General features: G+C 70.4%; 50 protein-coding genes and 3 pseudogenes. 30 read left to right on the forward strand and 23 right to left on the reverse strand.

Going from position 1 to position 50,541, the window contains the following annotated elements; all coding sequences use genetic code 11:
• Positions 1-1,484: 1,484 nt before the first annotated feature.
• Complete coding sequence (locus BCY76_RS08990) at positions 1,485-2,096, reverse strand: hypothetical protein (protein WP_070161190.1); 612 nt, start codon at positions 2,094-2,096, stop codon at positions 1,485-1,487.
• Between the two features lie 190 nt (positions 2,097-2,286).
• Between BCY76_RS08990 and BCY76_RS20400 the strand changes: the two are divergent.
• Positions 2,287-2,409 (forward strand): annotated as a pseudogene (locus BCY76_RS20400) (hypothetical protein); the annotation flags it as partial.
• A 506-nt stretch (positions 2,410-2,915) separates the two neighbouring features.
• Here the strand turns inward: BCY76_RS20400 and BCY76_RS09000 are convergent.
• A complete protein-coding gene (locus BCY76_RS09000; protein WP_070161186.1) occupies positions 2,916-3,638 on the reverse strand; it encodes a class I SAM-dependent methyltransferase in 723 nt (240 codons plus the stop codon).
• Positions 3,639-3,798: 160 nt separating this feature from the next.
• On the opposite strand from BCY76_RS09000, the gene BCY76_RS09005 reads away from it, so the two are divergent.
• On the forward strand, positions 3,799-4,599 hold the full coding sequence (locus BCY76_RS09005; RefSeq protein WP_070161184.1) for a class I SAM-dependent methyltransferase: 801 nt from the start codon (positions 3,799-3,801) through the stop codon (positions 4,597-4,599).
• A 73-nt stretch (positions 4,600-4,672) separates the two neighbouring features.
• Positions 4,673-5,071 carry a YciI family protein gene (locus BCY76_RS09010; protein WP_070161182.1) on the forward strand — a complete coding sequence of 133 codons (399 nt, stop codon included), beginning with the start codon at positions 4,673-4,675 and terminating at the stop codon, positions 5,069-5,071.
• Positions 5,072-5,081: 10 nt separating this feature from the next.
• On the opposite strand, the gene BCY76_RS19910 is transcribed toward BCY76_RS09010, so the two are convergent.
• Both BCY76_RS19910 and BCY76_RS18580 read right to left on the reverse strand, forming a co-directional pair.
• Complete coding sequence (locus tag BCY76_RS19910) at positions 5,082-5,216, reverse strand: hypothetical protein (protein ID WP_272896831.1); 135 nt, start codon at positions 5,214-5,216, stop codon at positions 5,082-5,084.
• Positions 5,217-5,239: 23 nt separating this feature from the next.
• Positions 5,240-5,473, reverse strand: coding sequence for a DoxX family protein (locus BCY76_RS18580; protein WP_201791105.1), 234 nt, complete (start codon positions 5,471-5,473; stop codon positions 5,240-5,242).
• 228 nt (positions 5,474-5,701) lie between these two features.
• On the opposite strand from BCY76_RS18580, the gene BCY76_RS09025 reads away from it, so the two are divergent.
• The 7 genes and pseudogenes from BCY76_RS09025 to BCY76_RS09055 all read left to right on the forward strand — a co-directional run bounded on the left by BCY76_RS09025 (position 5,702) and on the right by BCY76_RS09055 (position 11,682).
• A complete protein-coding gene (locus BCY76_RS09025; RefSeq protein WP_070161178.1) occupies positions 5,702-6,340 on the forward strand; it encodes a GntR family transcriptional regulator in 639 nt (212 codons plus the stop codon).
• Between the two features lie 52 nt (positions 6,341-6,392).
• Entirely contained in the window at positions 6,393-7,073 is a 681-nt protein-coding gene (locus BCY76_RS09030) for a DUF2848 family protein (RefSeq protein WP_085437545.1), read from the forward strand.
• Positions 7,074-7,080: 7 nt separating this feature from the next.
• Complete coding sequence (locus BCY76_RS09035; protein ID WP_070161174.1) at positions 7,081-8,574, forward strand: 4-hydroxyphenylacetate 3-hydroxylase family protein; 1,494 nt, start codon at positions 7,081-7,083, stop codon at positions 8,572-8,574.
• Between the two features lie 15 nt (positions 8,575-8,589).
• Positions 8,590-8,934, forward strand: a complete 345-nt coding sequence (locus BCY76_RS09040; protein WP_070161172.1) for a cupin domain-containing protein — start codon at positions 8,590-8,592, stop codon at positions 8,932-8,934.
• 21 nt (positions 8,935-8,955) lie between these two features.
• Positions 8,956-9,486: a flavin reductase family protein gene (locus tag BCY76_RS09045; protein ID WP_070161193.1), complete on the forward strand. Its 531-nt coding sequence runs from the start codon at positions 8,956-8,958 to the stop codon at positions 9,484-9,486.
• Entirely contained in the window at positions 9,483-10,835 is a 1,353-nt protein-coding gene (locus BCY76_RS09050) for a benzoate/H(+) symporter BenE family transporter (RefSeq protein WP_083277630.1), read from the forward strand. The genes BCY76_RS09045 and BCY76_RS09050 overlap by 4 nt, the downstream gene beginning before the upstream one ends.
• A pseudogene (locus tag BCY76_RS09055) lies at positions 10,832-11,682 on the forward strand (carbon-nitrogen hydrolase family protein). The gene BCY76_RS09050 and the pseudogene BCY76_RS09055 overlap by 4 nt, the downstream one beginning before the upstream one ends.
• Positions 11,683-11,706: 24 nt before the next feature.
• Here the strand turns inward: BCY76_RS09055 and BCY76_RS09060 are convergent.
• Complete coding sequence (locus BCY76_RS09060; RefSeq protein WP_085437546.1) at positions 11,707-12,360, reverse strand: NAD(P)-dependent oxidoreductase; 654 nt, start codon at positions 12,358-12,360, stop codon at positions 11,707-11,709.
• Between the two features lie 94 nt (positions 12,361-12,454).
• Between BCY76_RS09060 and BCY76_RS09065 the strand changes: the two genes are divergently transcribed.
• The 3 genes from BCY76_RS09065 to BCY76_RS09075 all read left to right on the forward strand — a co-directional run bounded on the left by BCY76_RS09065 (position 12,455) and on the right by BCY76_RS09075 (position 15,912).
• Positions 12,455-12,907, forward strand: a complete 453-nt coding sequence (locus tag BCY76_RS09065; RefSeq protein WP_170922639.1) for an AraC family ligand binding domain-containing protein — start codon at positions 12,455-12,457, stop codon at positions 12,905-12,907.
• The gene (locus BCY76_RS09070; protein WP_083277628.1) at positions 12,892-13,332 is read left to right on the forward strand and encodes a helix-turn-helix transcriptional regulator; all 441 of its coding nucleotides are present in this window, start codon (positions 12,892-12,894) and stop codon (positions 13,330-13,332) included. Before BCY76_RS09065 ends, BCY76_RS09070 begins: the two co-directional genes overlap by 16 nt.
• A gap of 132 nt (positions 13,333-13,464) precedes the next feature.
• Complete coding sequence (locus tag BCY76_RS09075) at positions 13,465-15,912, forward strand: ATP-binding cassette domain-containing protein (protein ID WP_085437548.1); 2,448 nt, start codon at positions 13,465-13,467, stop codon at positions 15,910-15,912.
• A gap of 104 nt (positions 15,913-16,016) precedes the next feature.
• On the opposite strand, the gene BCY76_RS09080 is transcribed toward BCY76_RS09075, so the two are convergent.
• Genes BCY76_RS09080 through BCY76_RS09090 form a run of 4 tightly spaced genes read right to left on the reverse strand, consistent with a single transcriptional unit; the run spans position 16,017 to position 20,171 of the window.
• On the reverse strand, positions 16,017-16,976 hold the full coding sequence (locus tag BCY76_RS09080) for an NAD(P)-dependent oxidoreductase (protein WP_085437550.1): 960 nt from the start codon (positions 16,974-16,976) through the stop codon (positions 16,017-16,019).
• Positions 16,976-17,263 carry a thiamine pyrophosphate-dependent enzyme gene (locus BCY76_RS20405; RefSeq protein WP_336582042.1) on the reverse strand — a complete coding sequence of 96 codons (288 nt, stop codon included), beginning with the start codon at positions 17,261-17,263 and terminating at the stop codon, positions 16,976-16,978. The genes BCY76_RS09080 and BCY76_RS20405 overlap by 1 nt, the downstream gene beginning before the upstream one ends.
• Complete coding sequence (locus BCY76_RS09085; protein ID WP_336582041.1) at positions 17,230-18,678, reverse strand: thiamine pyrophosphate-binding protein; 1,449 nt, start codon at positions 18,676-18,678, stop codon at positions 17,230-17,232. Before BCY76_RS09085 ends, BCY76_RS20405 begins: the two co-directional genes overlap by 34 nt.
• Entirely contained in the window at positions 18,675-20,171 is a 1,497-nt protein-coding gene (locus BCY76_RS09090; RefSeq protein WP_070161162.1) for a sodium:solute symporter, read from the reverse strand. Before BCY76_RS09090 ends, BCY76_RS09085 begins: the two co-directional genes overlap by 4 nt.
• 143 nt (positions 20,172-20,314) lie before the next feature.
• On the opposite strand from BCY76_RS09090, the gene BCY76_RS18095 reads away from it, so the two are divergent.
• The 4 genes from BCY76_RS18095 (at position 20,315) to BCY76_RS09105 (ending at position 23,524) form a co-directional block, all read left to right on the forward strand.
• Positions 20,315-20,491 (forward strand): hypothetical protein, encoded by a 177-nt coding sequence (locus BCY76_RS18095; protein ID WP_170922640.1) that lies wholly within the window; start codon positions 20,315-20,317, stop codon positions 20,489-20,491.
• Entirely contained in the window at positions 20,488-21,837 is a 1,350-nt protein-coding gene (locus BCY76_RS09095; RefSeq protein WP_085437552.1) for a PucR family transcriptional regulator ligand-binding domain-containing protein, read from the forward strand. Before BCY76_RS18095 ends, BCY76_RS09095 begins: the two co-directional genes overlap by 4 nt.
• 37 nt (positions 21,838-21,874) lie before the next feature.
• The gene (locus BCY76_RS18100) at positions 21,875-22,075 is read left to right on the forward strand and encodes a helix-turn-helix domain-containing protein (RefSeq protein ID WP_170922641.1); all 201 of its coding nucleotides are present in this window, start codon (positions 21,875-21,877) and stop codon (positions 22,073-22,075) included.
• 156 nt (positions 22,076-22,231) lie between these two features.
• On the forward strand, positions 22,232-23,524 hold the full coding sequence (locus BCY76_RS09105; RefSeq protein WP_083277656.1) for an MFS transporter: 1,293 nt from the start codon (positions 22,232-22,234) through the stop codon (positions 23,522-23,524).
• A gap of 20 nt (positions 23,525-23,544) precedes the next feature.
• Here the strand turns inward: BCY76_RS09105 and BCY76_RS09110 are convergent, their stop codons facing one another.
• Complete coding sequence (locus tag BCY76_RS09110; protein ID WP_070161374.1) at positions 23,545-24,324, reverse strand: GntR family transcriptional regulator; 780 nt, start codon at positions 24,322-24,324, stop codon at positions 23,545-23,547.
• Between the two features lie 198 nt (positions 24,325-24,522).
• On the opposite strand from BCY76_RS09110, the gene fbaA reads away from it, so the two are divergent.
• Positions 24,523-25,545: a class II fructose-bisphosphate aldolase gene (gene fbaA / locus BCY76_RS09115; protein WP_070161376.1), complete on the forward strand. Its 1,023-nt coding sequence runs from the start codon at positions 24,523-24,525 to the stop codon at positions 25,543-25,545.
• Positions 25,546-25,700: 155 nt separating this feature from the next.
• Here fbaA and BCY76_RS19225 read toward each other — a convergent pair whose 3' ends face one another.
• Together BCY76_RS19225 and BCY76_RS19230 are read right to left on the reverse strand one after the other, a co-directional pair.
• Complete coding sequence (locus BCY76_RS19225; protein WP_085437565.1) at positions 25,701-26,429, reverse strand: LysR substrate-binding domain-containing protein; 729 nt, start codon at positions 26,427-26,429, stop codon at positions 25,701-25,703.
• Positions 26,413-26,871 (reverse strand): annotated as a pseudogene (locus BCY76_RS19230) (helix-turn-helix domain-containing protein); the annotation flags it as partial. The pseudogene BCY76_RS19230 and the gene BCY76_RS19225, both read right to left, overlap by 17 nt.
• 129 nt (positions 26,872-27,000) lie before the next feature.
• On the opposite strand from BCY76_RS19230, the gene BCY76_RS09130 reads away from it, so the two are divergent.
• The 6 genes from BCY76_RS09130 to phnE (BCY76_RS09155) all read left to right on the forward strand — a co-directional run bounded on the left by BCY76_RS09130 (position 27,001) and on the right by phnE (BCY76_RS09155) (position 32,875).
• Positions 27,001-27,732, forward strand: coding sequence for an aspartate/glutamate racemase family protein (locus BCY76_RS09130; protein WP_070161398.1), 732 nt, complete (start codon positions 27,001-27,003; stop codon positions 27,730-27,732).
• Between the two features lie 263 nt (positions 27,733-27,995).
• Positions 27,996-28,583, forward strand: coding sequence for an HAD family hydrolase (locus tag BCY76_RS09135; protein ID WP_085437558.1), 588 nt, complete (start codon positions 27,996-27,998; stop codon positions 28,581-28,583).
• Positions 28,584-28,914: 331 nt separating this feature from the next.
• On the forward strand, positions 28,915-29,901 hold the full coding sequence (gene phnD, locus BCY76_RS09140) for a phosphate/phosphite/phosphonate ABC transporter substrate-binding protein (RefSeq protein WP_070161382.1): 987 nt from the start codon (positions 28,915-28,917) through the stop codon (positions 29,899-29,901).
• 114 nt (positions 29,902-30,015) lie between these two features.
• On the forward strand, positions 30,016-30,888 hold the full coding sequence (phnC, locus tag BCY76_RS09145; RefSeq protein WP_083277658.1) for a phosphonate ABC transporter ATP-binding protein: 873 nt from the start codon (positions 30,016-30,018) through the stop codon (positions 30,886-30,888).
• 86 nt (positions 30,889-30,974) lie between these two features.
• Positions 30,975-31,913, forward strand: a complete 939-nt coding sequence (gene phnE / locus BCY76_RS09150; protein WP_237090062.1) for a phosphonate ABC transporter, permease protein PhnE — start codon at positions 30,975-30,977, stop codon at positions 31,911-31,913.
• Positions 31,910-32,875 (forward strand): phosphonate ABC transporter, permease protein PhnE, encoded by a 966-nt coding sequence (gene phnE, locus BCY76_RS09155; RefSeq protein ID WP_070161386.1) that lies wholly within the window; start codon positions 31,910-31,912, stop codon positions 32,873-32,875. The genes phnE (BCY76_RS09150) and phnE (BCY76_RS09155) overlap by 4 nt, the downstream gene beginning before the upstream one ends.
• A 56-nt stretch (positions 32,876-32,931) precedes the next feature.
• Here the strand turns inward: phnE (BCY76_RS09155) and BCY76_RS09160 are convergent, their stop codons facing one another.
• Together BCY76_RS09160 and BCY76_RS09165 are read right to left on the reverse strand one after the other, a co-directional pair.
• Positions 32,932-33,723 (reverse strand): ABC transporter ATP-binding protein, encoded by a 792-nt coding sequence (locus BCY76_RS09160; protein WP_083277659.1) that lies wholly within the window; start codon positions 33,721-33,723, stop codon positions 32,932-32,934.
• A gap of 46 nt (positions 33,724-33,769) precedes the next feature.
• Complete coding sequence (locus BCY76_RS09165) at positions 33,770-34,852, reverse strand: ABC transporter permease (RefSeq protein ID WP_070161388.1); 1,083 nt, start codon at positions 34,850-34,852, stop codon at positions 33,770-33,772.
• Between the two features lie 203 nt (positions 34,853-35,055).
• Between BCY76_RS09165 and BCY76_RS09170 the strand changes: the two genes are divergently transcribed.
• The 4 genes from BCY76_RS09170 to BCY76_RS09185 all read left to right on the forward strand — a co-directional run bounded on the left by BCY76_RS09170 (position 35,056) and on the right by BCY76_RS09185 (position 39,190).
• Positions 35,056-36,414 carry a sensor histidine kinase gene (locus BCY76_RS09170; RefSeq protein WP_070161390.1) on the forward strand — a complete coding sequence of 453 codons (1,359 nt, stop codon included), beginning with the start codon at positions 35,056-35,058 and terminating at the stop codon, positions 36,412-36,414.
• Entirely contained in the window at positions 36,402-37,094 is a 693-nt protein-coding gene (locus BCY76_RS09175; RefSeq protein ID WP_070161392.1) for a response regulator, read from the forward strand. Before BCY76_RS09170 ends, BCY76_RS09175 begins: the two co-directional genes overlap by 13 nt.
• Before the next feature lie 29 nt (positions 37,095-37,123).
• Positions 37,124-37,549: a DUF3151 domain-containing protein gene (locus BCY76_RS09180; RefSeq protein WP_070161401.1), complete on the forward strand. Its 426-nt coding sequence runs from the start codon at positions 37,124-37,126 to the stop codon at positions 37,547-37,549.
• Between the two features lie 273 nt (positions 37,550-37,822).
• Positions 37,823-39,190 (forward strand): lipase family protein, encoded by a 1,368-nt coding sequence (locus BCY76_RS09185; protein WP_170922643.1) that lies wholly within the window; start codon positions 37,823-37,825, stop codon positions 39,188-39,190.
• Positions 39,191-39,361: 171 nt separating this feature from the next.
• Here BCY76_RS09185 and BCY76_RS19235 read toward each other — a convergent pair whose 3' ends face one another.
• The 9 genes from BCY76_RS19235 to BCY76_RS09215 form a co-directional block, all read right to left on the reverse strand.
• Positions 39,362-40,234: a (Fe-S)-binding protein gene (locus tag BCY76_RS19235; protein WP_237090063.1), complete on the reverse strand. Its 873-nt coding sequence runs from the start codon at positions 40,232-40,234 to the stop codon at positions 39,362-39,364.
• Positions 40,189-41,319 carry an FAD-linked oxidase C-terminal domain-containing protein gene (locus BCY76_RS19240; protein ID WP_237090064.1) on the reverse strand — a complete coding sequence of 377 codons (1,131 nt, stop codon included), beginning with the start codon at positions 41,317-41,319 and terminating at the stop codon, positions 40,189-40,191. The genes BCY76_RS19235 and BCY76_RS19240 overlap by 46 nt, the downstream gene beginning before the upstream one ends.
• A complete protein-coding gene (locus BCY76_RS19245; protein WP_237090065.1) occupies positions 41,217-42,299 on the reverse strand; it encodes an FAD-binding oxidoreductase in 1,083 nt (360 codons plus the stop codon). Before BCY76_RS19245 ends, BCY76_RS19240 begins: the two co-directional genes overlap by 103 nt.
• On the reverse strand, positions 42,290-42,673 hold the full coding sequence (locus BCY76_RS19250) for a hypothetical protein (RefSeq protein WP_139827708.1): 384 nt from the start codon (positions 42,671-42,673) through the stop codon (positions 42,290-42,292). Before BCY76_RS19250 ends, BCY76_RS19245 begins: the two co-directional genes overlap by 10 nt.
• Positions 42,674-43,346: 673 nt before the next feature.
• The gene (locus tag BCY76_RS09200; RefSeq protein ID WP_237090066.1) at positions 43,347-44,288 is read right to left on the reverse strand and encodes an N-acetylmuramic acid 6-phosphate etherase; all 942 of its coding nucleotides are present in this window, start codon (positions 44,286-44,288) and stop codon (positions 43,347-43,349) included.
• Positions 44,285-45,253 carry a sodium:solute symporter family transporter gene (locus BCY76_RS19255; RefSeq protein WP_237090067.1) on the reverse strand — a complete coding sequence of 323 codons (969 nt, stop codon included), beginning with the start codon at positions 45,251-45,253 and terminating at the stop codon, positions 44,285-44,287. Before BCY76_RS19255 ends, BCY76_RS09200 begins: the two co-directional genes overlap by 4 nt.
• A complete protein-coding gene (locus BCY76_RS19260) occupies positions 45,177-45,806 on the reverse strand; it encodes a sodium:solute symporter family transporter (RefSeq protein ID WP_237090068.1) in 630 nt (209 codons plus the stop codon). Before BCY76_RS19260 ends, BCY76_RS19255 begins: the two co-directional genes overlap by 77 nt.
• Before the next feature lie 18 nt (positions 45,807-45,824).
• Positions 45,825-47,057: an anhydro-N-acetylmuramic acid kinase gene (locus BCY76_RS09210; RefSeq protein ID WP_070158759.1), complete on the reverse strand. Its 1,233-nt coding sequence runs from the start codon at positions 47,055-47,057 to the stop codon at positions 45,825-45,827.
• Between the two features lie 13 nt (positions 47,058-47,070).
• On the reverse strand, positions 47,071-47,814 hold the full coding sequence (locus tag BCY76_RS09215) for a GntR family transcriptional regulator (protein ID WP_070158760.1): 744 nt from the start codon (positions 47,812-47,814) through the stop codon (positions 47,071-47,073).
• A gap of 159 nt (positions 47,815-47,973) precedes the next feature.
• On the opposite strand from BCY76_RS09215, the gene BCY76_RS09220 reads away from it, so the two are divergent.
• The gene (locus BCY76_RS09220; protein ID WP_085437562.1) at positions 47,974-48,627 is read left to right on the forward strand and encodes a thymidine kinase; all 654 of its coding nucleotides are present in this window, start codon (positions 47,974-47,976) and stop codon (positions 48,625-48,627) included.
• A gap of 187 nt (positions 48,628-48,814) precedes the next feature.
• The gene (locus BCY76_RS09225; protein ID WP_070158761.1) at positions 48,815-50,101 is read left to right on the forward strand and encodes an adenylosuccinate synthase; all 1,287 of its coding nucleotides are present in this window, start codon (positions 48,815-48,817) and stop codon (positions 50,099-50,101) included.
• Positions 50,102-50,541 lie beyond the last annotated feature (440 nt).

The following is a 50,541-nucleotide window of genomic DNA, read 5'->3' on the forward strand; positions in this document are numbered from 1 at the left end:
AGGACGATGACTCCGACGAGGACGATGACTCCGACGAGGACGATGACTCCGACGAGGACGATGACTCCGACGAGGACGATGACTCCGACGAGGACGATGACTCCGACGAGGACGATGGTGGTCAGCCGGAGGGCAGGCCGGTGCAGCCCGAGGGTCGTCCCGTCGATCCGGATGAGCGCCCGGCCGATCCCGAAGGCGCTCCGGAGGAGCGGCCGGTGCAGCCCGAGGAACGCCCCGCTGATCCCCAGCCGCGCCCAGAGACGCCCAGTGGGCAGCCCGGTCAGCAGCAGAACGAGCGGCCTGAGACCGGCGGCCGAGGCAGCGGTGGCGACCGGCCCGATGCCGGCAGCACAACCGACACGAGCACACCCCCGTCGCCCGAACGCGGCGCTGACCGCACAGGCCAGACAGGCCGCACAGGCGGGTCAGGGCAGTCCGACGCCAGTGGGCGATCCAGCTCGGAGCGGCAGTCGAGCGGCTCCGAGCGGGAACAGGGGCAGCAGAGCTCTGAAGCCTCCGACTCTCGAACCGAGGCGCCCTCATCCTCATCAGGCCAGAGAGGACAGGCCCCCGGCTCCCAAGACCGCGAACCGGTCCAGGAGCGTCCCGAGACACCCGGTGGATCCGACCGTGGCGATGACTCGGAGAGCTCAGCAGCCGATGACCGGAACGAGGGCATGTCCCGGGCAGACATCAGGGCCCTGCTGGAGCAGCGGCGTGATGCCCAGGAGCAGGCGGAGGCCACCCCGTCCCCGTCCCCGACGTCGGACCCCTCCCCGCGGGGCTCCGATGATGAGCCGGAGTCGGACTCGGACAGCTCGACGTCCGAGGAGAGCGCTGACTCTGCGGACCCGTCGGAGGGGTCGGCCGGGGCCGAGGCTCCCCGCGCTCCTCGGAGCGGCGGCGGTGCTGGAGGCTCAGACCAGGACTGGTCGCCCAGTGACGACGGTGAGCTCCCGGTGGCGCGCGGCGACGAACCTGTGACCTTCGACCCAGGGCCCGCCCCACGAGACGGCGGGTCCGCGAGCGCGCTGGACCGGGGTGCTCCCCCCACAGCGCTGGAAGACCGCTTCCGGGGATCCTCGGCGGGGTCCTCCGAGATCCCCGGCGCGGGTGCGGAGGCCCTGGAGGCCGGCGAAGGAGGGCAGTCCCCGACCGCGGTCGAGACCGGAGCGGCACCGTCCGCCGATCAGGCAGACGCCGCGGACGACGCGAGGCAGGCGAGGCGCGCGCCATGGAACGGATCGCCGGAGTGCCCACAGGTGCCTGGGCCACTGTCGGCCTGTTCCTGCTGGGTGCCCTCGGCTGGATCCTGTACTTCTTCGGCTGGCGCCCCGGTCGCAGCAGCTGAGGCCGCTGCGGCGCCGCGGGTGACTCTCGCGGGCGCCTTCAGATATACGTCGCCCTGTCGCGACGCAGGTGAACACTGCTGCGACAGGGCCGACGTGCGTCATGCACAGCTCACGGTGACACGGCTGGACCCCTCAGTCACCGGTGACGAAGAGGACCTGCTGGTCGGCGCCGCCCAGGCGCTGCGACGGAATCCCGTCGATGTCGTCCAGCGGGTGCTCCACTCCGCTGAACTCGACCTCCTCGCCCACCTCGATGGTGCCGTGCTCCGGCGTCGTCACGGAGGGCGCGCCGTCGCGGAAGGAGAACTCCGCGTCCTCGTCGAAGACCAGCACCTGGGGCTGACCGTCCTGAGCCAGCGCCATGTAGCCGCCCGGCCCGATGATCAGCTCACCGGAGACGTCCACTGCGGGGCCCTCCGGAGCCTGACCGGTCACGAAGGCGTGTGGGCTCTCGCCGACGGTCTCCACCGACACGTCGGAGGCGCCGTCGGCCTCCGTCTCCTCAGTCTCCGTCTCTTCAGTATCGGTCTCCTGGGACTCGGCCTCAGCGTCATCCTCGACGTCGGTCTCGTCCTCGGGGGCCTCCACCTGCACGGTGTCCTCGTCACCGGGGGTGTCTGTGGCGCCGTCGTCTTCTGCGGCGCATCCCGTGGCGAGCAGCGCCAGCACCATGGCGCCGGCGGCCAGCGCGCTGCGCGGCCCGGGGGTCGTGGTCGCGGGGGACAGGGTCGATCCTGTGGGCATGGGGTGATCCTTCCTCCGCGGCGCGATGCGCGGGATTCGACTGCAGGCCGGTGGGACGTGGGTCCCAGGCGTCCGGCCTCACCGGGCATAGCGGGCATCCGCCTCCGGTGAGCACATTCTGCCTAAGTGGCACAACGTGTCATCATGGCAACGTGTGCACGTCGGTCGTGATTCCCGTACTCTGCTGGATGTGACCAGTTCCACCACCCTGACACAGCGTCGCAAGGAGTTCACCCGGCTGGACATCGCCCGCTCCGCGGCTCGGCTGTTCGCGGCCGACGGCGTCTCGGCGGTCACCGCGGAGAGGATCGCCGACGGTGCGGGGGTCTCTCTGCGCACCTTCTACCGGTACTTCCGGACCAAGGAGGAATCGGTGGCGCCGCTGCTCAGCGTCGGTGCCGACCAGTGGCGCCAGGCCCTGGCGGACACGGGGCCAGGTGACCCGCGGACCGCCATCCCGCAGGTCATCAGGGCGCTGCTGGACGTCGACGGCGGCGCCGAGGACTCCACGCGGCGGATGATGCGGGGCCTGCTGCGGGCGGCCGCCGAGGACGACGCCCTCCTGGCGGTCTGGGACCGCGTCAATCGCGATTCCGAGGAACGACTGCAGGAGGTCATCACCGGCCTCGTGCCGGACGTGGATCCGCTGGCCGCGCGGCTGATGGCCGCAGCGGCCACCGACGCGTCCGGATCGGATTCGAGCACTGGGCCGCCGACGCCGGGTGTTCCGAGCCGCCCGCCGAGCTCGCCGTGCGGGCCTTCGAACAGCTGTCCCGCGGGATCCGCCTGCACGGCTGACGCGCCGCAGATCCCGGCCGCTCAGCTCAGTCGGATGGCCCGGACCACCACGTCGTGCAGCGTGACGCTGTCCTGTCCGCGCAGAGTCGTCCGGCTCATCTCCGCTGCGGTCTCGATCCGCCAGGACGACTCGTCCAGCAGGGCGGCGACGTCGGCGGCCCGGACCTGCGCCTCCAGCGGTGGATTCGCCCGGTGGCCGGGAGCATCGTGCTCGGCCGTGCCGTGTGCGTCAGCGTCGCGTCCGGGAGCGCCGTGTGCGTCAGCATCGTGTTCGTGAGCGTCGCCCTCGCCGTGCAGGTGGCCGATGATCAGCAGCGTGCCTCCCGGCGCCACCCACCCTGAGGCGCGTCGGTAGAAGTCCAGCTGCGGAATCGTGGGATGCGCATAGTGGGTGGTCACCAGGTCGTACTGCCCTTCCGGCACCCAGGTGGTCAGATCGGCGGCGATGAGCTCCACACGCGGATCCATGCCGCGGGCGCGCAGGATCCGTGCGGCCCGGTCCAGTGCCGTCCGGGAGATGTCGACGCCGGTGACCTTCCATCCCTGCTCCGCGAGCCAGGCGGCCTCGATCCCGTGGCCGCAGCCCGCGTCCAGGGCGCTCCCCGGTGACAGCGGAGAGATCTCACGCACCAGATGCGGATTGGGGTCCCCCGGGCCTGAGCTCATGGCGGTCTGTGACGGGTAGTGCCCCGGTAATCCCTGGTAGTGCTGTTCCCAGTACTCGGCGTCGAACTGTCGCGTCACGATCTCTCCGCTCTCTGTGGTCGGTGGTGGCCATCGTGCCCCACCGCGGCCCGGCGCTTCCGTGGTGGCCCTCAGGATCAACAACGCTCAGGCGGGGGCGATTCCGTGCCGTGAGCGTCCACCCGAGAATCCTCTCATGAGAATCGTTAGCATGAGGCGCATGGATTCCCGTGAGCGCATCACGCGCGCCTTCTCCGATGCGAGCTCGACCAGCGACTTCGACCGACTCGGAGAGCATCTCTGGAGGCCCATCGGCGCCTCCACCGTAGAACTCTCCGCGCCGCAGGAGGGCGAGCTGGTGCTCGATGCATGCTGCGGCAACGGGGCGTCCGCGTTGCCAGCGGCACGACGCGTGGGTCCCGGCGGTCACGTCGACGCTGTCGACCTCGCCGCTCCGCTCCTGGCCGACCTCGAGCGGCAGGCCGACGGCTTGGAGAACATCACGTCGGCGGTCGCGGATGTGACGTCCTGGGGCCGGAGCGGATACGACGTCGTCCAGTGCGTCCTGGGGATCTTCTTCTTCTCCGACATGACCGCCGGGACCGAGCATCTGGTGAAGAGGCTCCGTCCCGGCGGTCGTGCCGCTGTCACCATCTGGCGACGCGGCTCCATGGAAGCCTCCGGTCGCCATCTGGCGCAGGCGATCGCGGCCGTGACCGGACAGGAGTTCCCCTCCCGGCCACGCCATCTCCTGGACGAGGTCAACACGTCCGAGGCCTTCGGCCCCTGGCTCGCGGACCGCGGGCTCCGGGACGTCGAGGTGACCGAGTCTGAGCTGCGTCTTTCGCTCTCCGAGTCCCTCGCGTGGTTGGTGATCACCGGCTCCGGCTTCGCCGGGATGCTGACTGGCCTCAGTGAGGACGAGACCGAGCGCGTCCGCCAGGAGTACCTGGCGTCCCTGCAGGGGGCAGGGGCTGCTGAGCTCGACGCGACCACGCTGATCGGTGTGGGGTGGGCGTGAGGTGTTCCCTGGGGTCGGCGCTCCCCCTAGGGTCGAGGTCACGCGTGACCGTGCGGTCGGAGAGAGGACGAGGATGAAGTATCTGCTGATCAAGCACTACCGGGGCGCACCTGCGGCGGCCAACGACGTGCCCATGCGGGACTGGACGCCCGAGGAGGTCGCCGACCACGTCGAGTTCATGGAGCGTCTGGCCGAGCGCCTCCAGCAGACGGGCGAGTACGTCAACAGCCTGGCCCTGGCACCCGAAGGCACATGGGTCAGCTCCGATGACCAGGGGGCGCCGGTGGTCGGTGACGAGCTGCCCGAGGGGAAGGACCTCATCGCCGGGTGGATGCTGATCGACGTCGCCGACGAGAGCCGCGCCCGCGAGATCGCTGCAGAGCTGGCCCACGCCCCCGGCGCCGGCGGCAGGCCCGTCAGAGAGTGGCTCGAACTGCGTCCCGCGCTGGGCGCCGCCGACGGCGAGGGCTGACCGGCTGGCCTCAGCAGCTGAGCTGGGCGCCGGGTCCGAAAGCCCAGCCCCAGGCGGCGAACCCGGACAGGGCGATGAAGGTGAGATCGCCCAGGGCGTAGCCCCACTCGCGTCTCACGACGCGCACGGCCGTGGCGCCGGTCATGTACATCATCAGGCCCAGTGCGCTCAGAGGCGCCAGCCAGGCGGCGATGCGAGAGTCGTCGGCAGTGCGAGTCCCGCGGCGGCCAGCACCTTGAGGGCCGCCAGGCCTTTCAGCGTGCCGGTGTCGAACATGTCCACCCAGTGCTGATTCCTTCCGAGGGCCCGGTACCGCTGACGCGGCAGTGCCAGCAGCGCGATGCCGCCGACCAGGAATCCCACGGCCAGGAAGCCGGTGACGATCCACAGTGCGATCTCCATGAGGTGTCCTTTCATCCGTGACCCGGGGCTCGGGCCTCCATCCTGAGGACGGGGCGCGCATCGGATCTGTGACATCGACCGAGACCGAGTGTGAGCCTTTCGTGCCGGCGGCAGGTGCGGTCTGGCAGGGGAGTCGGCGCTGGCTCCACCTCGATGACCACGTCCTGTTGACGACCTGTATACAGGTCGTCTACGATCATGTGTGACACAGGCCACGGAAGGGGTGTCATGTCCATCTTCACCGAGCAGGTCGAGACAGCTGTCGACGGGGCCTACCGCTGGCTCCGCCAGGAGGTGACGTCTCTGCCCTGGAATCAGGAGGCGCACCTCTCCGAGAGCGAGCTGGCTCGCCGCTCGGACTTCTCCCGGACCCCGATCCGGGAGGCGCTCCTCCGACTCCAGGGGGACGGGCTGATCCGCCGACTGCCCAATCGCGGAGTCGTCGTGCCCGCCCTCCAACAGGCGGACCTGGACTCTCTCATGGAGGTCCGGGAGGTCATTGAGATCTGGGCGGCGCGGAAGGCCATCGCCCAGGGCATGGACGTCACGCCGCTGCGGGACCTGCTCGCCGCGCAGGAGGAGGCTGCGGGGGACCCCGTGGAGTTCGTCCGGCTCGACGTCGCCTTCCATCGGACCATCGTCCAGCGGGGCCGGAACTCCGTGTTCGAGGACCTCTATGAGGCCCACCGCTACAAGCAGCTGCGGCTCGGCGTCCAGGCCGTCGAAGCGGCCAACCGCATCGAGGCCGTGATCGGGGAGCATCGGGCGATCGTGGACGCCATCGCCTCCGCCGACCCCGAGGCCGCCGCCGAGGCCACCCGCCGCCACCTGAGCTCCACCGCACGCGTGCTCACTGACGGCCGCTGACCCGCGGTCCGTCTGCTCCCAACCATCGCCACCTGCTGAGAAGGAACCATCAGTGCTGACTCTTCATGTGCCCGGAACAGGGCATGACCTCCAACTCGACGCGTTCGACGCCGTCGTGGCCGGCTACACGGCCCGCGACCAGGCCGCCGTGGACCATCACATCCAGGAGCTCGCCCGCATCGGCGTCCCTCCGCCGCCGAGGACACCGATGTTCTACCGCATCGCGGCCGAGTCTGTGACCACGGCACAGTCTGTGGAGGTCTCCTCGGACCGGACCTCGGGAGAGGTGGAGCCCGTCTACATCCGCCATCAGGGCCGCTACTACCTCGGGCTCGGGTCCGACCACACCGACCGACAGCTGGAGACGGAGGACATCGGGCGCTCCAAGCGTGCCTGCCCCAAACCGATGGGACTCCACGTGCTTCCCCTCGGGGACCTGGAGAGCTTCACGCTCGCGGCAGTGGCCGCCCAGTGTCACGCCGACGGCGAGCTCTACCAGGTGGGCAGCTTCGAGTCGCTGCGGGAGCCCCGCGAGATCCTGCCGCTCATGGAGCAGGAGCTGGAGCTCGACGGCGGCGACTACATCTGCTTCGGCGGCACGATTCCGTTGCGTGCAGGAACGTTCCGGTACGCCACGGAGTGGGAGCTGACCTGCCGCATCCAGACCCCGGGCTCCGCGGGCGACGACGCCCCGGAGCTGACCCACCGCTACACCATCACCAAGGAGAAGTGATCTGCTCATGAGAACCGGCACGGACTATCTCGCCAGCCTCGACGACGGCCGCACCATCCACCTCGACGGCGAGGTGGTCAGCAACGTCGCTGAGCACACCGCCTTCGCGCCCGTCGCACGGACCATGGCCTCCCTGTACGACACCTCCGCCGACCCCGCCCGGGGCATGCAGTACGAATCCCCGGAGACCGGCGGCACCGCCAATCGCGCGCTGGGGATCCCCCGCAGCCGCGAGGAGCTGACGGCCCGGCGTCAGGCCACCACCACCTGGGCGCGCCAGACCCACGGCTGGGTCGGCCGCAGCCCGGACCACGTGGGCTCCTTCCTGGCGGCCTTCGCCGCCAACTCCCACGTCTTCGACGTCGAAGGCCGCCCCTTCGCGGAGAACGTGCGCCGCTACTATCGCCGGGTCCTGGAGGAGGACCTCTTCGTCTCCTACGCGATCATCCCGCCGCAGCATTCCCGCGCCACCACGGCCTCCGGCTGGGAGGGGGACTACATCCAGGTCGGCGTCGTCGACGAGACCGAGGAGGGTCTGGTGGTCCGCGGCTCGCAGATGCTGGCCACCGGCGCCGCCGTCGCGGACGAGATCCTGGTGACCTGCATCAAGCCGCTGGGTCCGGATGACTCGGACTTCGCCGTCAGCTTCGTGCTGCCGGTCAACGCTCCCGGGCTGAAGCTGATCAACCGGCGTCCGTACGCGCCGTCGACCACCGGAGCCTTCGACTACCCGCTGACCACCCGCTTCGACGAGCCCGACTCCCTCGTGGTCTTCGACGACGTGCTGGTCCCGTGGGACCGCGTCTTCGTGGACCGGGACCCCGCCATCCTGCGCGCGCAGTTCTTCGCCACCGGCGCCCACGCGCTGGGCAACTGGCAGGCCCAGACGCGCTTCGCCGAGAAGCTGAAGTTCATCGCCTCCATCGCCCGCAAGGTCTCCCAGGTCAACGGCACGGACAAGATTCCGGGGGTCCAGGAGAAGCTCGGGGAGCTCGCCGCGCTGGTCACCTCCGTGGAGTCCTCCCTGCTGGCCGCCGAGTACACCGCGGAGCCTGACGAGAGCGGAATGATGGTGCCCGGCCGGCGCGCCCTCTACGGCGCCATGGGGCTGCAGGCCGAGCTCTACCCGCGAGTCATCCAGATCCTCCGGGACCTGGTCGGCGGAGGGGTGCTGCAGATGCCCGCCAGCCACCAGGACATGCTCAGCGAGACCACTCGCGGCGACGTCGAGCGCTACATCACCTCTCCCGACGTCTCCAGCGAGGAGCGCATCAAGCTGTTCCGCCTGGCCTGGGACGTCATCGGCTCCGAGTTCGCCGGCCGCCACCAGCAGTACGAGCTCTTCTACGCCGGTGCGCCGTTCGTGGTCAAGGGCGTCTACACGTATCAGAACTTCGGCTACCCGGAGCTGCTGGAGGACCTCGACTCCTTCCTGGGCTCCTACAGCCTCGAGCACGACGACGCCGACCTCCGCCCCGCCGCGCTCGGCGCCACCACCTGAACAGGAGAGACCACCATGGCCAAACCAGAATTCGAGTTCACCCCCACCGCCTCGGTCGAGTTCCGGGACTGCGCCCCGCACATCGACGGCCTCAGCGAGGCGATCCTCGCCCAGGACTCCGAGAGCGACGCCGTCACCCGGATCCTGAAGTTCGAGCCCGGGACCGACACCTCGCCCAACGGCGCCCTGACCCACGAGTTCTGGGAGGAGGTCTTCATCGTCGAAGGCTCCTTCCGGGACCTGCGCCTGGACCGTGTCTTCTCCGCCGGGGACTGGGCCACTCGCCCGCCTGGCATGGAGCACGGACCGTGGGTGTCCGAAGAGGGCGCCAAGATGTTCGAAGTCCGCTACTACCAGTGAGGGACTGACATGCCACTGCAGATGACCCCATTCACCGCCGAGCCCGAACCGTTGGCGATGCGCCGCTGCATCGGCCGCTTCCTCACCGGAGTGGCCGTGGTGACCGCCGACGACGGTCAGGAGCAGGCCGGGATGACGATCAACTCGCTGACCTCCATCAGCCTGGACCCGCCCATCGTGATGATCTCGCTCAACTTCGACACCCGCACCGGGGACGCCATCGAGACCAGCGACCGGTACGCCCTGTCCATCCTGAGCAGCAAACAGGAGGCCGTGGCGCGTCAGTTCGCCTCCCGGGGAGGCGAACGCTTCGCCGACGGCAGCTTCGACACCACCCCTTCCGGGCTGCCCGTCATCCGGGACGCGCTCTCCCAGCTGGACTGCCGTGTGGTGGAGAAGCACACCATCGGTGACCACCGGGTCTTCTTCGGCCAGGTGGAGCACTGCCGGGACCGCGACGGCAGCGGGCTGAGCTTCAACGCCGGCCGGTTCGGCGCGTTCAAGGACTTCGGCCATGAGCCCGTGCGTGGTACGCGTGAGGACATGAGATGACCTCCACGAACAGCTCACCCTCCGCACGCGACGCCGGTGCCGCCGTCGACGACGGGCACACCGACGACGAGCACATCGCTGACGGCGTCCTGGAGTCCGATCGGCTCATCGAACGGGGGCCCGGCCCGCGGGAGAGCATCCGTTCCCTGCGTCGGAGCCTGAACATCTCCAGCGTGGGCGCCGGCGTCGTCTCCGCGGTGTTCGGCTGCACAGGTCCCGCGCTGATCATCGTCGACGGCGCCGACAGCGCGGGGCTCACCCCCGGGCAGACGGTCGCCTGGATCTCCGCCGTCTACGTGGTCGGCGGCCTGATCTCCTTCATCATGGGCCTGTACTACAAGCAGCCCATCGTCGGCGCCTGGTCCATCCCGGCGGCGGCCCTGGTGGTCTCCAGCCTCGAGTCCTACTCGTTGGCGGAGATGATCGGCGCCTATCTGGTGGCCAGCGTCCTGGTGCTGGTGCTGGGACTCACGGGGTGGGTCCGGGTGCTGGTGGCCTGGATCCCCATGCCGATCCTCATGGCGATGATCGGCGGGGTGCTGATCCGCTACGCCGTCAATGTGGTCGACGCGACCGCCGCCGCTCCGATCGTGGTGGCCGCCGCGCTGCTCGGATACGTGCTGCTCAGCCGCTTCGTGCGGCAGGTGCCGGGGGTGGTCGGGGCGCTGGTCTTCGGCGTGGCGGCGGTGCTGATCACCGGCGGCATGGACTCCAGCGGGAACGGCTTCACCTGGGTCACCCCGGAGCTCACGGCCCCGGAGTGGAACCTGTTCGCCATGCTCGGGGTCGGCATCCCGCTGGCCCTGGTCATCCAGGCGGAGAACATCCAGTCCATGGGCGTCCTGATCGCCGAGGGCTACCGGCCACCGGTCAACAGCATCACCGTGATCAGCGGGGCCGCCAGCCTGGCCGTGGCCTGGATGGGCGGGCACAATGCCTCCATCGCCGGCCCGATGACTGCCATCTGCGGGTCCCCGGAGGCAGGACGCCTGCGCCGCGACCGCTACGCGTCGGTGCTCGTCAACGGCACGATCTTCGTGACCTTCGGGCTCTTCGCCTCCGTCGCCGTGACCCTGGTGACCACGCTGCCCGCGGCCCTGATCACCGCTCTGGCGGGTCTGGCCATGCTGGGGGTGCTGCTGACCGCGTTCCGCGGCGCGTTCGCGACGTCGACGTTCCGCCTGGGCGCTCTCGTGGCCATGATCATCGGGCTCGCCAACGTCACCATCCTGGGGATCTCCGCCCCGTTCTGGGCGCTGCTGGGCGGCCTGCTGGTGTCCCTGCTGCTCGAGTTCGATGACTTCCGGCGCCCGCAGGGCGCCACCGACCAGGAGAAGGAGGCCGCGTGAAGATCGCCGTCGCCCAGGTGCTCAGCACCGAGGACCCGCAGGTGAACCTGGAGCTCATCAGGACCTACACCGCACGGGCAGTCCAGCAGGGCGCCGACGCCGTGGTGTTCCCGGAGGCCATGCACTGCGCCTTCGGGAACCCGCTGGTGCCGATCGCCGAAGAGACCGACGGCCCGTGGGCCCAAGAGGTGCGCAGCATCGCCGGCCGCCATGGGGTGCTGATCATCGCCGGCATGTTCACCCCCGGCACGGCGTCGGGGGCCGGCCGCCCGCGGGTGCGCAACACCCTGCTCGCGGTGGGCCGGGGCGTGGACGTCACCTATGACAAGATCCACCTCTACGACGCCTTCGGCTTCCGCGAGTCCGACACCGTCGAACCCGGCGCCACGCCGCAGCTGATCCGCCTCGACGGTGTCACGCTCGGGCTGGCCACCTGCTACGACGTGAGGTTCCCCGCGCTGTTCCAGCACTACGCACGGGAGGGGGCCGACGCCGTCGTGGTCTCCGCCTCCTGGGGCGCCGGTGAGGGGAAGATCCGGCAGTGGGAGACCCTGGTGCGTGCCCGGGCGCTGGATGCGACCTGCCATGTGGTGGCCTGCGATCAGCCGGACCCTGGGTGGTGGGTCGGGAACCGGTGGAGGGCGCCCCCACGGGCGTGGGGCACTCGGCGGTCATCGGTCCGGCCGGACAGGAGCTGGCCGTCGCGGGGACCGGCAATGAGCTGATCCTCGCCACCGTGGACCCGACCGTCGTGGTGTCCACGCGCCAGGTGCTGCCCGTGCTGGCGAACGGCGCCCAGGGGGAGAAGGCCGCTGGCATGAGATCTGCGGATCCAGTGCGCAGCTGACCCCCTCCCGCCGGGAGCACTCCGTCACTGTGCCGCGTGGAACCGGCGGTTCTCGTGAGCAGGGCGGTCGATCTCGTCGACCAGGGCGAGGGCATAGTCGGCCCCGCTGATCTGGGATCGGCCGTCCGGGTCCGTCAGGAGGACCTCGTCCGAGGTGCGGTACTCACCTGTCGACGGGATCTGCAGCTCCGCCCCGAACATCGCTCCGGGGGAGAGGTAGAACCAGCGCGCCCCTGAGGTGTCCTGCTGCAGCACGTCGAGTGCCTCCCGGTGGGCCGTCGCCTCGGGACGGTACTCCGGAGGGAAGTCGGCGGTCTCCATCAGGATCGGCCCGTCCGGGCTGACTCGCAGGCCGCCGGCGCCTCCGACGACGGCGACGCGGCTTCCTCCGCGCGCCGCGGCAGGCAGAACCGTACGCAGATGATCGGACAGACCGGGCTCCCCGGCCGCCGGCAGGGCGAGGACGATGACGTCATGGTCGGTGGCCAACCGGGCCACCAGCTCAGCGTCGGCGGCGGAGCCGGCGATGTGGTGGATCTGCCCCGCGGCGTCGGTGGGAGCAGTCCGGTCCGATCCATTGCGGGACACGGTGGTGACGTGGTGGCCTCGGCGGGCGGCCTCTGCGGCGATGTGTGAGCCTGCGTGGCCGGTGCCTCCGATGACGGCGATGTGAGCCATGGTTCTCCTGTCCGGGTCGGTGTCTCTGACTTTGGTGAATCTACTCCTCACCGGGTGCAAGGTCCCGGTGAGAAGTGGACATATCATGGTGAATATGGGACACGATGCGATTGAGGACGTCGCCTACCGTCCTCCTGCGGGCCAGGCGGGCGAGGTGGAGGTCCACACCGTCGATGACCTGCTGGGCCGGGCCTCGCCCGGTCTGTTCGATCGGCCGCAGCGGATGGGATTCCACCAGGTGATGCTCATCGAGCACGGCGCTGCCCGGCACATGGTGGACTTCGCCGAGCACCGCTTCGCGCCCGGGACGGTGCTCTGGGTGCGTCCCGGACAGGTCCAGCTGTGGGAGGATCCCACGCGTCTGGAGGGGACCGTGCTGCTCTTCCCTGGCGGCTCCTGGACCCGGACACCACCCGGCTCACCTCCGCCGACTCTCCGGAAGGGCCCCACTGGTGGGATGCGCAGGACACCGACCCCGCGCGTCTCGCCGTGCTCAGCACCGCAGTGCGCGACCTCGCCTCAGACGGTGCGATGTCGCGCCCCCTGAAGCGATCCGCCCTGCGGCACGCTCTCTCGGCCCTGCTGATCCAGCTGGTGTCCTGGCACCGAGGCCAGGAGGACTTCGCCGAGCTTCCGCCGGCCTTCCGGGACTTCCGGAGGCTGGTGGAACGACGCTTCGCGGACTGGCATGACGTCTCCGACTATGCCGCCGCGCTGGGCTGGTCTCCCCGGACGCTGGCCCGGGCGTCTCGGCTGGCCCGAGGCGTCACGCCCAAGAAGGTCATCGACGAGCGTCTCCTGCTGGAGGCCCGTCGGCTCCTCGTCCAGACAGACCTCCCGGTGCACAGCATCGGAGACCGCATCGGGTTCGATGACCCCAGCAACTTCACGGCATGGTTCCGGCGGCAGGCGGGACACACGCCCAGCGAGTTCCGTGCCGCACACGGTCACACGTCGGGGGCGGACCGATGAAGCCGTCCTGATGGAGCCGTCCTGATGAAGCCGTCATGGGGGAGCACTACACTGCTGTGCACCTGCCCATGATCGCGCGTCACCGGCGTTCACCCGTTCGGGACGCGCGACCGGTGCTCCCCAGGAGAACCTATGACGACGACGTCGCCCACCCCCGCTCGCACCACCACCGCCACGCCCACATCTCCGCCCGCGTCCCGAGGAGCTGACGCGCTTGCGCCGTCGGACACCCATGACATCATCCGGGTGACCGGAGCCCGGGAGAACAACCTCCGCGACGTCTGTGTGGAGATCCCCAAACGACGGCTGACCGTGTTCACCGGAGTCTCCGGATCCGGCAAGAGCTCCCTGGTCTTCGGCACCATCGCGGCCGAGTCCCGGCGGCTCATCAATGAGACCTACAGCGCCTTCCTGCAGGGGTTCATGCCCTCCCAGGGGCGCCCGGACGTGGACCACCTGGAGGGCCTGACCACCGCGATCATCGTGGACCAGGAGCGCATGGGCGCCAACCCGCGCTCGACGGTGGGGACCGCGACCGACGCGAACACGCTGCTGCGCATCCTGTTCAGCCGGCTCGGCGAGCCCCACATCGGCTCCCCGCAGGCGTTCTCCTTCAACGTGGCTTCCATCAGCGGCGCCGGAGCCGTGACCTTCGAGAAGGAGGGCAAGAAGGTCAAGGAACGCCGGGACTTCCAGATCACCGGCGGCATGTGTCCGCAGTGCGAGGGCCGCGGCCAGGTCAGCGACATCGACGTCACCCAGCTGGTGGACGAGACGAAATCCCTCCATGAAGGCGCCATCACGGTGCCGGGCTACAAGGTCGGCGGCTGGTCGGTGAAGTTCTACACCGAGTCCGGCTTCTTCGACCCGGACAAGCCGATCAGCGACTACACCGACCAGGAGCGCCACGACCTCCTGCACCGGGAGCCGGAGAAGGTCAAGATCAACGGGATCAACATGACCTACCAGGGGCTGGTGCCCCAGGTGCGCAAATCCATGCTCTCGAAGGACCGTGAGGCCATGCAGCCCCATATCCGGACCTTCGTGGACCGGGTGGTCACCTTCACCACCTGCCCGGCCTGCGACGGCACCCGGCTCACCGAGGCCGCCCGATCCTCGACGATCGCGGGCATCAGCATCGCCGAGGCCTGCGCCCTGCAGATCTCCGACCTGGCCGCCTGGGTGCGCGGCCTGGACGAGCCGTCCGTGGCCCCGCTGCTGACCACCCTGGGGGAGACGCTGGACTCCTTCGTGGAGATCGGACTCGGGTACCTCAGCCTGGACCGGCCCGCCGGCACACTCTCCGGCGGTGAGGCCCAGCGGACCAAGATGATCCGCCACCTCGGTTCCGCACTGACCGACGTCACCTACGTCTTCGACGAGCCCACCATCGGGCTGCACCCGCATGACATCGCCCGGATGAACGACCTGCTGCTGCGCCTGCGGGACAAGGGCAACACCGTCCTGGTGGTGGAGCACAAGCCGGAGACCATCGCGGTGGCCGACCACGTCGTGGACCTGGGGCCCCGGGCGGGGTCCGCCGGCGGTGAGATCGTCTACACGGGTGACGTGCCGGGGCTGCGTGCCTCCGACACGCTCACCGGGCGTCACCTGGACGACCGTGCCCGGCTCAAGGAGTCTGTCCGGCAGCGGGACGGCGTGCTGGAGATCCGCGGAGCCGAGCAGAACAACCTGACCGGCATCGACGTCGACGTCCCCACGGGGATCCTCACCGTGGTCACCGGGGTGGCGGGCTCCGGCAAGAGCTCCCTGATCCACGGGAACCTCGCCGGCAGGGAGGGCGTGGTCGTGGTCGATCAGGCCGGGATCAAAGGCTCTCGGCGCTCCAATCCGGCCACCTACACGGGCCTGCTGGAGCCCATCCGGAAGGCCTTCGCGAAGGCCAACGGGGTCAAACCGGCGCTGTTCAGCGCCAACTCGGAGGGAGCATGCCCCACGTGCAAGGGCGCCGGGGTGGTCTTCACCGAGCTCGGGGTGATGGAGACGGTGGAGACTCCCTGCGAGGAGTGCGAAGGCCGGCGCTATCAGGCCGCGGTGCTGGAGTACACGCTGGGCGGGCGGAACATCAGCGAGGTGCTGCACCTGTCCGTGGATGAGGCGCTGGAGCATTTCAGCGACGGTGAGGCGCGGCTGCCGGCCGCGCAGAAGATCCTGCGGCGGCTGGCCGACGTCGGTCTGGGCTACCTGACCCTGGGGCAGCCGCTGAACTCGCTCTCCGGCGGTGAGCGGCAGCGTCTGAAGTTGGCGGTGCACATGGCCGACGACGGCGGCACCTACATCCTGGACGAGCCCACCACGGGTCTGCATCTGGCCGACGTGGAGCAGCTGCTGGGGCTGCTGGACCGGCTGGTGGACTCCGGGCGGAGCGTGATCGTCATCGAACACCACCAGGCGGTCATGGCCCATGCGGACTGGATCATCGACCTCGGGCCTGGGGCGGGCCACGACGGCGGGCGGGTGGTCTTCGAAGGCACCCCGTCCGATCTGGTCGCCGCGGCCCGGGACGGCGCCGGCGTCACACTCACCGGTCAGCATCTGGCTGACTATGTGGGGGACTGAACCAGGGCTCAGCCGGTCTGCGGGAGGCTCACCCGTCCCACCTCCGGGAAGGTGAGCCTCCCGCGCCCCGTAGGGGCCGAGCTGTCCGGCGGGTCCGGAACGGGTCACAGCACCGCGTGAGCGGGGAGGCTCCCGGAGGTGAGGTGCTCCAGCACGGTGCGTGCCGGCTGCAGGCTGTAGGTCTCCAGGGCCGGCGCCGACCAGAACGCCGTGTGCGGGGTGCACACCACCTGCGGGTGCTGGCGCAGCGGCGACGACGGCGACGGCGGCTCACCAGGCAGGACGTCGAGCCCGGCCCCACGCAGCCGGCCGGAGTCCAGTGCGGAGAGCAGAGCGTCGGGATCCACCAGTTCGCCGCGGGCGCAGTTGATCAGGGTGGCTCCGTGCGGGAGCAGAGCAAGCCGTTCCTCGTCGAGCAGCCCGCGGGTCTCCCGCGTGAGCGGCGCATGCAGGCTGAGCACGTCGCTGCGGCGCAGCAGCTCCTCCACGCCGACCTGATGGATCTCCGGACAGTCTTGGTGGGGGTCGTGGCCGATGATCTCTCCGACCAGCGGCCGCAGCAGCGCCGCGACGCGCCGCGCGATGCGCCCGCATCCGAGCAGGCCCACGGTGAGGTCGCTGAGCCGTCGCGGGGCGGGAGTCAGCCCGGTGGCCTCCTGCGTCCACCCGCCGGCGGCCACAGTGCGGGCCCCTGCCAGCAGCTGCCGCTCCACGGCCAGCATCAGCGCGACCGCGTGGGTGGCGACCTCCTCCGTCGAGGCATCGGTCAGGGGCACCACCGGGACCTCCCGAGCTCGGGTCGCCTCCAGGTCGATCATGTCGAGCCCGGTGCTGCTGGTCGCGATGACGCGCAGCGCCGGCAGCGCGTCGAGGAGGCCGGCGTCGACGTCGGCGTAGCCCACCACCAGGCCCTCCACGGGGCCGGTGGTCGCCTGCGCCGCCGCCAGCGGGCCCTCGGGGCCGGCGAGGATGCTCCCGATGCTGTGGCGCGCCAGCATCTCTCGGGCCGGCTGCGGGTCGAGGTCGGTCTGGTCGGTGAACAGGACCAGGCGCTGACCGCACATCAGCCGAGCCGGTCCAGGTGTGTGGGGGCGAACAGCCCCAGCCGGGCGGGGACCACGACCACACGGGGACCACCGGCGGCCAGGGCCCGGGTCACCGCATCCGGCGCTTCGTCCGTGGTCGCCCGTTCCGCCGGGATTCCGAAGGAGGCGGCCAGCTCGCAGAAGTCCGGGCGGGCGAGCTCGGTGGCCGTGGCGGTCCCGAAGGCGGACTCCATGTACTCCCGCAGGATGCCGTAGCCGCCGTCGTCGACGATCAGCCAGGTGACGTCCAGCTGGTGCTGGGCCAGGGCGGCGAGCTCGGGCGATGCCGTAGGTGCGCCCCGCCGTCGCCGGAGACGGCCAGCACGGCTGACGGTTCACCACGCAGCCGGCGCGCGAAGGAGGCCCCGGCCGCGGCGGGAAGCGCATGGCCCAGGCCGCCGGCGCCCTGCGCGGAGACGAAGCGTCCATCCCGCGGGTCCCAGGCCGACCAGGCCCAGTACCCGGCGATGGTCATGTCCCAGAACGTGTCGGTGCCCTCCGGAGCGGCCTGCCGGAGGCCGGACAGCAGCGCGCGTTCGCTCTCGAGCCCCTGGCCCTCGAGCCGACGGGCCACGGTGGCCAGCAGGGCGGTGACGCGCTGTTCGGCTCGAGTGCGTCGCCCCGGGTCCGGCGCACCGGAGCTCTCGACGGCGGCGGCCATCCCGGACAGGGCGGCGGAGGCGTCGGCGTGGACGCCGAGCCCCGTGTGGTTGGCGGTGACCTTGCCGAGGTCGGCCTCCACATGGATGACCCGGCCGCGGGGTGCGAAGGTGTGGTAGTTGCTGGAGAGCTCCCCGAGGCCGCTGCCGACCACCAGGAGCACGTCGGCGGACTCCAGGAACTCCGTGGTGGCGATGTCCTCCATCCAGCTGCGCGCGTTGAGCGGATGGTCCCAGGCCAGGGCCTCCTTGCCGCTGAACGTGGTGACCACCGGGGCCGGCAGCGCCTCGGCGAGACGACGCAGAGACTCTCCTGCGCCGGCGCGGACCACTCCGCCGCCGGCCAGGATCACCGGGTTCTCGGCGCCGCGCAGCAGGTCCGCCGCCTGCTGGACCAGCTCCTCGCGCGCAGGAGGGGCCGTCGGCGTCGCGGTCAGGTCCACCACCGGCGGCACGGACGGCTCGGCCGTCTCCAACAGGACGTCCTGCGGGATCTCCACCAGCACGGGCCCCTGGGGGGCGGAGGCCGCCGTCGTCCAGGCCTCGGCCAGGGCCGAGGGGATCTGGGAGATCCGCCGGACCGTGAAGGTGCTCTTCACGACCCCTCGGAACGACGCCGACTGGTCCGGCAGCTCATGGAGGTACCCGTGGCGCCCACCGCCCAGGCCCGCGACCGGCACCTGGGCGCTGATCGCCAGCACCGGCACCGAGGACGCCGCCGACTCCTGCCAGGCGGCGAGCGACGTCAGCGCACCCGGGCCCGTGGAGAGCAGCAGCGGTGCGGGCTTCCCCGTGACGCGGGCCAGACCGTCAGCCATGAAGCCGGCGTTGTTCTCGACTCGGGCGGCCAGACAGGGCAGCTCGGAGCGGCGCAGCGCGTCGAACAGCCCCAGGGCGTGCTGGCCGGGCAGCCCCACCACACCCTCGGCCCCGAGCGCCTGCAGGGACTCGAGGACGACGTCGCCCCCGATGCGGGTGCCCAGCGTGCCGGGGGTGCCGGCGGGAAGGTCCAGGGAGGTCATCGGGTCGGTGCTCCTTCATCGTGGGGCGGGATCTCGCTCATCGTGGTGGTGTCGCTGCGGCTGAGCCGGCGGACCCATTCCCGGTGGACCTCCTCGGAGGTGGGCGGAGTCAGCAGGCTGACCACCACATAGGTCACCAGGCTGGCGCCGAGACCCACGTAGATCGGCTCATTGGCGAGGATGTCGGTGACGGCCATGGTGACGATGACGCCCACTGTGCCGACCACCATGGACCAGGTGGCGCCCTGACGGGTTCCGCGGCGCCAGACCAGGCCGCCCAGGATGGCGATGAGCAGACCGCCGACCAGGACGTTGTAAGCCATGGCCAGCGCGCCCACCACTGTGGTGACCATGGTGGCCACGAGGATGACGGCGACTCCCAGCAGCAGGGTGGCGCCGCGGTAGCCCCGCACGTCCTCCTGGTCCCGCGTCTCGGCCGGATCCGGGGCGGCACCGCGCTGCAGCAGGTGGCGGGCGTACGGGATGAGATCGGTGGTCAGCACGGTGGAGGCGGCGATCAGCGCCCCCGAGGCCGTGGACATCAGGGCCGCCAGGGCGGCGGCGAGCACGAGGCCCCGCAGGCCGGTGGGCAGCGCGTCCTGGACGATCGTGGCGAAGGCCTCGTCCGGGTTGGGCAGATCCGGCCAGATGGCGCGGGCGGACATGCCGATCACCGCGCCGGCGATCCCGTAGACGATGCAGTACACCCCGGTCAGGCTGCCGCCGATCATGGCGATGCGCGGGGTGCGGGCGGTGAACACCCGCTGCCAGATGTCCTGGCCGATCAGCAGTCCGAGCGTATAGGTGATGATGTAGGTGACGATGGTGGCGCCGCCGATCGCGGTGGGCGAGAAGAAGGAGTCCCCCACGCGCTCGCGGATCTCGGCGAAGCCGCCGGCATGGATGACCGCCACCGGGGCGAGCAGCAGCAGGATGCCGATCGTCTTGATGACGAACTGGATCACGTCGGTCATCGTGATCGACCACATGCCGCCCAGCGTGGAGTAGATGACCACGACGCTGCCGCCGATGAGGATCCCCGCCCAGTTCGGCACGCCCAGCAGCACGTGGAAGATGGTGGCGTAGGCCAAGGTGGAGGTCACTGCGAGCATGAACGTGTACAGGAACATCACCGCGGCCGGGACGACGCGGGAGGACGGCCCGTAGCGCAGGTCCAGCATCTCCATCACGGTGTAGACGCGCAGCTTGACGATGTGCCGGGCGAACAGCGCCGAGAGCAGCAGGATCCCCAGCCCGATGGCGGTGACCAGCCACGCTCCGGAGACGCCGAAGCTGTAGCCCAGGCCGATGCCGCCCACGGTGGAGGCTCCGCCGAGCACGATGGCGGACATCGCCGCGGAGTACATGAACGTCCCCAGACGGCGTCCGGCCACGAGGTAGTCGCTCTTGGTGGTGGACCGGCGCAGGCCCCACCAGCCCACTCCGAGGATGGTGGCGGTGTAGACGGCGATCACCGCGATGTCGAGGATCATGAGGGTGTCTCCTGCAGCGTCTCGAGGCTGTGCGCCGCCGGGAGGCCCCCGTCGGCGAGCCTGGTGTCATGCTAGTGCGACGCATCACAGACGTCCTGGGACGAAACATCCTGTTCTAGCGTCTGCCGGGATAGAATGACCCGATGACGCCCGCGGACGAGCTGCCCTATATCGAGCAGCTGCGCTCTGAGGAGCACCGGCGCGGTCGCATCACGGTCGAGCTGGGCCGGCTCCTCGATGAGCGGGAGCTGCGCATCCGCTGCCTCCACCCGCAGGATCCCGGGTCCGTCCGGCGCATCCCGGTGGCCTCGCGCCGGTGATCGAACTCGACGACCCGCGGCGCTACCTGGCGGGAGATGAGCTGCTGCTGGTCACGGGGCTGGGGCTGCCCGAGGACCCGGCGAGCGTGGACCAGTACGTCGCGCGGCTGCGCGAGGGCGGGGTGGCGGCCCTGCTGTTCGGGATCATGCCGGTCCACTACGACGTCCCTCCGGCCTTGATCGCAGCCTGCAAGGCCCATGATCTGCCGCTGCTCGCCCTGCCCGAGGACGTGCCGTTCATCCGGCTCACAGTCGCGCTGGCATCGCTGCTGGAGTCGGAGCGGGTCGCCCAGGCCGCCGCCGCGAGCCGGGGCGTCATCTCCATGGTCACCTCGGCCTTCGGCTCACGTCCGGTCCGGCAGATCCTGGATCGCCTGGCGGAGGCCACCGGCACCGCAGTGCAGCTGCGAGGCAGACGGCTGATCGAGCAGTCCGGGACGCTGCCACCCGGCGTGGGTGAGGAGCAGCTGGAGCGTGCCTCCCGCCCTGAGGCGGGGCGGGAGCGCCTCCGCTTCACCGCCCTCCAGGCTCACGAGGACGATCCGCGCTCGTCGACGCCCGAAGCGGTGAGGCTGAGGCTCCGAGGCCCGGCGCCGGCGTCGGCCGCGTCCCCGGTCGTCTTGATGGTGGCCCCGCGCCCGTTGACCCAGTACGACCTGACCCTGCTCATGCTGGCAGGCGACCTGCTGGAGCTGATCCTGCGGGCCCCCGGTCGGCGCAGCGCCGCGGTCGACCAGCTCACCATGCGCCTGATCCTGCAGCAGGGGCGCGGTGCGACGGCACCGGCCCGTGCGGTGTCGGGGGAGGCCGCCCGGGGCGGCACATGGCGTACGCCGGAGTCCGGCGAAACGGCGGAGGGCCAGACCGCGGAGGACCAGACGGCGGAGCTCCTGAGGGAGGTGCTCGGCGTCGACGCCGACGGCTGCGCCTACGCCGTGGTCGCCGCACCACGCACCGTCCCGCCCGGGGTCTCGGAGGAGGTGACCGTGGACGGTCCTGAGGAGCTGGCCTGGTGGTCCACCCTCGTCTCAGCGGGCCTTGCCGACCGCGACGGGCGGCATCTGCGCGCCCTGGTGGCGACCCCGCCGTCTCGCCGTCGTCTGCGGCTCTGTGAGGACCAGGGGTGGGTGGTGGCGGTCAGCCGTGCCCAGCCCGTGGGTCGGCTCGGAGTCGCCATGGATGAGGCCGTGGCGCTGACCGCGGTGGCCCAGGCGCGGGGCGTCTCGGTCACCGCCGCGGAGTTCACGGCGGAGGACGCCGCTGCGGCGCGCACGCCGGGGCGGTGGGCGGCGGCGGTGCCGCAGGAGGCTCGGGCCGCGCTGGCGGACCGGATGCTCTCTCGCTGAGGACGTCGACGACGGCCGCCGAGAGGAGTGCCTGGAGGTGCTGCACTGCTGGCTGCTGCATCACGGCAGATGGGACGGTGCCGCGCGGGAGCTGGGGCTCCATCGCAACACCGTGCGGCGCGTGGTCGGCACCGCGGCCCGCGTGCTGCAGGTGGACCTCGACGACGCGCGCCACCGGGCAGACCTGCTCGCCGCACTGGATGCCCTGGGTCCGGAGAACAGCGGCTCCCGCGACTGAGCGTGCGGGGAGGTCCTGTACACTGTTCTGTCGGCCTGCGCGGGAATCCCTGCGTGGCTCGACTCTGACCAGTCTGTGTATCTACCTGGTGATGCTCATCGTGGAGCACGCCAAGGCGGCACTGCTCCATGTGTGCGCTGCAGGAGGTGCGCGACGATGACGACTCTCGACTCCGATCGCCGGAACGGCTCCCAGGACCAGTCCTCCGGGCGCGACGTCCCGGTCTTTCCCCCTGATGACGGACCCACCCTGGTCCGTGCGGCCGGCCCGTCCTTCTTCCCGATCGCCCTGATCGCGCGCTTCCCCTACGCGATGATGGTCGTCGGGGTGCTCACCTTGGTGGTCTCCGCCCGCGGCTCCCTCGGGCTGGGCGGCCTGACCTCCGCGATGGTGGGCCTGGGCACGGCCCTGTGCGCCCCGCTGGTGGGTGCGGCCGCGGACCGCTGGGGCCAGCGGCTCGTGGTGCTCGTGGTCGGGCTGGCCAGCACTGTGACGCTGCTGGCCATGGCCTGGGTGGCCTATTCGCCTCTGCCGGACTGGGCCGTGCTGGTGGCAGCGCTGCTGATCGGAGCGACCACCCCGCAGATCCCGCCGATGTCCCGCACCCGGCTGGTGGCCATCATTCTGCGTCGGCTGCCGGCGGCCCGTCAGAACCGCACCCTGAGCCGCACGATGGCCTATGAGTCCGCCGCCGACGAGGTCACTTTCGTCTTCGGGCCGATGATCGTGGGACTGCTGGCCGCGCTGGTGAGCCCGGCGGCCCCTGTGGTCGGGGCGGCGCTGCTGACCCTGGTCTTCGTGACCTCCTTCGCCCTGCACCGCAGTGCGAAGGAGGTGCGCCCCTCGGGAGGCGAGCCGGAACTCGTCGCCCCGGTGCGGGAGCTGTTCCACGGATCCCTGCTGACCGTGCTGGTGGGCGCGCTCGGGATCGGGCTGTTCTTCGGCTCAGTGCTGACCTCCCTGACCTCCTTCATGACCGACGCCGGCCACGGCGAGAGTGCGGGTCTGGTCTACGGGGTGATGGGGATCGGCTCGGCGGCCTTCGCCCTGGGTGCCGGACTGTTTCCGGAGCGGTTCTCGCTGCGGGCGCGTTGGCTGATCTTCGCCGGGCTGATGCTCGTCGGCACCGCGATGCTGCCATGGGTGACCGGACTCGGCGGCATGCTGGCGGTTCTGGGGCTGCTGGGCATCGGGCTGGGGCCCACCTTGGTGACGGTGTTCAGTCTGGTCTCGGCCCGCAGTCCGCGGGGACGTGCCGCCACTGCGATGACGGTGGCCACCACGGGGATCGTGGTCGGGCAGTCCTCTGCCTCGGCGCTGGTGGGCCAGATCGGCGAGCACGTGGGCACCTCGACGGCGCTGTTCGCCCCGCTGCTGGCGGCGGCCGTGGTGCTGGGGGCGGCGATGGTCAACTGGCGCATGGCGGCCACGGAGTCGATCGGTCGCTGACCTGCGCAGCTCGGGCGAGGTCAGTCGTCGTCGGCGGCGTCGGCCGCTGCCGCGGAGGCCGCACCGTCGTCTTCACTGGTGTCGTGCACCAGGGCCAGGACGTCTCGCACCAGCTGAGCGGTCCGCTCGGTGGCGGCCTTCCTCGCGGCCTCGGCCTGTGACCGGTCCTCGGCGCCCTCGAGGTCGTCGAGGTGGTCAGCGAGTTCGTCCAGCGCCGCAGCCCATGTGGGGAGCAGGCCCTCCACCGGGAACTGCCGGAACATGCTCAGGGTGCGCCGCAGGGTCGGGACGGCGACCCTGATCAGCTCGGTGTGGCCGGTCGCGCGGAACAGCGTGGAGGCGAAGGTGCGGTAGGAGGATTCCGCGGTGTCTCGGGTGTCTGACCGGCATGCCTGCGCCATGAGGCGCGCGGCGGCGGCGACGGCGCCCACGGGGCTCTCCGAGATCTCCGCATCGTCGTCCATCGGCAGCGGGAGGCGTTCGACGGCGATGATCAGCAGAGTGCCGAGCAGGTCGCTGAGCTCCTCGGCCTGCCGTTGGGTGAGCACGGAGACCCGACGTCGCTTGTTGGGCAGGGCTTCGACCAGACCCTCGGCCATGAGCGTGGCCACCGACTCGCGCACCGGGGTGATGCTGACCCCGAGCCGTGAGGCGAGCTCGGCGTCTCGCAGGGGAGCCCCGGGAGGCAGCTGCCCGGTCAGGATCTCCTCCCGAAGACGTTGCGCGACCGCCTCCCCTCGGGTCAGCGGGACGGCGAAGTCGTCGTCATGGGGGTCCCATCCGGAGGCAAGGTGTGTCATGGGTCTCACTCTATACAGGCGTTGTTCAGTGCGGTACCAGGAATCCCCGAGGTGACGGTCATGGCGTCACAGGCGGTCGCCTCAGCAGGTTACCCGGTATACCCGCGACCGATGTGAGCTGTGCCGCTCCCCGTGCGGGTCTGCGCGGCTAGGATGGATCGGGAGACCCTCTGACCCACGACTCGAAGGAGTTCGCCCGTGGCCATCGCTACACCGGACAAGTACAACGAGATGATCGACGCCGCCAAGTCCGGCGGCTACGCGTTCCCGGCAGTGAACGTGACCAGCTCGCAGACCCTCAACGCCGCGATCCGTGGCTTCGCGGAGGCCGAGTCGGACGGCATCATCCAGGTGTCCACCGGCGGCGCCGCCTACTGGTCGGGCGCCAGCATCAAGGACATGGTGGCCGGCTCGCTGGGCTTCGCGGCCTTCGCCAAGCAGGTCGCCAAGAACTACGGGGTCAACATCGCCCTGCACACCGACCACTGCCCGAAGGACAAGCTGGACGGTTTCGTGCTGCCGCTGCTCGAGGCCTCCGAGGCGGAGGTCAAGGCCGGGCGTGACCCGATCTTCAACTCCCACATGTGGGACGGTTCCGCCGAGACCCTGGAGGAGAACCTGCGCATCGCCGCGGAGCTGCTGCCCCGCTCCGCCGCGGCCCAGCAGATCCTCGAGGTCGAGATCGGCGCCGTCGGCGGTGAGGAGGACGGCGTGGAGAACGAGATCAACGAGAAGCTCTACTCCACGGTCGAGGACGCCACCGCCACCATCGAGGCCCTGGGTCTGGGTGAGAAGGGGCGCTACATCACCGCGCTGACCTTCGGCAACGTGCACGGCGTGTACAAGCCGGGCAACGTGAAGCTGCGCCCGGAGATCCTCAAGGAGATCCAGGATCAGACCGCCGCCAAGTACGGCAAGGACAGCCCGTTCGACCTGGTCTTCCACGGCGGCTCGGGCTCCACGGAGCAGGAGATCGCCGACGCCGTGAGCTACGGCGTGATCAAGATGAACATCGACACCGACACCCAGTACGCGTTCACGCGTCCGGTGGCCGGGCACATGTTCTCGAACTACGACGGCGTGCTGAAGGTCGACGGCGAGGTCGGAAACAAGAAGACCTACGACCCGCGCGTCTGGGGCGCCAAGGCCGAGGAGTCCATGGCGGCCCGCATCGTCGAGGCCGCGCAGCGGCTCGGCTCGGCAGGCAAGACCCTGCGCTGAGTCGCGTCCGGATCGGCTGACCGTCGTCGAGGGCCTCTCCGGCGCGGCGGCACCTCGGGAGGGCCCGTCACCGTCAGGTGGCGGGCCCTCCCGTGCGCCCGGGCGCTTCTCCTTAGGGGGCTTTTCCTTCGGGGCCTCCGCGTCGCGGGGGCCGCTCAGAGCCGGCCGCGCAGGGCGGAGATCAGCTCGTCGAGGCGGGCTGTGCCGGTCCAGCTCTCCGGGTGCACGGCCGTGATCTCCCGCGGGACCAGCTGCGGAAGATCGACGACGTCGAGCCGGTCCGCGAAGCCGGTGGCCCCGGGGGTTCGCAGGGCGAGACGGGGGATCAGGGCGACCCCGAGCCCATGGGCCACGAGTGCCTGGATGGCCTGAGGGTCATCGGTGACATGACGGATGGCCGGAGTGAAGCCGGCGGCCTCGCACACCTGGGTCAGATGCTGGGTGCACCGGCGGCAGCCGGCGACCCAGGGCAGGTCTTCGGCGTCGGCGAGCTCGCGGACATCCCGGTCCAGCCCCCACCGGCGCGGGAGGATCAGCGCGTGCCGGTCCACGCCCAGCACGACTGCCCGGTGGCCGGAGGGGATCGCCTCGCCGGGCCCGTGGCGGAAGATCAGGCGACGTCGACCGCCCGCGGCGCAGAAGGTCGAGGGCTTCCGGGGGCTCGTGCTCGAGGACCTCGAAGCCCCCTCCGCCTCCGCCGACCAGCTGCTCCAACGACGGCGCCAGCGCGCCTCCGAGCAGAGAGGGGAAGGCTGCGATGCGCAGCGTCTGGTCCACGGGGCTGACGGCGGAGCGCAGGTCCTCGAGGGCGCCGCGCGCCTGGGCGCGGATGGCTTCGGCGCGGCCGAGCAGGATACGGCCGGCCGGGGTGGGCACCACGCCACGGGTGGTGCGGGTGAGCAGCCGGGTGCCGAGGGAGTGCTCGAGGGTGCTGAGCTGTTGGGAGACCGCCGGCTGAGACCAGCCGAGTTCGACGGCGGCGGCGCTGAGGCTGCCGGCGGAGACGGCGCGTTCGAACAGCAGCAGCTTGCGCAGATCGAGCTGCTCCTCCTCGCCCCGGCGGGGCGCAGGATGCTCGTGATGATGGCGGCCGTGGCGGCCGATCCGGTCGCCACGGGGAGCCGATCCGGGGGCATCGACCTCGGGGAGAAGGTCATAGTCCGGGCTGACCTGCTCCCGCAGCGCCTCGGGGTCCAGCTCCGCGTCGGTGAACTCGTCGCCCAGGTCGACGGCGAGCGGGCGGGTCGCGGGGCTGGTCGAGTCGGCGGCGCCATTCCTGTTCTGGTGATTGTCATGGGCCGCGGCGATCCCTTCGGAGTCTTCCATAAGTCCAGCTTATGCCTTGGGGCATCACGACTGGGTCTACCGTTCATCACCCCAAGGAAACATGATGGTGATGTCGTCAGGGCGTGTGTGGCCTGCGCCGCCCGGGGCATCCACAGGGAAGGATTCATCATGCATCGCATCGGTCTGCTCGGAGGCATGAGCTGGCATTCCACCGTGCAGTACTACCGCGGCCTCAACATGGCTGTCGCTGACGCTCGTGGGGGCCACGCCTCGGCTCCGCTGCTCATCGACTCCGCCGACTTCGCCGAGATCCGCGCCCTCCAGGTCGCCGACCGCTGGGAGACGGCCGGAGATGTGCTCGCCGCCGCAGCGCAGCGGCTCGTCGCCGGTGGGGCGGAGGCGCTCGCCATCGCCACCAACCTGATGCACAAAGTCGCCCCTGCCGTGGAGGCGTCCGTGGACGTGCCGCTGATCCACATCGCCGACGCCGTCGCTCAGGAGGCTCGCCTCGCGGGTCATGGGACGCTTGGCATCCTGGGGACCGCCCGCACCATGCAGGACGACTTCTACCGCGCCCGGCTCGCAGCCCACGGGATCGACGTCGTCGTGCCCGACCCCGAGACTTGCCGGACGCTGGACCGATGGATCTTCGACGAGCTCACCCAGGGCTACTTCACCGATCCGGCGCGGAGCGACTTCCTCGCGGCGATGACGGCGCTGCAGGCCCGCGGCGCCGATGCGGTCGTGCTCGGCTGCACCGAGATCGGCATCCTGATCCCGCCGGCCGAGGCGCCGATGCCCGCGCTGGACTCGGTGGACGCCCACGTCTCGGTCCTGAGCCGTTTCTGCCTCCGCGGCGAGCTCCCCGCCGCCTCCCGGGCCGCACCCGTCGCGGGCTAGGCTGAGGCCTGTGACGACGACACCCTCCACACCGCGCCGCCGCCTGCTGCTCCTCGACTTCGACGGCACCGTCTGCCTCGGCGACGACCCCGTGCTCGCCTATGCTCGCCGCGTGGACGCGATCCTCGCCGCCCGGGGGGAGGAGGGAGGCGTGGAGGCCGCCGTCGCGCATGCCCTCGCCGTCGAGGACCTGCTCGCCGCCGACATCGCCTTCGATGAGACCGGCTTCCCCCGCGGCGTGGACCAGGAACCGGTCGAACGGGGTGCGGAGCCGCATCGAGCCCCCAGCGCCCACCCGGTCTCCTGGCCGGTCCAGGACGGCTATCAGCTGGTCCAGCTGCTGGCCCGCCAGCGGGGCCTCAGCGACGCCGGACGCCGGCCAGGCCTTCCTGGGCGGACGGGAGGACCTCCTGGCCCGCGGGCTGGGCACCACCGATGTCCACGCGCCCGCAGGCCTGGCCGAGCTGCTCGACGAGGTCCGTGCGGAGGCCGGCGTCGTGCTGGCCACCAACGCCCCCGCCGCCGCATTCGGCCCGTGGCTCGAGACGCTCGGGCTCACCGAGGCGTTCGACGCCGTCATCACAGATTCTCGGAAGCCCTTCGGCATGCCGGAGGTCCTGCGTCGGGCCGGGGAGCTGATCGGCGGGGAGGAGCCCGTGCCGGCGCAGGAGATCCTCTCGGTGGGGGACATCTGGCGCAACGATCATGAGCACCTCGCGGCCCTGGGCGGCACCACGCTGCTGATCGACAGATTCGCCACCGGACTCGGAGAGCCGGATCATCGCGTCCAGGACTTCGCCGATGCCGCGCCGATCATCAGGTCCTGGGCGCGAGCGCGCGCAAGGCGCTGACCAGCCCCGATACCTACTCGCAGGTCACGTGATGCCGCTCATGCCGACGTCGTGAGCGGCATCACGGGCTTCCGCCAGGCATGTGAACACTGTGTGACACCTGATCAAACGCCCCTTCCGTGGCTTGTGAGGCCCATCTCTCCGCTCTAGAGTGAGGATCAGACTCGCGCCCCGCGTCAGGTGCGGCGTGCCCGGATGAGGCTCTCGACACGAGGCTCAGGCACGCGGTGCCGCGGCTCGGGACGAGGAGCCTGCCGGACGGTGCACTGGGGGTCTCTATCGATGTGCAGGTCCGGCAGCCACCGGCATCATGATCGACAAGGAATCACTCATGCGCATCAAGACCACCTCCGCACTCGCCGTCGGCGGCGTGCTCACGCTCGCTCTGGCCGGCTGCGTCGCGGACTCCGATGACGGCGGCGACGGCGGAGACGGGGACGCCCTCGTGCTCGGCCTGGTCCCCTCGCAGGACATGGACCAGCTCGTCGAGGACGCCGACGCGCTGGCGGAGCTGCTCGCCGAGGAGCTGGACCGCGATGTCGAGCCGTACATCACCGACAACTATGCGGGACTGGTCACCGCCATGCAGACCGGGCAGGCCGACATCGGCATGTTCGGCCCGATCGCGCTGGTCCAGGCCATCGACCAGGCCGATGCCGAGGCCGTGCTCCAGTCCGTGCGCTACGGCTCCGACACCTACGTCACCCAGTGGTTCACCAATGATCCGGATACCTACTGCCTGGACGAGCCCGTCATGGCGGAGACCGGCCAGGGCTACGAGATGCTGTTCTGCAACGGCACCGACACCGCCGAGTCCGGACCGGTCGGGGAGGAGGCGCTCGAGCTGATCGAGGAGGGCGAGACCATCTCCTTCGTGGATGAGGGTTCCGCCTCCGGCTACTACTACCCGGCCACCCAGCTGGAGGTGCTCAACGGCTTCGACCCGCTCAGCGACATCGACGCCCAGTTCGCCGGGGGCCACCCGAACTCGGTGCTCAACGTCTACAACGGCGAGATCAGCATCGGGGTCAGCTTCGACGACGCCCGGGAGTCCGTGGTGGAGGAGCAGGAGGACGTCGGCGACGAGGTCGTCGTCTTCGCCTGGAGCGAGGACATCCCCAATGACGGGATCGCCCTCGCCGCTGACCTCAGCGACGAGGAGAAGCAGCAGATCACCGACGGCTTCCTGGCGCTCACCGAGTCCGAGGAGGGTCAGGAGGTCCTCTTCGACGTCTATGAGATCGACGACCTCGTGGAGGCCAACATCGACGCTCTCGACGCCGCCCGTGATGTGGCCGCGAACTTCGGCGACGAGTAAGCCCATCCGACCCCGTCCGGGCGACGTCGCCAGCCGTCGTCCCCCTGTCGCGGGAGGTCCGGACCGGCGCACCGCCGGTCGGGGCCTCCCGCGACACGGTCCACAGGAAACCCCATGATCAGATTCGAGAACGTCGACGTCGTCTACCCCGGCGGCTTCCCAGGCCTCAAGAAGGTCGACCTCAACATCGAGGCCGGAGAGTTCGTCGTGATCGTCGGCCTCTCCGGCGCGGGAAAGTCGACCCTCATCCGTACCATCAACGGCCTGGTGCCCTACACCTCGGGCACCCTCACCGTCGGCGACGAGGTCGTCGACCCCTCCTCCCGTCGGCAGCTGCGCCGCCTGCGTTCCCGGGTCGGCATGATCTTCCAGTCCTTCAACCTGGTCAGCCGGATCTCCGTGCTGTCCAACGTGCTGGTGGGTCGGTCGTCCCAGACCTCCTCCTGGCGTTCGCTGCTGGGCTGGTACAGGGCGGCCGACAAGGAGATCGCCTTCCAGTCGCTGGAGCGCGTCGGCATCGTGGAGAAGGCCTACAACCGGGCCTCCGCGCTCTCCGGGGGACAGCAGCAGCGGGTCGCGATCGCCCGGGTGCTCGCCCAGGATCCCGAGGTGATCCTCGCCGACGAGCCGGTCGCCTCCCTGGACCCGCCCACCGCGCACCAGGTGCTGCAGGACCTGCGACGCATCAACCGGGAACTGGGGATCACCACCATCGTGAACCTCCACCACCTGGACATGGCGCGCCGGTACGCAGACCGGGTGATCGGCATGCGCGGCGGGGAGGTCGTCTTCGACGGCCCCGTGGAGGCCGCCACCGATGCTGCCATCGAGGGCGTCTACCAGCGGTCCCTGACGGCTGAGGACGTCGCCCCCGACGCTCCGGTGAGCGTGGACGAGGCCCTGGGCGCCGAGGACGGACCCGAGGAAGGACCTGAGGTCGAGGGCGGCGGATCGGCCGCCTCACCGGCGGAGCGTGCTGGCCGGTGAGCGTCACCGTCACTGCACCGCCCTCCGCACCCGGGGGACCTCCGGCCTCCGGCGGAGCGGACCGACCGGAGAAGCCGCGTCCCAGTGTGACGGGCTACCTGGGCCTGGCCGCCGTCGTCGTCCTGCTGATCCTGTTCTTCCTGGCCACCTCCTCGTCCACGCTCGTCCTCGACATCGGTGTGGGTCGGGTGCCGCTGTATCCGGCGCTGGGCGCCCTGGCGCTGGTGGCCGTGCTGGTCCTGGGCTGGCGCACCCGCACCGGCACGCTGCCGATCCTCGGCGCGCTGGCCGTGATCGGGGTGACCTGGTGGGGCGGCTCCGGAATCGGATTCACGCTGTCCCCGCTGTGGGAGGACCTGCACCGCGCCGAACCGGTGCTGCAGGGATTCCTGAACCCGAACTGGGCATTCATCTGGCGGGTCTCCGACGCGTGGCTGGTCACCCTCGCCATGGCGGTGGTCGCCACCACCGTGGGGTGCTGCATCGGCCTGCTGCTGGCCATGTTGGCCTCCCCGGTCTCCAGCCCGAACACGGGGGTCTCCCAGTTCGTGAAGGCGCTGAACTCGGTGATCCGGTCCATCCCGGACATCGGGTACGGCCTGCTGTTCGTGGCGATGCTGGGCGGCACCGCCGGGGGCGCCGGACCCATGGCCGGTGTGCTGGCGCTGGTGATGTTCAACATCGGCATCATCGCCAAGCTGACCGGTGAGACCATCGACGCCGTGGACCGCGGTCCGCTGGAGGCCGCCGACGCTTCAGGGGCGAACCTGCTGCAGCGCGACCGGGTGGCTGTGGTGCCGCAGATCCTCCCCGGATACCTGTCCTACAGCCTCTACGTCTTCGAGCTGAACATCCGCGCCTCCGTGGTGCTCGGGATCGTGGGCGCGGGAGGCATCGGCTCGATCATCAGCGTGCAGCTCTCGCGCTTCGCCTATGAGAACATCTCGGCGATCATGATCGCCCTGGTGGTCGTGGTGCTGGCCGTGGACTTCCTGTCCCTGACCATCCGACGGAGGCTGACATGAGCCACTCCCACGAACCCGGCGGACAGTCGCGGAGCTCCTCCGGCGCAGACGACGGTCCTCGCTTCGCCCCGGATCGTCTGGACGCCCGTCCGGTGAAGCCCTCCAAGCTGGGGTGGAACCTGGGGATGCTGGCCTTCGGGATCCTCTTCATCGCGGCCATCTCCACCACGGGGGCGAACTTCTCTCGGCTGGCCGACTTCCCCGCGAACTTCCTCAACTACTCCACGCTGATGGTTCAGGGAGTCTTCCAGCCGCTGACCCCGGAGGTGCAGGCGGCGTGGACCACGGCATTCTCCGACATGCTGGAGTCGGTGCAGATCGCCTGGATCGGCACCGTGGTGGGGGCGCTGTTCTCCCTGCCCATGGGCTTTCTGGCCGCGCGGAACATGACGCCGCTGCCCCTGTATGCGGTGGTGCGGTTCATCCTCTCGGTGATCCGCGCGGTCCCGGAGATCGTGTTCGCCATCGCGGTGATGCTGCCGATCTTCGGCCTCGGGCCGCTGGCCGGCGCGCTGGCCCTGGGAGTGAGCTCCATCGGGACCCTGTCGAAACTCATCTCGGAGGCGATCGAGGGGGTGGATCCGGGGCCGCTGGAGTCCTCGCGCGCCGCCGGGGCCACCAAGCTGCAGATGATCCGCTGGGCGGTGCTTCCGCAGGTGATGCCGGAGGTGATCGCCATCTGGCTGTACCGCTTCGAGGTCAACATCCGGGCCTCGGCGATCCTCGGTGTGCTGGGGGCAGGCGGCATCGGATCCCTGCTCTCGGCCCTGTTCAACGTGCGTGCCTGGGACCGCATCGGCATCACCCTGGTGGTGATCATCGTGGTCACCATCATCATCGACCAGATCTCGGCCTGGATCCGTCACCGGGTCATCCACGGGGCGCCGAAGAAGCAGGTGAGGGCGTCGGTGCGTGCTGATGACTCCGGTGACGGTCCTGTGCTCGGCACTCCTCCGACCTGAGGAGACCCCACGGGATGCTCGCCGGTCGCTCAGCTGAGGCCCAGGGCTGGAGGAGCTCAGTTCCATGAGGTCTTTCCGGTGTCGGTCGGTTCGGGGCGGGACAGAGCGCCGTCACGCATAGTGGCCACGGCGTCGGCCACCGGCACGTACTCGGTGTCGTGGGTGACCATCACGGTGGCTACCTGATGCTCGGCCGTCAGTCTCGCGAGCAGCTGCACCACGGTCAGAGAACGGTCGTGGTCCAGAGCGGCCGTCGGTTCGTCCACCAGCAGCACCGACGGCGAGCCGATCAGGGCGCGAGCGATGTTGACACGCTGGCGCATTCCTCCGGAGAGCTCATGAGGTCTCCGTCCGGCGGCGTCGGTCAGGCCGACCTCCTCCAACAGGGCGTCGGCCCTGGCCGCGGCCGACCGACGGGCACCGCCCCTCATGTCTTCAGCAATGATGAGCTGCTCACGCGACGTCAGCGACGGCAGCAGGTTGGGCTGCTGAAAGATCATGCCGATCTCGTCGCGCCGCAGCCGGTCGCGGCCTCGGCGGCTGAGCTGGGCGGCATCGCGTCCGGCGATGCTCACCACACCGTGCTGAGGCTGGACCAGAGTGGCCGCGACGGCGAGCAGACTGGACTTTCCGGACCCGGAGGGACCGACGAGGGCGAGCATCTGACCCGCGCCGACGCGGAGCGAGACCTCGTCCAGAGCGGTGAGCGTCCCTGCGCCGTCCGGGTAGGTGAGGGTCACACCGTCCAGCTCGAGGGCTGTCGGCGCGTGTGCCGGGACGGTGCGGGAGCTGGTGTCAGAGGGAACGGCCGATGCCGTCTGGTCCGAGGTGAATGGTGATGTGGGCATGCGTGTTCCTATGAGGTGGAAGGGTGATGGACAGTGCGGGCGCGGATCAGCTGCCGCCGAGTGCGAGGAGGGGGTCCACCCGGGTGACCCGGCGGACAGCGAGAACGGCGGCGGCGAGCCCGGTGAGGAGGACTCCGGCCGCGGGCGCCAGAGTCGTCAGCATGGTGAGTTCGACAGGCGCTGCCCCGCTGGTGGCGAGACCGCCGGCCCACCCGGCGAGACCACCGATGCTCGCACCGAGAGTGAGCACCACGGCGGCCTGCGCCAGAGCATCGCGCAGCACATAGCCGGTGGAGGCTCCGAGAGCTTTGAGCACCGCGATGTCCCGGGTGCGCTGGACGGTCCACACGGTGAGGAACGCCGCGATCACCAGACCGGAGATCAGATAGAGCATGACCTGCATCAGCGTCAGCGAACCGTTCTCGGAGGAGTAGGACGCCAGCGCGTCGAAGCTCTCTGTGGGGGTCATGCTCCACGTGCCGGCGGCGTCATCCACCGCTTGCTCATCGAGGGTCGGGGAGGCGTCGTCCTGTGCGGTGATCGCCAGGACGGTGCCGACGGCATCGGCATCGCCGCGAGGGGAGAGCTCCTGCCACTGCGCCAGTGCGGTCCACATCACCGGGGTGTGGCTGTACCACTGGGTAGGAGTCACGGCGCTGACCGTGAGTTCCTGGCCGTTGACCGTCACCGGATCGCCGACTGTCAGCCCCAGGTCCTCGCTGATCTCTTCGGAGACCACCGTCTGATCCACACTCGGTGCCGCCTCGCCGTCTGGCGTCATTCGGGAGTCCTCGGCGAGTCCGATGACGGCCACTGAGACCGCGTTCCCGGCCTCGGCCGTGGTCTGGCTGATGCCCAGCGGCTCCGCGTGGGCCACGCCTTCGGCCTGCTGCCACGTCTCCAGCTGCTCAGCGTCGACGGAGGACTCTGTGTAGCTGGGCTCGCGCTCGTCATCCCCGAAGGCGATCCGATCCGCCGGCAGCGAGTCGATCGCGGCGACGTTCTGTCGCGCCAGTCCGGAGGTCAGCCCGGTGAGCATCACCAGCAGCAGCGTGATCAGGGCGACCACTGTGCCCATCAGTGCGAAGCGCCCGCGGGCGAAGCGGACTTCGCGAAGTGCCAGATACATCAGGATCTCCGATCATCGTCAGGGGTGTTCCGACCTCGCTGGTCGGTCGGGGCGGCGGACATCCGCCGTGTCTTCCTCCACTCTCCTTCGCGAGTGCGGGTTCCCCATCGCCTGGGTGGTGGAGCCTCGGCCTCCGAAAGGTGGAGGTGCCGGTCAACCGTTCGGTTGATGCCCTGATGTCTTCGCCCGCATACGATGGGGGGATGCTGAGGCCGGATGAGCATCCACGGGCAGGGCGTGGTGTGGTGATCCTGCGCAGCCTGCGCGTAGGTCTGCACACCAGCGTGGCGGTGCTCCTCGTCATCGGGCTCATCCGACTGCTGGACGGTCCTCACTCCGCCGAAATCCGCGCCACCGGAGCCGCGCTGACGCTGGTGTTCGCGGCGGTCTACGTGGCCGGCACGCTCGTGGAACGGCGCGTCTCGGAGGCGAAGACATCCGCGTCGTCGAGCACCGGACCTCTGCGGACGGACTCAGCGCTCGGACAGGGCGGCACGCTGGTGTGGCTGTTCGTGGTCACCGGCCTATGGGGTGGGCTGCTGACCGTCAGCGCAGACTTCGCCTGGGTCGCCTTCCCGCTGTTCTTCCTGCACCTGCACCTGCTGCGCATCCCATGGGCCGTCGTCGCCGTCGCGGGACTCACGGGTGCCGTCGTCCTCGCGCTCTGGAACCAGCCCGGAGGAGACCATCCCGCCACGGTGATCGGACCGATCATCGGAGCCGTCTGTGCCGGGCTGATGGCACAGGCCTACAGAATCATGGATCAGGAGAACCGCGCGCTTCGGGAGACGATGGAGGACCTGCAGCGCGCTCGCCAGGAACTGGTCGCCGCCCAGCGGGAGGCGGGCGCGCTCGTCGAGCGGGAGCGGCTGGCCCGTGAGATCCATGACACGCTCGCCCAGGGGCTGGCGAGCATCGTCCTGATGAGTCGTGCCGCAGGTTCCAATCTCGACTCAGGCTCCGTTGAGCAGGCCCGGGACCAGCTGAGCACGGTGGTGCGCACCGCAGGGGAGAACCTGGATGAGGCTCGACGCTTCGTCGCCGTGCTGCAGTCCGGTGAGCTGCAGGATCCGGGCCTTCTCGACGAGCTGCGCCGTGCCTGCCGGCAGATCGAAGCGCAGGCGGCCGCACAGGGACAGGGCCTGCGGTGCCGACTACGCGTCAGCGGAGGTCTCCGACCCGTCGCGGGCAGCCAGGCGATGCTGGTGCTGCGGGCGGTGCAGGCGACCCTGGCCAATGTGTTGCGGCATGCCCAGGCTGACACGGCCGCCGTCACGCTGACGTTCCTGCAGGAGGCCTTGCTCGTCGACGTCGTCGACGACGGCGTCGGCTTCGATCAGCACGCGACGGTCGGGGTGCCCCCTGCCTCCGGCGCCGAGCGCCCCATGGGCACCGGCGTCGGCCTCGGGGCGCTGCGCGACCGTGTCGCGGCCCAGGGCGGCCAGCTGCACGTAGAGTCTTCCCCCGGCTCGGGAACGGCGGTGTCCATACGCATTCCCCTGGGGCAGGAGCCCCCGCAGCCTCAGGAGCTGCCAGGGGAGGTGGAGCGATGGACGGAGTGAGGCAGAGTCCCGGAGTCGAGGGCGGTGCTCAGCCCGGTGACGGGCTGAGCGCAGTGTTGGTCGATGATCACCCGGTGGTCCGAGCGGGTCTGCGCGCGATGCTCAGTGAGGATCCGAAGATCCGAGTGGTGGCTGAGGCGGCGGACGGGAAAGCGGCCCTCGACGTCGTCGCGCGGCTCGTCACGGAAGGGCTCCGTCCTGACCTTGTGCTGATGGATCTGCAGATGGGGGAGGGTATGGACGGGGTTGCGGCGACTCGTCAGCTGCGGCAGCAGTGCCCCGGACTTCCGGTGCTGATCCTGACCACCTACGACACGGAGGCCGACATTCTGGCCGCGGTGGAGGCTGGGGCGAGCGGATATATGCTCAAGGACGCCGCTCCGGAGGAGATCCATCGAGCGGTCCACGATGCGGCCGCGGGGCGGACGGCACTGGCTCCCGCCGTCGCCGCCCGGCTGATGGGCAGAATGCGGGATGACAGCACCTCGCTGAGCACCCGTGAGGTGGAGCTGCTGGAGCTGCTGGCCACAGGGCTGTCCAACCAGCAGATCGCTCGCCAACTGTTCATCTCCGTGGCGACGGTGAAGACGCACCTGGTGCACATCTACCAGAAGCTTGGAGCGGACAATCGGACTGCGGCGGTTCGGGTGGCGTCAGAGCGGGGGATCATCCGCGCGTGAGGGCTGGGGAGCCGCGTAGGATGGCGGCCATGAGCATCGTCGGACGCAACCTGATGGAGCCGGAGCCCACGCTGCTGCCGGCCGAGCCCGAGGTCACGGAGTCACTCGCCGCCGGTGAGGAGCCCGTGGACCTGGCCGCCAAGCACCCTGAGTCGTCTTTGGTCTGGGCGCTGCTGGCAGAGGACGCGCTGTCCCAGGGGTACACCGTGGAGGGCTACGCCTACGCCCGGGTCGGCTATCACCGGGGCCTGGATGCGCTGCGCCGCTCCGGCTGGCGCGGCTCCGGCCCGGTGCCGTGGTCCCATGAGCCGAACCGGGGCTTCCTGCGGTCGCTGGCCGCGCTGGGGCAGGCCGCCACGGCCATCGGCGAGACGGAGGAGATCCGTCGGATCCAGACATTCCTGCGGGACTGCGACCCCTCCGCGCCGGAGCAGATCGCCCAGCTGCCGCGCTGAGGGCCTCAGTCGGCAGGGGTCTTCCCAGGATTCACCCCTCCCAGTAGTGTGTGATGCGGATCACTCATTACTCGCGGGTCACACCCGCGAGTAATGAGTGGTCCGGTTCTGATCCCGCACTGATGGAGAGGCTCGATGACGAACTCTGTGACGCCCTGCCCCCGCCGCCGGACACCCGGCGGACCGCCCGCTGTCTCCCCGCCCCGGGGAGGGAGGCGCCTGGCCCGTGGGGCAGGTGCCGCGCTGTCGGCCGCCGCGCTTCTGCTGGCAGTGATGCCTGCGGCCTCCGCCGAGCCGGAGCAGCTCGCGGTCGAGGAGGACCTCGCGGAGCTGGAGCAGCTGTGGCAGCAGAGGCAGGAGGCCGACGACGCCGGCCCCGCCGACCTGACCGCTGAGCAGGTCCCCGACGACGTCACCGTCGAGGAGGCCGAAGCCGCCGTCGAGTCCTCTGCGGAGCTGACGGAGGAAGATGTGCACTACGCCGCCGCCCTGGAGGATCTGGCGCAGGGAACTGACGAGGACTTCTACGCCGTGCCCGCGGAACTCCCGGACCAGGACGGCACGCTGATCCGCCAGCAGGCCGCCACGTTCTACCTGGACCCCATCGGGCTGATCGAGCACGACGCCGAGGTCACCCGCATCATGTACCGCACCACGGATTCGAACGGGCAGGCCCGAGCCGCCGTCGCCACGGTCCTGGAGCCGCGCCGCGGCGGCGACGATCCGCAGCGACCGCTGATCGTCCACGCGCCCGGCACCCAAGGCTTGGGCGATCAGTGCGCCCCGAGCCGGCAGCTGGCCGCCGGCACCGAGTACGAGGGCCTGGGCGTGGCCGCGGCTCTGGAGGCGGGCTACGCCGTCGTGATGCCGGACTACATCGGGCTGGGGACCGAGGGCATGCACACCTATATGAACCGCGTGGACCAGGCCCATGCGGTGCTCGACGCCGCTCGCGCGGCCCAGGAGGCCGAGGGTGTGGCGCTCGGTCCGGACAGCCCCGTGCACATCCGTGGCTATTCGCAGGGCGGGGGCGCGGCGGCCGCGGCCCTGGAGTCGGCGCATGAGCACGCGCCGGAGCTGAACCTGATCTCCGGGGCGGCCGGGGCGGTGCCGGCAGACCTGTTTGAGGTCGGGGACATGATCGACAGCAGCCTGTACAACGCGTTCCTCCTGTTTGCGCTCGGCGGGCTGGTGGAGTCCGAGGGGCTGGACCCCGCCGAGTTCCTCAATGACGAAGGGCTGGCCCGGCTGGAGCAGGCCTCCGGCCAGTGCACGGTCTCCGCGCTGATCAGTCACATGTTCGTGGACACGGCCACGCTGACCGTGGACGGCCGCGCCTTCACCGAGCTCATCCAGGATGAGCCCTTCGCCTCGGCGCTGGCGGCGCAGCGTATCGGGGACGGTCGCGCCCCGGACGTGCCTGTGCAGATCAACCATTCGCTGCTCGATGACGTCATCCCCTACTCCACCGGCCGTGGCCTGGCGCAGCGGTGGTGCGGCGAGGGGGCGAGGGTGACGTTCGCATCGAACGTGGCGCCCACCCATGTGGGCGGGCACGTGGCCAGCATGCCGGGTGTGGCGCTGTTCACGGCGGCGACGCTGAACGGAGTCACTCCGGTGAGCAGCTGCTGGCGGCTCTGAGGCTTCCGTCAGCGCGGGCGAGGAGGGCTCCGACCTCCCGGCGGTGCGGTCGGAGCCCTCCCCGGCTGGGGGATGACCCTGTCGGGGGAGATCAGAGTCCCTGCCAGCCGGGCTTGGTCGCGAAGGTCTGGCGGCAGTAGTCGGTGAGCTCCCGACGCGACGCCGGTTCGCTCACACCGCCAGGACATCGGCGGCCACCTCGAGAAGGTGCCGGTAGACGCGGCCCGTCGCCCGGGTCATCGCGATCTCGCAGGCCCGGTTGCAGGACGCGTGGTCGACGGCGTCGAGCTGCCGCACCTCCCGCGCCTCGGCGGCAGTCGCCGACGCCGTGAGCTCCGGATGGAGCATCCCGCGGTCACCGGCGAAGCCGCAGCACCCCCAGTCGGCCGGAACATGCACCTCGACGGCGACGGCCTCGGCCAGCGTCTGCAGGTCGGCAGAGACCCCGGCCTTCTGCGACGAACAGGTCGGATGGAGGGTCAGCGACTCGACCCTGCGCCTCGGATCCACGGTCAGCCGCGGCAGCACGTGCTCCACCACGAAGCTCACCGCGTCCACCACGGACACGGCCCGGGGGTCCTGCCGTGCCCTGGCGTCGGTCATGATCGTCTGGACACCTTCGGTGCAGGAGGTCGCATCCACGATCACGGGCGGATGTCCGACGGTGCCGGCCTCAGGCCTCTGCAGGGCGGCCACGGCTGTGAGCACCCGTTCTGCCATCACGTCCTGTCCGGCGGTGAAGCCCTTGGAGGACCACGGGGTGCCGCAGCACAGCGTGTCGATCTCCTCGGGCACGAGCAGCCGCAGGCCGGCCGCGGCGCACAGCCGGGACACGGCCTGCTGCACGCCGGAGCCTCGGGTGCCTGCGGATCCGGCGGGGGCGAACATCGCGCCTTGGCAGCTGGGCAGGAAGATCGCCGCCGCCTGGCCGACGGCGGCGTCACCCTCCCCGGTGCCCCGTGCCCCGCCGTCGGCCTCTCCGTCGTCAGCCGGGGGCGTCAGCAGCTGCGCCGTCGGCCCCCGGAGGGCAGGTCCGTGGACCACAGGGGGACGGTGTCAGGACCGATGAGGGCGCGCGCGGCACGGTTGGGGGCGGTGATCAGTCCGGGAGGCACATGAGCCGCGGCGTCGAGGGTGCGGCCCGCTGCCGCCGTGGCGGTGTCCCAGTGCCGGGCGGCGGCCCTCCACAGGCCCGCGCTGAGCCGCCCGCGACGTTCACCGCGCAGGCGCTTCACCAGCGCGCCCGTGTCGATCCCCACCGGGCAGGCGGAGGCGCAGAGGCCGTCGACGGCGCAGGTGTCGATGCTCTCGTACTGCTGCTGCTCGTCCAGCGCGGCGACGAGTGCGAGATCCCCGTCGGCCTCCGCCCGGGCGCGCGCCCGCCGCACCACGATCCGCTGCCGCGGGGTCAGGGTGAGGTCCCGGCTGGGACAGACCGGCTCGCAGTATCCGCACTCCACACAGCGGTCGACCTCGTCGTCCACCCGGTCCACGGGTTTGAGATCCTGCAGGTGGGCTCGGGTGTCCGCGGTCAGCACCACGCCGGGATTCAGCACCCCGGCGGGGTCGAAGGCGCGCTTGACGCCGTGCAGCACCTCCACCAGGGCGGCCGAGTACTGACGGTCGATGAACGGCGCCATCGCGCGCCCGGTCCCGTGCTCGGCCTTGAGGTTGCCGCCGTGCCGCAGGATGAGCCGCACCAGGTCCTCGGTGAAGGCCTCCAGACGGGCCAGGTCCGCGGGGTCCTCCGTGTCCTCGGTGATCATGAAATGGAGATTGCCGTCCTTGGCGTGTCCGAAGATCACCGGGTCTGTGTAACCGTGCTCGGCCAGGAGCCCTGCCAGCTCCCGGCAGGCGGCTGCCAGGCGCTCCACCGGCACGACCACGTCCTCCAGCAGCGCGGTGGTGCCCGGAGGGCGGGCCTCGGCGACGGCTGCGTACAGGCCCTTGCGGACGCTCCACAGCGCGGCGCGCGCGGCCGGGTCTCGGCTCAGCTCAGCAGGCCGCACGGTGGGCAGGGCGCTGATCACGGGCGCAGCGGTGCCGAGGACGCCGTCCAGTTCGGCGGGATCGTCTCCCCGATACTCCACGAGGATCGCGGCATGGTCCCGGACCTCGAACCCGTCCACGGCGGACGCGCCTGGGGGAGGCGCCGGGCCACCCGCAGGGACTCGGCGTCCATGAGCTCCAGCGCCTTCGCCCCGGTGCCCACCAGATCGGGCAGGGACCGGGCGGCGGCGTCCACGGAGTCGAAGATCAGCAGGCCGGTCGCCGCAGCCGGCTGGACCGGCACGGCGCGGAACACGGCGTCGGCCACGAAGCCGAGCGTGCCCTCCGAGCCGATGAGCAGCCGGTTCAGCAGCTGGAGCAGACCCTCGGCCTCGCAGAACGCGTCGAGCGAGTATCCCATGGTGTTCTTCAGGGAGAAGCGCTCGCGGATCTCCGCGACGGCGTCGGGGTCGTGACGGATCCGATCCTGCAGCCGTTCGAGGTCGGCCACCAACCGGGGCTCGTGGCGGCGCAGGTGGAGCAGACTGTCCTCGGCGGCGGTGTCGACCACCGTTCCGGAGGGCAGCACCGCCACCAGTGACTCCAGAGTCCGTGTGGAGTTGTGCTCGATCCCGGCGGCCATCCCCGAGGAGTTGTTCGCGATGACGCCGCCGATCGTGCAGGCAGCCTCGCTGGCGGGATCCGGGCCCAGAGCACGCCCGTGGCGGGCCAGACGCGTGTTGACCGCCCGCAGTGTGGCACCGGCCTGGGCGCGCACGCGCTCGCCGTCGTCGAGGACCTCTATGCGGCGGAACCCCCGGCGGGTGTCCACCAGGATGCCGGCCCCGGAGGCCTGGCCGGAGAGGCTGGTGCCCCCGGAGCGGAAGGTCACCGGCACGTGGTGCGCGGCGGCGACGGCCATCACGGCGGCGACCTCCTCGATGCTCTCCGCGATCACCACCACCAGGGGCACCAGCAGATAGTGCGAGGCGTCATGGGCCCGGGAATGTCGATCGATCGCCCGGTCCAGGACCCTGTCCCTGCCGACGGCGCCGGTGAGGTCGGCCAGCAGACGACGGCGGGCGGAGGGGCTGAGCTCCGGGGTTCCCCTCAGATCCATACGGCACCGTCCTGGGGTGAGAGGCGGTCGCCTGCGGCGAGCCGGGCCAGTGTGAGCGCACCGTCCAGGGGGTCGCCTGCCGCCTGACGGACCGTGACGGTGCGGGAGTGCTCGGTGATCCTGGCGGCGAAGCCGTCCGTCAGCGCGCCGCCGGCGCGCGCGAGCCCTCCGGTGAGCACCACGTCAGCGGGGACGGAGGGGGAGGGGGTGACATCGGAGGAGGGGGCGCCGTCGTCGTGGAGGTCGCCGTCGGTGACGAGTGCGGCCAGGGCGCTCTGCGCGGCCTCCCTCCCAGCCTGCCGCAGAAGCTGGTCCGAAGCCGGGTCGCCGCCGTCGGCCAGCGCGATGACGTCGCGGGCGAACTCACCGAGCACGCCCGCGAGATCCTCGCGGGTGTAGAGCTGCCCGGGCCAGGTGGCCGGCTCCCCGAAGCGCCTCCGTGCGCGGCGAGCAGCGCCTTCCAGACGCCGCTGCGGAGGGTCGTGCGCGTCTGAGGCGTCGACGCGTCGTGGGTGCGCATCGCCCGCTCCAGGCCGTGCCTGCCCACCCAGGCTCCGCCGCCGCGATCTCCGAGCAGGTGGCCCCATCCGTCCACACGGCGCCACTGCGGGGGATGCAGCCCCGTCGCATCCGGGCCGGGGTGCCCGACGGCTATCGCCCCGGTGCCCAGCACGACGACGGCGCCGCCCGCTCCGCCCAGGGCTCCCAGATGTGCCCGTGGACGGCGTCCACGGCCACAGCCGCGGGGCACGCGGTCTCTCCGGTGAGTTGGGCCGCCAGGCGGGCGGGGTCCCTCACCAGCGAGGCCACACCGGTGGGCGCCGACGCCGTCGCCGTGCAGGGCGCGCATGCGCTCGGGCCAGGTGCGTGCGGCGGTGTCGAGCAGCTCCCGCGCCAGCTGGGGGACGGAGCTTCCCGAGGCACTGACCCGCACCCGGGGGCCTGTCAGGACCTCTCGCGGTCCGGGTTCGAGTCCGGCCCAGGCGATCCGGCTTCCGGATCCGCCGATGTCCAGGCCGAGGACGCCGGCCTCTGGTGGGAGGGCGGTCACGAGCCGCGCTCCTCGGGCTGCAGACCGGCGGCGATCGCGTCCCGCACCGATCCGGAATGGGCGTCGAGCAGGGCCGAGGCCCGCGTGACCGGGACGTCCGCCAGCGAGCTGACGATGGCGGACTTGAGGTCTCCGCCGGCGTGCTCCAGGAGCTCCCGTGCGGGAGCCTCCTCGAGGCCCACGGCCTCGCACAGGATGCGCACGGTGCGGTCCCGCAGCTTCGCGTTGGTGGCCACCACGGAGACCATGAGGTTCTGCCACGTGCGGCCCAGAGCGATCATCAGTGCCGTGGAGAACCCGTTGAGCACGAGCTTCTGGGCGGTGCCGGCCTTCAGCCGGGTGGAGCCGGTCACCACTTCGGGTCCGGTGTCGAGAGCCAGGTGGACGTCGGCTGAGCCTGCCAGCGGCGCGTGCGGATTGTTGGAGACCAGCACGGTGTGGGCCCCTGCCGCGCGGGCGGTCTGAAGGGCCCCGCCCACATAGGGGGTGGAGCCGCTGGCCGCCAGACCGATCGCGACGTCGTCGGGGCCCAGCTGCGAGGCGTCCCGCCGGCCCTTCTCCGCGGAGTCCTCGGCGTTCTCCACGGCCTCCACCAGGGCCTCCCGTCCGCCGGCGATGTGCCCCACGACCCGGTGCGGCTCCAGATTGAAGGTCGGCTTGAGCTCGCTGGCGTCGAGCACTCCGAGCCGTCCGGAGGTGCCGGCCCCGTAGTAGTGGACGGTGCCGCCGCGGCGCATCCGTGCGGCGGCGGCGTCGACCACCTCGGCCAGCTGTGGCAGCACCGCCGTGACGGCCTGGACGGCCGCCTCGTTCTCGGCGGTCAGCAGCTGCAGCACCCCCAGGGTGTCCAGCTCGTCGAGGTGGCGGCTGCGCGGACTGCGCCGCTCCGTGGGCGGGAGGGGACGGTCCGGCATGGCGTCGGCGTCGTCAGCGGTCATCGTCCGGGGGTCCTCTCCTGATCGTTGTGCTGCTGGCCGGGGGCCGCCGGCAGCTTCGGCCGGGCGGGGTGCCGCAGGGACAGCGTGCCCCCGACGGCGAAGGTCACCAGGACACCCAGCAGCGGGTACCACTGCCAGGCCACCCACACCTCGCCGGTGACGTACTTCTCCATCACGAAGAAGAACGCATTGACCCCGACGGCGGCGAGGAAGGCGATGTTGGCGTCCGCAGCGCGCGCCCGCCGGTTGAGGATCCCGAAGACGAAGGCGCCGAGCAGCCCGCCGTAGGTGATGCCGGCGACTCCGAGTGCGAGGACCACGATGTTCCCCTCGTCGGACTGGAACACAGCGGCCGGGGCGATGAAGGCCAGCCCCCAGCCGATGGTCGCCCAGCGCCCGACCTTCAGGCCCTCCTGGTCCGTCACCGGGGCCTTGCGGAAGCGGGCGTAGACGTCGGTGACCGTGGAGGAGGAGAGTGCGGACAGCGACGAGGACAGGGTGGACATGGCGGCGGCGATGATGCCGGCCAGGAGGAGGCCGGAGATGCCGGGGGGAAGACCTTCGATGATGAACAGCGGGAAGATCTCGTCGTCGCGGGTCAGGCCGAGCGACTCCGGCGAGGCGTGCTCGTAGTAGCCCCACAGCGCCAGCCCGACCAGCAGGAAGATCGCGAACTGCACGAACACCACGACGCCGGAGACGATGATGGCCTTCTGCGCCTCCGCCTTGGTGCGGCAGGCCAGCAGCCGCTGGACCACCAGCTGGTCGGAGCCGTGGGAGGCCATGGCGAAGACCATGCCGCCCAGCAGGGAGGCGACGAAGGAGGCGTTGTTGGAGAGCGGATTGCCCTCCAGCACGATCATGGTGAGCTTCCCCGCCTCGGCGGCGTCACCGAGCCAGCCGCCTCCGGTGGCGGCGGTGATGATGATGATCGCGAGGACTCCGCCGGAGACGTAGAGGAACATCTGGCGACGTCGACCCACACCACGGCTTGATGCCGCCGATGAAGGTGTAGAGGATCGTGACCACCGCCAGGACGACGATGATCGTGAAGTAGTTGGTGTTGAGCCCCAGGCCCTGCAGGATCATGTTCACCGGGATGGCGGCGGCCAGCACCCGGATCCCGTCGGCGAGCAGCCGGGTGAACAGGAAGGTGATCCCCGCGGTGGTCTGTGTGGACTGGCCGAATCTCTTGCCCAGGTAGGCGTAGGCGGTGACCATCTCGCCGTCGTAGTACCTCGGCAGCATGAAGAAGGCCACGATGATGCGGCCCAGGATGTACCCGAGGCCGAGCTGCAGGTAGTTGATGTCGCCCAGGTAGCTCATCACCGGGATGCCGATGACGGTCAGGGCGCTGGTCTCGGTGGCCACCACGGAGAGGCACACGGCCCACCAGGGCAGATTGCGCCCGCCCACGAAGTAGTCCTTCAGTCCTGACTGGCGTCCGCTGAGTTTCAGGCCCAGCCAGGCGGTGGCGGCCAGATAGGCCACGATCACCAGGAGGTCGATGGTCTGCATGTCAGCTCTCTTTCAGTGTCATCCGACCACGCGGAGGCGCGTCGGCATCAGGGGCGAGGGGGCAGGAAGGTGGAGCGGCCGGCGGCCCGGAGTGAGACGGCCCGCGATGCTGCGGTGGGCCGCTCCCGTGACACTCGGCAGGGTGGCGGGGAGGCCGTGCCAGCTGAGCCAGCCGAGCAATGCCATCAGGCAGGCCTCTTTGGCGCCCTCCGGGAGACCGAAGACCTCGTCCGTGGTGCGGAGCTCGACGCCGGCGTCCGGCCCGGTGTGCGGCCCCGAGTGCAGCTCAGTGTGCAGCTCGGCTCGGAGCTGCGTCATCAGCGTGGGATTCCGCGTCCCGCCTCCGGAGGCGACGACGTCGCGGACCCCGTGGGCCCGGCAGGCCTGGGCGACGGTGCGGGCGGTCAGCGTCGTCAGTGTGGCGATGACGTCGACGTCGTCCGGGGCGGTGCCGGCGGCCCGGCGGCGGTTGAGATGCCGGTCCAGGTAGTCGGCGTGGAAGTGCTCCTTGCCCGTGGACTTCGGTGCGGGCAGGGTGTAGTAGGGATCGGAGAGCAGGTCCGCCAGCAGCACAGGGTCCACGGTCCCCTGGGCGGCGAGGGCGCCGTCGCGGTCGAAGCCGCGGGGGTCGCCGGTGATACGGCGGGCCATCAGGTCGATCAGGGCGTTGGCGGGCCCGGTGTCGAAGGCGATCGTCTCCGCGGTGGGGGAGACCACCGTGATGTTGGCGATGCCGCCGAGGTTCAGCATCGCCGTGGGGGTGCGCCCTCCGGCCAGCAGGAGATGGTCGAGGATGCTCGCCAGCGGTGCGCCCTGCCCGCCTGCGGCGACGTCACGAGCCCGGACGTCGGACAGCACGGGCAGGCCGGTGGCCGCGGCGATCCACGCGGGCTGGCCCAGCTGCAGGGTGGACGTGACGACCCCGTCGACGACGTCGTGCCGGACGGTCTGGCCGTGGGAGACGACGAGGTCGCAGCTGGTCTGGGCGTCCCGGCAGAGGGTGCTGACCGCCTCGGCGCTGGTCTGGCCCAGGCGGGCGTCCACGCTGCTGACCAGTTGGAGGGGGACGTCTGCGGGCTCGAGCAGCCGCAGGATGTCCAGGGCCAGCTGCTGCTCGAAGGGCACTTCACGGGAGGCGAGCAGGCGCATCGTGAGCGAGAGGCCGCCGGTCTGCTCGTCGGCGGTGGGCTCCTCCTCTGCTCGGAACTCCACCAGGGCGACGTCGAGCGCGTCGGCAGAGGTACCCGCCATGAGCCGGCGATGATCATGGCTGCCTCCCGCCGCCGGCGTCCTCTGCGGTGTCCGGTGCGGCGGGCACGGTCAGCTCGGTGCGGATCTTGTACCGGTCGCCCCGGTAGACCGATCGGACGAACTCGATCGGGGTGCCGTCCGCGCTGCGCGAGGTCCGTTCGAACAGCAGGGCCGGCGTGTGGACGGGCACGTCGAGATGTCGCGCCTCCTCGTCGTCGAGCACGGTGGGTTCGATGGTCTGTACGCTGTGGGCCACGTGGATGCCGTGCTGCTCCCGCAGGAGCTCGTAGAACGAGCGGTTCTCCAGGTGCTCGGCACGCAGGTGCGGAAGCAGCGTGCGGGGCACGGTGAGATCCTCCAGGGCGATCGGCTCGTCGTCCGCCAGGCGCAGCCGCGAAATGGTCACGATCTCCTCGCCCTCGTCCAGCTGCAGCTGCCGCCGGATCCGGGGTCCCGCGGGGGAGACCTCGAGGGACAGCGTGTGGGCGCCGGGGGTGAGCCCGCGGGCGCGCATGTCCTCGGTGAAGGAACTGGCGACGAGGGCCTGGTCGAGCTTCGGCCCCAGGGCGAAGACGCCGGACCCGTGGCGTCGGCGCACCGCTCCGCGGGCGACGAGCTCGTCGATGGCTCGCCGCAGCGTCATCCGGGAGACGCCGAGTTCCTGGGCGAGGTCCCGCTCCGGGGGGAACTGGTCGCCGGCGGCCATGCCGTCCAGGCGGTCCAGGAGCTGGTCGCGAACTGCATGGTATTTGGTCACGGGTCCATTGAGACACAGGCCACCCTCAGAATCAAGACCACTGGACTAACTTTTGTCCTTGAGGACTCTGCCGCGAGGCAGGGCGACGGAGGGTACGGTCTCTGCGGGAGCGGCCCTCGTAGAATGAGCGGGCCCGCAGCCGCATCAGAGAGGACGAAGGTGGCCAAGCTCTATTTCCGGTACGGAGCGATGAACTCCGGGAAGTCCACCGGCCTTCTCCAGGCGGCCTACAACTATGAGGAGCGCGGGCAGCGGGTGCTGCTCGCCAAGCCGGAGCTGGACACCAAAGGTGCCGACGAGATCGTCTCCCGGCTCGGAGTGACCCGGTCGGTGGACTTCCTGGTCCCTCCTCGGGCCGCCCTGCGGGAGCTGTTCCGCCAGCATGCGGAGGCCAACGCTCCCGGCACCCTGCTGGACGGCGTCGACGACGCGGAGTCCCGTGCGCTCCGCCGGGGTGTGAAGCCGGTGGCGTGCCTGCTGGTGGATGAGGCCCAGTTCTTCACCGAGCAACAGGTGGACGATCTGCTGCGGATCGCAGTGCTGGACGGTGTCCCGGTGCTGGCCTACGGGATCCGCACCGACTTCCGCACCCGATCCTTCCCCGGCTCGGCCCGGCTGATGGACATTGCGCACTCCCTCGAAGAGCTGAAGACCATCTGCCGCTGCGGCGCCAAGGCGGTCTTCAACACCCGCCGGGCGGGGGACAGGATCATCTTCGACGGTGACCAGGTGGCCATCGACGGGGAGGATGTCTGGTACGAGTCGCTGTGCGCGGGCTGCTACTTGGAGGCCTCCGGAGGGCGGCTGGGCTGAACCAGGCGTCGGCGTCGCGGGCCAGGGCAGAGGCAGCGGTCCAGGACTGAGGGCTGCGGAGCGTCGCGACGGCGTCATCAGGCTGTCATACCCGCGTTGGTAGACTTTCCGACGGTGTCGTCGGCGCAAGGAGACGGCACTGACGTCGAGACGTCCCGACGCAGAGCCGGGACCCTGAAGGAGCGACATGCCAGCCATCGTGATCGTCGGTGCCCAGTGGGGAGACGAGGGGAAGGGCAAGGCGACGGACCTGCTCGGCTCGCGCGTCGACTATGTGGTCAAGCCCAATGGTGGGAACAATGCGGGCCACACGGTGGTCGTCGGCGGGGAGAAGTTCGAGCTGAAGCTCCTGCCGGCCGGCATCCTCTCCCCGAACGCGGTGCCGGTGATCGGCAACGGCGTGGTGGTGAACCTGGAGGCGCTCTTCGAGGAGATCGAAGGGCTGGAGGCCCGCGGCGCGGACACCTCCCGCCTGCGGATCTCCGCCAATGCGCACCTGGTGGCTCCGTATCACCAGACCATGGACAAGGTGACCGAGAGGTTCCTGGGCAAGCGGGCCATCGGCACCACAGGCCGCGGCATCGGACCCACCTACATGGACAAGGTGGGCCGCCTTGGGATCCGGGTGCAGGACATCTTCGACGAGTCCATCCTCCGCCAGAAGATCGACGGCGCTCTGCGGCAGAAGAACGAACTGCTGGTCAAGCTGTACAACCGGCGTTCCATCACGGTCGATGAGATCGCCGAATACTTCCTGTCCTTCGCGGACCGCCTGCGTCCGATGGTCGTGGACACCACGCTGCTGCTCAACGACGCGCTCGACGAGGGCAAGGTCGTGCTCATGGAGGGCGGCCAGGCGACCTACCTCGACGTCGACCACGGCACCTACCCGTTCGTGACGTCGTCGAACCCCACGGCCGGCGGCGCCTCGGTGGGGACCGGCATCGGTCCCACGCGCATCAACCGGTCCATCGGCATCGTGAAGGCCTACACCACCCGGGTGGGCGCGGGTCCGTTCCCCACGGAGCTGTTCGACGAGTGGGGCGAGTTCCTGCAGAAGACCGGAGGGGAGTTCGGCGTGAACACCGGTCGCCCGCGTCGTTGCGGGTGGTTCGACGCCGTCATGGCCCGGCATGCCTCCCGCATCAACGGCTTCACCGACTACTTCCTCACCAAGCTGGACGTCCTGACCGGCATCGAGCGGATCCCGGTGTGCGTGGCCTATGACGTCGACGGCGTGCGGTATGACGAGATGCCGATGACGCAGACGGAGTTCCACCACGCCAAGCCGATCTTCGAGCACTTCGACGGGTGGACGGAGGACATCTCCGGAGCTCGGACCTTGGATGATCTCCCGGTCAACGCCCGCGACTACGTGCTGGCCCTGGAGAAGATGAGCGGCACGCGGATCTCCGGTGTGGGCGTGGGCCCGGGCCGGGATGAGGTCATCGCCGTGCGTGACCTGATCGACTGATCCGCGTCGAGGCGGGGCTCCCTCTACGAGGCAGCGCCGCCCGGCCGGTAGGGCTTGCTTTCTTCGGCGTCACAGGGTTGGCGTGCCCGCCTGCGCGGCTCTGCTCCGACCGGCCGAGTGATTCGCCCGTGAATCCTTGGATTTCCTGCTCGTCAGCTGACGAAACCCTTGACACTCCACCCCGCCTCGTCTTGGCTAGGGGGATGGCGAGGTGTGATGCATCGCACCTGCGCCGGTCCACGGTTTTCGTCAATGAATAGGACACTCCAATGGACGCGGAATCTACGCACGACACAAGCGGGGGGAATCCCCGGTCTGTACGAAGGGGGAGACCTCGGTCTCCATGGAGAGGCGTTCTGAAACGTGCTCTCGCGGTCGGTGCGGCATCGACGATCTCGGTCGGTGCTTATGCGCTGCCGGCGGCTGCGGCTGTCGATAAT

Origin of the sequence: Nesterenkonia sp. PF2B19, from assembly GCF_001758425.2 — a bacterium.
Lineage (GTDB): Bacteria > Actinomycetota > Actinomycetes > Actinomycetales > Micrococcaceae > Nesterenkonia > Nesterenkonia aethiopica.

Excerpts from the sequence above, each read along its gene's own strand:
- BCY76_RS08990 (WP_070161190.1), bottom strand. The coding sequence starts at position 2,096 with ATGCCCACAGGATCGACCCTGTCCCCCGCGACCACGACCCCCGGGCCG.
- BCY76_RS09005 (WP_070161184.1), top strand. The coding sequence starts at position 3,799 with ATGGATTCCCGTGAGCGCATCACGCGCGCCTTCTCCGATGCGAGCTCG.
- BCY76_RS09010 (WP_070161182.1), top strand. The coding sequence starts at position 4,673 with ATGAAGTATCTGCTGATCAAGCACTACCGGGGCGCACCTGCGGCGGCC.
- BCY76_RS19910 (WP_272896831.1), bottom strand. The coding sequence starts at position 5,216 with ATGACCGGCGCCACGGCCGTGCGCGTCGTGAGACGCGAGTGGGGCTAC.
- BCY76_RS18580 (WP_201791105.1), bottom strand. The coding sequence starts at position 5,473 with ATGGAGATCGCACTGTGGATCGTCACCGGCTTCCTGGCCGTGGGATTC.
- BCY76_RS09025 (WP_070161178.1), top strand. The coding sequence starts at position 5,702 with ATGTCCATCTTCACCGAGCAGGTCGAGACAGCTGTCGACGGGGCCTAC.
- BCY76_RS09035 (WP_070161174.1), top strand. The coding sequence starts at position 7,081 with ATGAGAACCGGCACGGACTATCTCGCCAGCCTCGACGACGGCCGCACC.
- BCY76_RS09040 (WP_070161172.1), top strand. The coding sequence starts at position 8,590 with ATGGCCAAACCAGAATTCGAGTTCACCCCCACCGCCTCGGTCGAGTTC.
- BCY76_RS09045 (WP_070161193.1), top strand. The coding sequence starts at position 8,956 with ATGACCCCATTCACCGCCGAGCCCGAACCGTTGGCGATGCGCCGCTGC.
- BCY76_RS09050 (WP_083277630.1), top strand. The coding sequence starts at position 9,483 with ATGACCTCCACGAACAGCTCACCCTCCGCACGCGACGCCGGTGCCGCC.
- BCY76_RS09060 (WP_085437546.1), bottom strand. The coding sequence starts at position 12,360 with ATGGCTCACATCGCCGTCATCGGAGGCACCGGCCACGCAGGCTCACAC.
- BCY76_RS09065 (WP_170922639.1), top strand. The coding sequence starts at position 12,455 with ATGGGACACGATGCGATTGAGGACGTCGCCTACCGTCCTCCTGCGGGC.
- BCY76_RS09070 (WP_083277628.1), top strand. The coding sequence starts at position 12,892 with ATGTCGCGCCCCCTGAAGCGATCCGCCCTGCGGCACGCTCTCTCGGCC.
- BCY76_RS09075 (WP_085437548.1), top strand. The coding sequence starts at position 13,465 with ATGACGACGACGTCGCCCACCCCCGCTCGCACCACCACCGCCACGCCC.
- BCY76_RS09080 (WP_085437550.1), bottom strand. The coding sequence starts at position 16,976 with ATGTGCGGTCAGCGCCTGGTCCTGTTCACCGACCAGACCGACCTCGAC.
- BCY76_RS09085 (WP_336582041.1), bottom strand. The coding sequence starts at position 18,678 with ATGACCTCCCTGGACCTTCCCGCCGGCACCCCCGGCACGCTGGGCACC.
- BCY76_RS09090 (WP_070161162.1), bottom strand. The coding sequence starts at position 20,171 with ATGATCCTCGACATCGCGGTGATCGCCGTCTACACCGCCACCATCCTC.
- BCY76_RS18095 (WP_170922640.1), top strand. The coding sequence starts at position 20,315 with ATGACGCCCGCGGACGAGCTGCCCTATATCGAGCAGCTGCGCTCTGAG.
- BCY76_RS09105 (WP_083277656.1), top strand. The coding sequence starts at position 22,232 with ATGACGACTCTCGACTCCGATCGCCGGAACGGCTCCCAGGACCAGTCC.
- BCY76_RS09110 (WP_070161374.1), bottom strand. The coding sequence starts at position 24,324 with ATGACACACCTTGCCTCCGGATGGGACCCCCATGACGACGACTTCGCC.
- BCY76_RS09130 (WP_070161398.1), top strand. The coding sequence starts at position 27,001 with ATGCATCGCATCGGTCTGCTCGGAGGCATGAGCTGGCATTCCACCGTG.
- phnD (WP_070161382.1), top strand. The coding sequence starts at position 28,915 with ATGCGCATCAAGACCACCTCCGCACTCGCCGTCGGCGGCGTGCTCACG.
- phnC (WP_083277658.1), top strand. The coding sequence starts at position 30,016 with ATGATCAGATTCGAGAACGTCGACGTCGTCTACCCCGGCGGCTTCCCA.
- phnE (WP_070161386.1), top strand. The coding sequence starts at position 31,910 with ATGAGCCACTCCCACGAACCCGGCGGACAGTCGCGGAGCTCCTCCGGC.
- BCY76_RS09160 (WP_083277659.1), bottom strand. The coding sequence starts at position 33,723 with ATGCCCACATCACCATTCACCTCGGACCAGACGGCATCGGCCGTTCCC.
- BCY76_RS09165 (WP_070161388.1), bottom strand. The coding sequence starts at position 34,852 with ATGTATCTGGCACTTCGCGAAGTCCGCTTCGCCCGCGGGCGCTTCGCA.
- BCY76_RS09170 (WP_070161390.1), top strand. The coding sequence starts at position 35,056 with ATGCTGAGGCCGGATGAGCATCCACGGGCAGGGCGTGGTGTGGTGATC.
- BCY76_RS09175 (WP_070161392.1), top strand. The coding sequence starts at position 36,402 with ATGGACGGAGTGAGGCAGAGTCCCGGAGTCGAGGGCGGTGCTCAGCCC.
- BCY76_RS09180 (WP_070161401.1), top strand. The coding sequence starts at position 37,124 with ATGAGCATCGTCGGACGCAACCTGATGGAGCCGGAGCCCACGCTGCTG.
- BCY76_RS09185 (WP_170922643.1), top strand. The coding sequence starts at position 37,823 with ATGCCTGCGGCCTCCGCCGAGCCGGAGCAGCTCGCGGTCGAGGAGGAC.
- BCY76_RS19245 (WP_237090065.1), bottom strand. The coding sequence starts at position 42,299 with ATGGATCTGAGGGGAACCCCGGAGCTCAGCCCCTCCGCCCGCCGTCGT.
- BCY76_RS09200 (WP_237090066.1), bottom strand. The coding sequence starts at position 44,288 with ATGACCGCTGACGACGCCGACGCCATGCCGGACCGTCCCCTCCCGCCC.
- BCY76_RS19255 (WP_237090067.1), bottom strand. The coding sequence starts at position 45,253 with ATGTTCCTCTACGTCTCCGGCGGAGTCCTCGCGATCATCATCATCACC.
- BCY76_RS19260 (WP_237090068.1), bottom strand. The coding sequence starts at position 45,806 with ATGCAGACCATCGACCTCCTGGTGATCGTGGCCTATCTGGCCGCCACC.
- BCY76_RS09210 (WP_070158759.1), bottom strand. The coding sequence starts at position 47,057 with ATGGCGGGTACCTCTGCCGACGCGCTCGACGTCGCCCTGGTGGAGTTC.
- BCY76_RS09225 (WP_070158761.1), top strand. The coding sequence starts at position 48,815 with ATGCCAGCCATCGTGATCGTCGGTGCCCAGTGGGGAGACGAGGGGAAG.